The sequence below is a fragment of the Streptomyces sp. NPDC059874 genome (assembly GCF_042731135.1).
In the GTDB taxonomy this organism is placed as follows: domain Bacteria; phylum Actinomycetota; class Actinomycetes; order Streptomycetales; family Streptomycetaceae; genus Streptomyces.
Window position 1 is genome coordinate 1 of record NZ_JBHWJY010000030.1, and the last position, 55443, is coordinate 55443.

The following is a 55443-nucleotide window of genomic DNA, read 5'->3' on the forward strand; positions in this document are numbered from 1 at the left end:
ACCGCAGCCAACTCCTTAGCCAGCACACCCGATCAACGACACAGCCCATCAGCCCGACACTCCACCGACGACCGAACCTGACCAAGCACTACTAGTGCTGTGACCGGAAAGGCTCACCGGGTCACGGCGCTCCGCACGGCACCTCGCCGCGTTGTCGGACCGCGCGAGTACGTCCGGTACGAGCCGCGGCCCTCCGCCTTGCGATGCACCGCGCCGAACACCGCGCCCCGGGAAACCTTCCCGGCCACAGCACTAGCGGGACCGAAGTTCGGCCAGGACCGCGTCCGTGAAGGGGGTCCAGGCGGCGACGGCCCACGGGCCGAAGGCGCGGTCCGTCAGCGCCACGCACGCGGCGCGGGCGTCCGGGTCCACCCACAGGAAGGTGCCCGACTGGCCGAAGTGGCCGAAGGTGCGCGGCGAGGAGGAAGCGCCCGTCCAGTGCGGGGACTTGCCGTCGCGGATCTCCACGCCGAGCCCCCAGTCGTTGGGGGATTGGTGCCCGTAGCCCGGCAGGACGCCCTTGAGGCCGGGGTGGACGACGGAAGTGGCCTCCGCGACCGTGCGGGCGTCGAGCAGCCGGGGCGCCTGCAGTTCCGCGGCGAACCGCAGCAGGTCGGCGACGGTGGACACGCCGTCCTTGGCGGGGGAGCCCTCCAGGCTGCTGGAGACCATGCCGAGCGGCTCGAAGACCGCCTGGTGCAGGTACTCGGCGAAGGGGATGCCGGTGGCCTTGGCGATGTGGTCGCCGAGGACCTCGAAACCGGCGTTCGAGTACAGCCGACGGTCCCCGGGCGGGGCGGTCACCCGGTGCTCGTCGAAGGCCAGGCCGCTGGTGTGCGCGAGGAGGTGACGGACCGTCGACCCCTCGGGCCCGGCCGGCTCGTCGAGCTCGATCGCCCCCTCCTCGTACGCGACGAGGGCGGCGTAAGCGGCGAGCGGCTTGGTCACCGAGGCGAGGGGGAAGCGGTGGTCGACGGGCCCGTGGGAACCGGCCAGGCTCCCGTCGGCGCGTACGACGGCCGCCGCGGCCGTGTCGACCGGCCAGGTCTCGATGATCCGCAGGCTTTCCATGCTGTTGACGCCCTCCACGCTCTCCATGCCGCCGAGCCTACTTGCTTGGAGTGCACTCAAGGGTTTTAGCGTGGGGCCATGAGCCAGAGCCTGACGCAGACGCGGTACACGATCAGCGAGGTCGAGGCCCGGACCGGTCTGACCCAGCACACCCTGCGCTGGTACGAGCGGATCGGACTCATGCCGCACGTGGACCGCTCCCACTCGGGACAGCGCCGCTTCAGCGACCAGGACCTCCACTGGCTGGCCTTCGTGGGCAAGCTGCGCGCCACCGGGATGTCGGTGGCGGACATGGTCCGCTACGCGGAGCTGGTGCGCGAGGGGGAGCACACGGTGGACGAGCGCCGCGCGCTGCTGGAACGGACGCGGAGCGAGGTGCGGGCGCGGCTGAACGAGCTGACGGACGCGCTCGCCGTACTGGACTACAAGATCGGCATCTACTCGGGGAAGGCACGGCCATGACGGAGCGGAAGAGGACCGAACGGATCGAGCAGGTCGAACTCGGCGGGGGCGGCCCGCTGGTCGGCGTCCAGGGCCTCGGCTGCATGGGCATGAGCGAGTACTACGGGAAGACCGACGAGGCGGCGGCCCGCGAGACGCTGGACGCGGCCCTGGACGCCGGGGTGACCCTCTTCGACACCGCGGACGTCTACGGGCGCGGCGCGAACGAGGAGTTCCTCGCCCCGTTCGTGGCCGCGCACCGGGACGAGATCACCCTCGCCACCAAGTTCGGCATAGAGCGGAACGACGACCCGCACTACCGGGGCATCCGCAACGAGCGCGCGTACATCCGACGGGCCGTGGAGGACAGCCTGCGCCGGCTCGGCGTGGACGTCATCGACCTCTACTACATGCACCGTCGCGACCCGGCCGTGCCGCTGGCGGAGTCGGTGGGCACGATGGCGGAGCTGGTGGCGGAGGGCAAGGTCCGCCGGCTCGGGCTCAGCGAGGTCACCGGCGCGGAACTGCGGGAGGCGTACGCGGTCCACCCGATCGCGGCGCTGCAGTCCGAGTGGTCGCTGTTCAGCCGGGACGTGGAGCGCAGCGCGGTCGGCGCGGCGGCGGAGCTGGGCGTGGCCTTCGTGCCGTACTCCCCGCTGGGGCGGGGCTTCCTGACGGGGGCGTTCGCGGACGCGGTCGCCGAACTGTCGGAGGGCGACTTCCGGCGCCACCAGCCGCGGTTCAGCGGGGACAACGCGAAGGCCAACGCGGCGCTGCTGGCCCCGATCCGGGAGGTCGCCGAGGCGCACGGGGCGAGCCCGGCGCAGATCGCGCTGGCGTGGGTGCAGCAGCGGGCGGGGGTGCACGGCCTGACGGTGATCCCGATCCCGGGCACGCGCCGACCGGGTCGCGTCCGCGAGAACACCGCCGCGACGGGGATCACCCTGACGGGGGCGGAGCTGGCCCTCCTGGAGCCGATCGCCGCGGGCGTCGCGGGGGACCGCTACCCGGACATGACGTTCACCTCGGTGGTCAGGGAGGGCTGAATTCCGGCCGCGGCCCCACCGCTGGGGCTCCGCCCCAGACCCCGCGCCTCAAACGCCGGCGGGTCTGGATTGCCCTGCGGGCAATCCAGACCCGTCAGGCGTCGGCAATGGCGCTGCACGTGCAGGCTGACGCCGGCCAAAATCCAGCCCGTCCGGCGTTTGAGGACCGCGTCAGGGCGGAGCCCGGTACTTTCAGCCTCGCCGGCGATTGAGGCGCGGGGCCGGGCCGAGCCCGGGAGGCCGGGCGCAGCCCCGTTACAGCGACTCCGCGGTGAATCGTTCCCGCAGCGCCGCGTACTCCGCGTCCGTGAGCAGCCCCGCACTGTGCAGCTCGCTCAAGTGGTGGAGCCGCTCGCCGGAGCGGGCCCGCGGCACCGAGGACACCGAGGCGCGGCCTCGTACGGCGGCCAGGACGGCGGCGGCGAAAGGGAGCGACTCGTGCACCGAGCCGTAGCCGACGCCGAAGACGGCCGCCGCGAGGTCGTGGCTCGGGCGGGGGTCACCGGCGGCGTCCCGCAGCAGCAGACGCAGGTGGCCGCCGGGCCCTTCGGGGGAACGCCACTCCACGCCGGTGAGCGCGGAGACGGGATAACGCTGGTCGCACGCCTTCCACTTGGTGCTCGTGGCGCCCGTACGGGACCAGCGGAAGCTGACCGCCGTCCCGTCGAAGCCCACCCGCGCGTCGTACGCCTTCAGGTGCAGCGGCGGCCGCGGTACGTCGACCAGGAAGCGCTCGGCCGGCTCGGCCGGATCCGGTCCCAGCCGGGACAGCAGGGCGTCGGCGAAGGCGGCCGCGTGCGGGGCCCGTTCGCCCGGCAGCACCAGCCGGTACGGGTCGCAGGCCTCCCGCAACTGCCCGGCGGCGGCCTCCATCAGCGGATCCGCGCCCGGCCGCGGGACGGCGCGCAGCACCACCGAGTCCCGCTTCCCGGTGGTCACGGTCACCCCGGACACCGCTTCCAGGGGGATCCGGCGCGAGCCGAGGGCGTGAAAGAGCCTTGGCGTTCGCATCCCCCGTGCGAAGCGGATGAGCACCGAGTCCGAGTCGAACTCCCAGACGGCATGGTTTCCGGCCAGTACGTCACCCATGCGGCACATGGTAAAGGGAGGCGCCCCCGCGCGTCCCCCTCGCTGCGGGGACCGATTTCCGGCTCTCTACGCGCGTCAGTCCCGCTCTGCCCCGGAAACTCCGTGCCGGCACGCGTCGTCCCCGGTCGCGCAGTTGATGGAACCGAACGCGCCGCTTCCGACTTCGGCGAAGTTGCGCACCGAGTCCGTGCCTGGCGTGAAATAGCCGGTGTGGCTCTTGGCCCCGGCCGAGGAGAGCAGCCGTGCGCCGAAGTCCGGGGACACCGGGTCGGCGCCGTGGCCCAGTCCGCCGACCTCCAGGTGCGGAACGTCCGCGATCCAGTCGCCCTGGTCCCGGGTGGCCCAGACCCGCGCCGAGGTGTGCAGCCCCGCGACGTTCTGCGCGCGCATGCCGGGGCTGCCGGCCACCACGATGTCCGTGACCCGGGCGGGCAGTTCGCGCGCGGCGACCCCGCACACCACCGAGCCGTAGCTGTGGCAGAACAGGGCCACGCCGGAGTCCCCCGGCAGGGCCGTGGTCAGCGACTTCAGTCGGACGGCGCCGTCGACGGCCATGTGTCCGGTGGCCGCGTCCATGCCGACCCCGGTGGGGGCGGTGTAGCCGGCCCAGGCGATGACCGCGGTGCGGCTGTCGGGCGCGGCCGCGCGCTGGGCCTCGTAGAGGGACTCGGCCATGCCGACGGGGGCGGTGAAGTGGCGCTGGGTGCGCTCGAAGGTGATCACGTCGGTGTCGACGCCGGGGACGATGACCGAGACCCGGCGGGCCCGGTCGAGGTCGCCGAAGACCTCGGCGACCGTGCCGGTGCCGGTGGGGTCGAAGGCGAGGATCTGCCGGCCGGGGTCGGCGAGCGAGGCGAAGCGGTGGGAGCGGCGGGTGGCCGTCGCGCGGTCGGCGGGGGTGAGGGCGACGTCGCGGCTGCGGGCCTCCTCGACCCGGCCGGCCTGCTGCAGGCCGAGCAGGTTGGCCCGGTAGCGGGTGGCGGCGGGGGCCCCGTCGAGGTTGCCGACGACGAGCGGGTAGGCCTCGGCGAGGCGGGCCCGTTGGACGCCGTCGAGGCCGGCGAAGAAGTGGGCGACGGTCGACGGGGACGCGTCCGCGGCGGGCACCGGGCGGCCGTTGATCCGCGCGCTCGCCCAGGCGGCCAGCTCGGCCGCCCGCAGCGGGGTTCCGCCCTCGGGGCGGTGCACGGCCGTCCAGCCGGTGGTGGCGAGCAGGACGAAGACGACCGCGAGCGCGAGCAGGGCACGCAGGGCGGCGGGGCGCGGGTCGGCGCCGGGGGCGATGGGGTGGGCGAGGCCGGGCACGTTCACTACGACCAGCGTATGAGACGCCTTCTGCCTCCGGCGTGCCGGGTGACGGGCTTCACGTCCGACCGTGTTACCCGTGCGGTGTTGGGCGTGTGGATCGCCATCCCCTGCCCGGACCGGGTCGGAGGCCGGCGGCGGGCGCCGGGGGCAACCTCAAACCGACGGGCGCCAAGGGGCGGACAGGGCCGGGCCGATCTGGTCGAGGTAGGTCTCCGTCATCCGACGGATCGCGGCCACGCTGGTGTCCTCGCCCTGACCCCAGAGCCGACCCGTGACCCGCATCACGCCGGTGAACGCGGCGACGGCCACCCGCGGTCGCGGGTCGGCGTCCACGTCCACTCCCTCGCGCTCCGCGATCAGTCGGGCGACCCGCTCCTCCAGCTCCGTCGAGCGCCGCAGGTGCACCGCGAGCAGCGCGGGCGTCGACTCGATCAGCTGGTAGGTGCGCATGTAGAGGTCGACCGGGACCACCTCCGAGATGGCCTCGTCGAGGGTGTCCCACGCGTCCAGCACCGCCGCCCGCATCGCGTCGAAGGGGCCCTCCCCGGCCGGCCGCGACCGCAGCGCCGCGACGAAGTGCGACTCCACCTGCTCCTGGACGGCGAAGGCCACCTCCTCCTTGTTGGCGAAGTAGCGGAAGAAGGTGCGCTGGGACACTTCCACGGCGTCGGTGATCTCGTCGACCGTCGTCCGCTCGTACCCCTGGGCGACGAAGAGCAGCAGGGCGGCGCGCAGCAACGCGTCCCGGGTGCGCCGCTTCTTGCGCTCGCGCAGCCCGCCCCCGGTGGCGGCAGCGGCGTCGGTCATCACCGCAGGGGTCCTCTCTGACGCTGAGTGAGCGGACAGGGTACCTGTGACAGAGCTGACAGTTACTGTCTCGTTAACCCGTCTGTGAAGTGTCAGTCGCTGTCACTAGCCTGTCCGCATGACTAGTCAGATCACCCTGGCCAAGGAATCAGGCCCCGCTCCGGCCCGCGCGGGGTTGCGCGGCCACCCCTGGCTGACCCTCTTCGCCGTGGCGATCGGCGTCATGATGGTCACTCTCGACGGCACGATCGTCGCCGTCGCCAACCCCGCGATCCAGCAGGACCTCAACGCCTCGCTCGCCGAGGTCCAGTGGATCACCAACGGCTACCTGCTGGCCCTCGCCGTCTCCCTCATCACCGCCGGCAAGCTCGGCGATCGCTTCGGCCACCGCCAGACCTTCCTCATAGGCATCGCGGGCTTCGCGTTGTCCTCCGCCGCGATCGGCCTGTCCACCGGCGTCGAGCTCGTCATCGGATTCCGTGTCGCCCAGGGCCTGTTCGGCGCGCTGCTGATGCCCGCCGCGCTCGGTCTGCTGCGCGCCACCTTCCCCGCCGAGAAGCTCAACATGGCCATCGGCATCTGGGGCATGGTCATCGGCGCCTCGACCGCGGCCGGCCCGATCGTCGGCGGTCTGCTCGTCGAGCACGTCAGCTGGCAGTCCGTCTTCTTCATCAACGTGCCCGTCGGCATCGTCGCGCTGCTCTTCGGCCTGTTCATCCTGGTCGACCACCGGGCGGCGAACGCCCCGCGGTCCTTCGACCTGCTCGGGATCCTGCTGCTGTCGGCCGCGATGTTCTCCCTCATCTGGGCCCTGATCAAGGCCGCGGAATGGGGCTGGGGCGACTCCCGGACGCTGCTGTTCCTCGCCGCCTCCGTGCTCGGCTTCTTCCTCTTCACGTTCTGGGAGACCAAGGTCTCCGAACCGCTGATCCCGCTGGGCATGTTCCGCTCGCTGCCGCTGTCCGCGGGCACCGTGCTGATGGTGCTGATGGCCTTCGCCTTCATGGGCGGCCTCTTCTTCGTCACCTTCTACCTGCAGAACGTGCACGGCATGAGCCCCGTCGACAGCGGCCTGCACCTGCTCCCGCTGACCGGCATGATGATCGTCGGCTCCCCGCTGGCCGGCGCCGCCATCACCAAGGTCGGCCCGCGCGTCCCGCTCGTCGCCGGCATGGTCGCCACCGCCGCCGCGTGCTTCGGGATGGCGCGGCTCACCCCGGACACCGGCACCCTCACCATGTCGCTCTGGTTCGCACTGCTCGGCCTCGGCCTCGCGCCCGTCATGGTCGGAGCCACCGAGGTGATCGTCGGCAACGCCCCGCTGGAGCTGTCCGGCGTGGCCGGCGGTCTCCAGCAGGCCGCCATGCAGGTCGGCGGCAGCCTCGGCACCGCCGTCCTCGGCGCGGTCATGGCCAGTACGGTCGGCAACTCGTTCGGGGACAACTGGCGGGCCGCCGAGCTGCCCCCGCTCACCCCGGAGCAGACCGAACTCGCCGAGAAGGGCGTCCAGGTCGGCATCCCCCCGGTGCCCCCGGGGGTCCCGGCCGAGGTCGCGCAGAAGATCAGCGAGGTCGCCCACGGCACGTTCGTGGACGGCATGGGCACCGCCTTCACCGTCGCGGGCGTCGTCGCGGTGCTCGCCGCCGTCGTCGCGTGCTTCACCAAGCGCGGCGAGAACGCCGCCGCCGGCGCGGGCGCGGCCCACGTCTGAGGCGTCAACTCCGCACCCACGACAGCCCCGCCGGGCGGTTCCGGCGGGGCTGTCGCCTATCAGGGTGGACCCGCCCGAGGCCTCTTCCGCTCGCCCGTCACCGCAGGTCAGCGTGGTGTCAGCGGAGCCCCGGAACAGGTCCGGGGGCCTCCCGTCCACAAGGAGTTGACCCGTCATGCGTACGTGGAGCACCACTCTCGCCGTAGTCGGCCTGGCCCTGACCGCCCTCATCCCGAGCACCTCCGGCACGGCGCACGCCGCAGGCCCGGCCACGCTCGGGGCCTGCGCCACCGGGCAGCTGTGCCTGTGGGCGAAGCCGGAGTTCAAGGGCAAACGGCAGACCCATGAGCTGAGTGGCCTGGACATCAACAGCTGCACCGCCCTGCCCGCCGGGACCAGCGCCCAGTCCCTCACCAACCGGACCGGCCGCCCGGTGACCACGTACCAGTCGGCCGAGTGCGCGGAGACCGGCGAGTTCCAGACCTACCCGGGCGACGGGGTCTGGCTGCCGCAGTCGCCCTACCAGGTGCGGGCGTTCAAGGTGTGGGAGACGTAGCCTCGCGCTGCGCCGGGGCCCCCGGCGGGTCGGCCCGCTCGCCGCCCAGCCGGGCGACCTCGGCGCGCAGCGCCCGTACCTCCGCCTGGAGTTCCCGGAGGGCGGCCAGCTGGAGCCGCTCCACCTGGTCGTCGCGCTCGAAACGGGAGATGAACCAGGCCGCGATGTTCGCGGTGACCACACCGAGCAGGGCGATCCCCGACAGCATCAGCCCGACGGCCAACACCCGGCCGAGACCGGTGGTGGGGGAGTGGTCCCCGTACCCGACGGTCGTCATGGTGGTGAAGGACCACCACACCGCGTCGCCCAGGTTCTTGATGTTCCCGTCGGGTGCGTCCCGCTCCACGCTCAGCACCGCGAGGGAGCCGAACATCAGCAGCCCCACGACGGCCCCGGCCACGTACGTCGTCAGGCGGATCTGCGGAGCCATCCGGGCCCGCCGGCCCACCAGCAGCAGGGTGGCGACCAGCCGGAGCAGCCGCAGCGGCTGGACCAGCGGCAGCACCACCGCGGCCAGGTCCAGCCAATGCGACCGGACGAATCGCTTCCGGTCCGGCGCGAGGGCGAGGCGCACCAGGTAGTCGACGGCGAAGGCCCCCCACACCACCCACTCCGCGCGGGTACAGGCCCGGTGCACCTCGGGGCTCGCGTCGGGGGCGACGATCGGCACGGCGTAGGCGACGGCGAAGCCGATGGCGAGCACGAGCAGCGGCGTCTGGCTCCGCCGCTCCCACCGTGCCTGACGTGAGGGTTCCTTCATGCGCAGCATCGTAAGGAACGCGTAAAGCGGAGGTGCCCCCGGCACAGCCGGGGGCACCTCGCTCACTCCTTCACGGGCCGGCCGGCCGGGCTCACCGGCCCGCCGTCATCCGCCCCGCCGCGCAGCGATCACGCGTCGCCGCCGGCGGCGCCGGGGTCGGCAGCCGTCACGTCCAGCAGCTGGTAGCGGTCGACCGCCTGCTTCAGCACCGAGCGGTCGATCTTCCCCTCCCGGGCGAGCTCGGTGAGCGTCGCCAGGACCACCGACTGCGCGTCGATGTGGAAGAAGCGCCGCGCCGCACCGCGCGTGTCCGCGAAGCCGAAGCCGTCCGCGCCCAGCGAGGTGTACGTGCCGGGCACCCAGCGCGAGATCTGGTCCGGGACCGCCCGCATCCAGTCGGAGACCGCCACGAACGGCCCCTCCGCACCGGACAGCTTCCGCGTCACGTACGGAACGCGCTGCTCCTCCTCCGGGTGGAGCAGGTTGTACTCCTCCACCTCGACGGCCTCGCGGCGCAGCTCGTTCCAGGAGGTCGCCGACCAGACGTCCGCCCGGACGTTCCACTCCGCGGCGAGCAGCCGCTGGGCCTCCAGGGCCCACGGCACGGCGACGCCCGAGGCCATGATCTGCGCCCCGATCGTGCCCGCCGTCCCCGCGGACACCCGGTGGATGCCCTTGAGGATGCCGTCCACGTCGACGTCCGCCGGCTCGGCCGGGTGCTGGATCGGCTCGTTGTAGACCGTCAGGTAGTAGAAGACGTCCTCGGCCTCGGGCCCGTACATCCGCCGCAGACCGTCCTGGACGATGTGCGCGATCTCGTAGCCGTAGGCCGGGTCGTACGCGACACAGCCCGGGTTCGTCGAGGCGAGCAGCTGGGAGTGACCGTCGGCGTGCTGGAGGCCCTCACCCGTCAGGGTGGTCCGGCCGGCGGTCGCGCCCAGGACGAAACCGCGCGCCAGCTGGTCGGCCATCTGCCAGAACTGGTCACCCGTGCGCTGGAAACCGAACATCGAGTAGAAGACGTAGACCGGGATCAGCGGCTCGCCGTGCGTCGCGTACGCCGAACCCGCCGCGATCAGCGAGGCCGTGCAGCCCGCCTCGGAGATGCCGTCGTGCAGCATCTGGCCGGTCGGCGACTCCTTGTACGCGAGCAGCAGGTCGCGGTCGACCGCCTCGTACTGCTGGCCCAGCGGGTTGTAGATCTTGGCGCTCGGAAAGAAGGCGTCCATGCCGAACGTGCGGTACTCGTCCGGCGCGATCAGCACGAACCGCTTGCCGATCTCCTTGTCCCGCATCAGGTCCTTCAGGATGCGGACGAAGGCCATCGTGGTGGCGATCGACTGCTGGCCCGAGCCCTTCTTGGCGGCCGCGTACGTCTTGTCGTCCGGCAGCTGCAGCGGCTTGGCGCGCACCACACGGGTCGGCACGTAGCCGCCGTGGGCGTTGCGCTGGTCGTGCATGTACTGGATCTCGGGGGAGTTGCGGCCGGGGTGGTAGTACGGCGGCGCGCCGCTCTCCAGCTGCTGGTCCGTGATCGGGATGCGCAGGCGGTCACGGAAGCGCTTGAGGTCGTCGACCGTCAGCTTCTTCATCTGGTGCGTCGCGTTGCGGCCCTCGAAGTTCGGGCCGAGCGTCCAACCCTTGACCGTCTGCGCCAGGATCACCGTCGGCTGGCCCTTGTGGGCCTTGGCCGCCGCGTACGCCGCGTAGACCTTCTTGTGGTCGTGACCGCCGCGCCCCAGGTGCTGGATCTGGTAGTCGGTCATGTTCTCGACCATCGCGCGCAGCCGCTGGTCCCCGCCGAAGAAGTGTTCACGGATGTACGCACCCGATTCGGTGGCGTACGTCTGGAACTGTCCGTCCGGGGTGGAGTTCATCTTGTTGACCAGGATGCCGTCGCGGTCCTGGGCCAGCAGCGGGTCCCAGGAGCGGTCCCAGATCAGCTTGATGACGTTCCAGCCGGCGCCGCGGAACTGCGACTCCAGCTCCTGGATGATCTTCCCGTTGCCGCGCACCGGGCCGTCGAGGCGCTGCAGGTTGCAGTTGACCACGAAGGTCAGGTTGTCCAGGCCCTCGCGAGCGGCGATGGACAGCTGGCCGAGCGACTCCGGCTCGTCCATCTCGCCGTCACCGAGATACGCCCAAACGTGGGACTTGGAGGTGTCCGCGATCCCGCGCGCCTCCATGTACCGGTTCATCCGGGCCTGGTAGATCGCCCCGAGCGGGCCGAGGCCCATCGAGACGGTCGGGAACTCCCAGAAGTCCGGCATCAGCCGCGGGTGCGGGTAGCTGGAAAGGCCGTACGGGGCCTTCGACTTTTCCTGGCGGAACGCGTCGAGCTGCTGCTCGGAGAGCCGGTCCAGGAGGTAGGCGCGGGCGTAGATGCCCGGGGAGGCGTGGCCCTGGAAGAAGATCTGGTCGCCGCCGTCGCCCTCGTCCTTGCCCCGGAAGAAGTGGTTGAAGCCCACGTCGTAGAGGGAGGCGGAGGAGGCGAACGTGGCGATGTGACCGCCGACGCCGATGCCCGGGCGCTGGGCGCGCGAGACCATGACGGCCGCGTTCCACCGGGTGGCGTTCAGGACCTTGCGCTCGATCTCCTCGTTGCCGGGGAAGAAGGGCTCGTCCTTGGTGGCGATCGTGTTGACGTAGTCCGTGCTGCGCATCTCGGGCACGGCCACGCGCTTCTCGCGGGCCCGCTCGATCAGCCGCAGCATCAGGTAGCGGGCGCGCTCACGGCCCCGCTCGTCGACCGCTGCGTCCAGGGAGTCCAGCCACTCCTGGGTCTCCTCCGGATCGAAGTCCGGGACCTGACTCGGCAGGCCGCCAATGATGATCGGATTGCGATCGGATGCGGAAGCCACGCTGTTCCTTCGCTGTCGGGGGAGTCGTGCTGATGCCGTATCTGTGGGGCGCCGCCTCCCATGGTCTTACGCTCGGCCGAGATCGTCATCTTTACCACTGGGTAATCCCTGGAGTCGGCAGGGAACGTAGGGGGAGGACAACGGTGGGATCGGTGGCGGTTCCGGCCAAATCGCAACCTTACGCTCAAGTCGGTCAGCTCCTTCGTAAGGCCGTTCGTCCCTCAAACAGGTAGGAAAGTCCCCAAGCAATGCCGAATGAGCTGGAATGGTGTGGGATGAATCACCAGAGGTGCACACGGGAAGGCTGAAAGTTGCGGCGAGACGGCCGTAATCGTCACCGTTTCGACGGTCTCGGCGGCCGGGTACTTGCGCGATCCGCCGCGCCCGTGTGGACTACGCCCAATGCTGCGCGTACGCGCGCCGCCGAAGACATTCACCGAACATGAGCAGGAGGCACCCCGTGAGCGCGACCGCGGACCACGCGGAGAGCCTGGCCGCCCGGCTGGGTTTCCAGTCCGAACAGGTGGTCCAGGAGATCGGCTACGACGACGACGTCGATCAGGAATTCCGTGATGCCGTCGAGGAGCTCGTCGACGAACTCGTCGACGAGGAGTACGACGACGTCGCCGACGCGGTCCTGCTGTGGTTCCGGGAGGACGACGGCGATCTGACGGATGCGCTGGTCGACGCCACAGAGCTGGTCGAGGACGCCGCCCTGATCCTGCTGCTGACCCCCAAGACGGGCCGTGACGGCTACGTCGAGGCCAGTGACATCAGCGAGGCCGCCGAAACGGCCGGCCTGTCGCAGACCAGGAGCATCAGCGTCGGCAAGGAATGGGCCGCCACCAAGCTGGTGACGCCCAAGACCGCGGCCAAGACCAAGCGCTGAGCCGCACCCGCAGCCGAGCGGACACGCAACCACACCCCGCCGACCAGGTGACCCCGGTCGGCGGGGTGTGTGCGTTCCCGCCCCGCGGGGGCCGCAGGCCCTAGGCTTTGACTCACCCGAACAGCCCAACGCAGGGATGCGGGAACGAAGGGATGCGAGAGATGGCGATCGAGGTCGGCGACAAGGCCCCGGACTTCGAGCTCAAGGACAACCACGGCGCGACGGTGCGGCTCTCCGACTTCCGGGGGGAGAAGGCCGTCGTGCTGCTCTTCTACCCGTTCGCCTTCACCGGCGTCTGCACCGGCGAGCTGTGCGAGCTGCGCGACCAGCTGCCGCGCTTCCAGAACGACGACGTGCAGCTCCTCGCGGTCTCCAACGACTCCGTGCCGACCCTGCGGGTCTTCGGTGAGCAGGAGAACCTCGACTACCCGCTGCTGTCGGACTTCTGGCCGCACGGCGAGACCTCCCGCGCCTACGGCGTCTTCGACGAGGAGAAGGGCTGCGCGGTCCGCGGCACCTTCATCATCGACAAGGACGGCGTCGTGCGCTGGACCGTGGTCAACGGTCTGCCCGACGCCCGTGACCTGAACGAGTACATCAAGGCGCTCGACAGCCTCTGAAAACCCCCCTGTGGGACGGGAACCCGTCACTAGGATCGAAACGTTGATCCGATTGCAACCGCACGACGGGGCACTGCCCCACACAGAACCCAATGGAGGACCCGTGGGAGTCAGCCTCAGCAAGGGCGGCAACGTCTCGCTGACCAAGGCCGCGCCTAACCTGACGGCGGTCATCGTCGGTCTGGGCTGGGACGCTCGCACCACCACCGGCGTCGACTTCGACCTCGACGCCAGCGCGATCCTGACCAACGACCAGGGCAAGGTCGCCAGCGACGCGAACTTCGTCTTCTTCAACAACCTGAAGAGCCCCGACGGCTCGGTGGAGCACACCGGTGACAACACCACCGGTGAGGGCGAGGGCGACGACGAGGCGATCAAGGTGAACCTCGCCGGCGTCCCCGGTGACGTCGCGAAGATCGTCTTCCCCGTCTCGATCTACGAGGCCGAGGCCCGTCAGCAGAGCTTCGGCCAGGTCCGCAACGCGTACATCCGCGTCGTGAACCAGGCGGACAACACCGAGCTCGCCCGCTACGACCTCTCCGAGGACGCCTCGACCGAGACCGCCATGGTCTTCGGCGAGCTGTACCGCAACGGCGCGGAGTGGAAGTTCCGTGCCATCGGCCAGGGTTACGCCTCGGGCCTGCGCGGCATCGCGCAGGACTTCGGCGTCAACGTCTGACCCAGACAGCAGTCCAACGTCCGGCGCCGTGCACTGTGTGTACGGCGCCGGACCGGCTTCTGCCACCGCCACACCGCCACACCACTGCCACACCACCGCCACACCGTCGTCCGGGGAGGACCACAACATGGGCGTCACACTCGCCAAGGGGGGCAATGTCTCCCTGTCCAAGGCCGCACCGAACCTCACCCGGGTTCTGATCGGCCTCGGATGGGACGCGCGCTCCACCACGGGCGCCGACTTCGACCTCGATGCCAGCGCGCTGCTGTGCAACAGCGGCCGGGTGCTGGGGGACGAGTACTTCGTCTTCTACAACAACCTCAAGAGCCCCGAGGGCTCCGTCGAACACACCGGGGACAACCTCACCGGCGAGGGTGAAGGCGACGACGAGTCGATCATCATCGACCTGACCAAGGTGCCGGAGCGGGTGGACAAGATCGTATTTCCGGTCTCCATCCACGAGGCGGACACCCGCCGGCAGAGCTTCGGCCAGGTCAGTAACGCCTTCATCCGCGTGGTGAACCAGGCGGACGGCCAGGAGCTGGCCCGCTACGACCTTTCCGAGGACGCCTCCAGCGAGACCGCGATGATCTTCGGCGAGGTCTACCGCTACGGGGGCGAATGGAAGTTCCGTGCGGTGGGGCAGGGGTACGCGTCGGGTCTCCGAGGCATCGCTCTAGACTTCGGGGTCAACGTTTCGTAAAGCCGTACAAGACGCATGGGGTGCCAGGTGCCAGTGGTTCTGAAAACCTTCGGCTGGTCGTTCGCCATCACGGCGATCGGCCTCGCCTTTGCCGCGTGGCAGTGGGGGTGGGAGGCGTTCGGGGTCGTACTGATCCTGTCGATCCTCGAGATCTCGCTGTCCTTCGACAACGCGGTCGTCAATGCCGGAATCCTGAAGAAGATGAACGCCTTCTGGCAGAAGATCTTCCTCACGATCGGCATCCTGATCGCCGTCTTCGGTATGCGGCTGGTCTTCCCGGTGGCGATCGTCGCCATCAGCGCCAAGATCGGTCCCATCGAGGCGATCGAGCTGGCGCTGGACAACCCCACCCGGTACGAGGCCCTGGTCACGGATGCCCACCCGGCCATCGCCGCCTTCGGTGGCATGTTCCTGCTGATGATCTTCCTCGACTTCATCTTCGAGGAGCGCGACATCAAGTGGCTCGCCTGGCTCGAGCGTCCGCTGGCCAAGCTCGGCAAGGTCGACATGCTGTCGGTCTGCATCGCCCTGATCGCGCTGCTGGTCTCGGCCATGACCTTCGCGGTCAACGCGCACACCAGCGCCGGCCACGCGGACAAGTCCGCCACCGTGCTGCTCGCCGGCGTCGCCGGCCTGATCACGTACCTCATCGTCGGCGGCTTGTCCTCGTACTTCGAGGACAAGCTGGAGGAGGAAGAGGAGCGCGAGCAGGAGGAAGAGGAGAAGGCCCAGGCCGAGGGCAAGTCCGTCTCCGCCATCGGTCTGGCCGGCAAGGCGGCGTTCTTCCTCTTCCTCTACCTGGAAGTCCTCGACGCCTCGTTCTCCTTCGACGGGGTCATCGGCGCGTTCGCCATCACCAACCACATCTTCTGGATGGCGCTCGGCCTCGGCATCGGTGCCATGTACGTCCGTTCGCTGACGGTCTACCTGGTCCGCCAGGGCACCCTCGACGACTACGTCTACCTGGAGCACGGCGCGCACTACGCCATCGGCGCGCTCGCCGTCATCCTGCTCGTCACCATCCAGCACGAGATCAGCGAGATCATCACCGGCCTCATCGGCGTGGTGCTGATCGCGGCCTCCTTCTGGTCCTCGGTGCGACGCAACAAGAAGCTGGAACTGGAGGGTTCCGCCGCGGAGGCATGACCTCGGCGCTAATGCGGAACGCTCCATGGCGGGGCGGCCCGGTGGTCCACGGACCCGACGGGCCGCCCCGCTTCCGTACGTATCAGGGGGTAGGGGATGGGATTCTTCGACGGCATCCTGGGGAGCCGGGCCGGCCAGTTCCAGTCGGGCAGCGCCTCGTCGAACGCGATCGAGCTGACCAAGCGACATCCGACGGTGTCGCTCACCAAGCAGGGGGCGGTCCACGGCAATCTGCGCGTCAACCTGTCCTGGCGCATGCGCACCTCGGACATCGGCGGCCGCTCGGGCCAGAGCGGGCAGCTCTTCCGGCACCCGTTCAAGCTCTTCAAGCCCGACATGGTGCAGGCGCACACCCAGGGCATGGTCAACGTCGACCTCGACCTCGGCTGCCTCTACGAGCTCACCGACGGCACCCGGGGCGCCGTGCAGCCGCTGGGGAACCTCCTCGGCGACATCAACGACCCGCCGTACGTGAAGCTCAGCGGCGACGACCGGTTCGGATCGGCCTCCGGCGAGACCCTCTACGTCAACCTCGACCACGCCGACGAGATCAAGCGGCTGCTGTTCTTCGTCTACATCTACGACCAGACCCCGGCCTTCGACCGGACCCACGCCCTGGTCACCCTCTTCCCGAGCTCCGGACCGCGCATCGAGATCGCGCTGGAGGAGCGCCATCCGGAGGCCCGCTCCTGCGCGGTGGTGTCCTTCGAGAAGGTCAAGGGCGAGCTGATCGTGCGGCGCGAGGTGAAGTTCGTCTACGGGTTCCAGGCAGAGTTGGACCGGCTGTACGGCTGGGGGCTTCAGTGGGGCCGGGGCTACAAGAGCACCAAGGCCTGACGCCCTGGGCCCGCCTGCGGCCGCCCAGGCCCCGCCGGAGGCCCGTTCAGACCCCGCCGGAGGCCCGGCGGGGCGTACGCGTACGCGTCAGCGGCGGATGAACTGCGGGCCCTGTACCGGCAGCCGGAACGTCGGGTCGCCGCCCGGACCCGGCACCGGGGCCGGGGACACCGGCTGCGGGTACCCGTAGGCGGGCTGGACGGGCGGCGGGGCCTGCGTGGGCGGGGCCATCGCCGCGGTCTGCTCGGAGGTGGGTCCCGCGGCGGGCCGGCCCGCCGGATCGGGCGCGTTCTCGTCGACCGAGATGCCGTGGTCGGTCGCCAGCCCCACCAGTCCGTTGGAGTAGCCCTCCCCGAGCGCGCGGAACTTCCAGCCGTCGCCCCGGCGGTACAGCTCCCCGCAGATCAGCGCCGTCTCGGCGCCGGTCTCGGGCCGCACGTCGAAGTAGGCCAGCGGCTCCGAGCCGCCGGTCGGGGAGGCGTCGTAGAGGAGGATCCGCAGGTCGCGCACCCGTTCGAAGGGCACGTCCTCGGCGGAGGCGACCACCAGGATCCGGTCCACGCTCGGGGTCACCGCGCGCAGGTCCGCCTGCACGGCGTCGGTGATCGCGTCGCCGAGCTGTTTCTTGCCGAGCCGCCAGACGGCTCCGGAGGGGTGCCGGGGCTGGTTGTAGAAGACGAAGTCCTCGTCCGAACGCACCCGGCCGTCGGAGCCCACGAGCAGCGCGGAGGCGTCCACGTCAGGAACCTCGGGGCCGTCGGTCCAGCGCAGCACCGCCCGGACCGCCACGGCGGCCACCGGGATGTTCGAGCCCTTCTGCATCGAGTGCGTCATGCCCGTCATCCTGCCCTCCCAGGGTGGAGCGGGACAATGCGGCCCCCCGTAAGGCCTTGTCTCAAACGAAAGACCTGGGCATGGTGCAAGGGGGTTACCTGAACTTCATGTGCTTGAGGAATTTTTGACCCACGTTCGTACGTACTATTACCGGCCACGCCAGTTGGGCCGCCGAGGCAGTACGGGGGAAGCACATGCGTCACTTTGGGCACATATCGCCCAGCGTCCGTAAGGACCTCTTCCACCAGGAACCGGCGGAATTCACCGGAGCCTCCCCGGCCCGGATTCTCGCGGCGGCGCTCGGCGCCACCCTGTACAGCCCGGCGACCCGCCCAGCCCTCGCGGCGGACATCCGCAAGCAGGCCGGCCGCGGCGTCGTCTCCATGGTCCTCTGCCTGGAGGATTCCATCAGCGACACGGACGTCGTCGACGCCGAGGAGAACCTCGTCCGGCAGTTCGCGGCGCTCGACGACGACGGCACGGACGACGCCGAGCACCCGCTGCTCTTCATCCGCGTCCGCACGGCCGAGCAGATACCCGACCTGGTGCGCCGCCTGGGGGGCACCGTGCGGCACCTGGCCGGATTCGTGCTCCCGAAGTTCACCGAGAGCCGCGGCACCGCCTTCCTCGACGCCGTCGCCGCGGCGGAAGCGGCGAGCGGACGGTCCCGGCTGTACGCGATGCCGGTCCTGGAGACCCCGGACCTCCTCCACCTCGAAACTCGTATCGAAGCCCTCGCCGGCATCTCCCGCACCGTCAACGCGCACCGCGAGCGCGTACTGGCCCTGCGTCTCGGCGTGACCGACTTCTGCTCCGCCTACGGCCTGCGGCGCACCCCCGACATGACCGCGTACGACGTCCAGATCGTGGCGGGCGTCATCGCGGACGTGGTGAACGTACTGAGCCGCGCCGACGGCACCGGCTTCACCGTCACCGGCCCGGTCTGGGAGTACTTCCGCAGCCAGCAGCGCCTCTTCAAGCCCCAACTGCGCCGCAGCCCCTTCCTGGAGGAGGGCGTGGAGGAACTGCGCACGGCACTCATCGAGCACGACCTCGACGGGCTGCTGCGCGAGATCGAACTCGACCGGGCCAACGGGCTGCTCGGCAAGACCTGCATCCACCCCGCCCACGTCACGCCCGTCCACGCGCTGTCGGTGGTCTCCCACGAGGAGTTCAGCGACGCCCAGGACATCCTGCGCCCCGAGCGCGGCGGCGGCGGAGTGATGCGTTCCGCCTACACGAACAAGATGAACGAGGTGAAGCCCCACCGGGCCTGGGCCGAGCGCACCATGCTGCGCGCCGAGGTCTTCGGTGTGGCGAAGGAGGAGGTCGGCTTCGTCGACCTCCTCACGGCCGGGCTCCAGGTGTGAGCGGGCCGGTGACATCGCTCGGTACGAGGGAAGGCAAGAAGATCGACACGGTGTGGTCGGGAACGTGGGTCGCGGACCGCCTGGGAGTGCGGCTGGAGGACGCCGAGGAGGCGGCCGGCAGCCCGCGGCTCACCGAACTCCTCGGGCTGGCGCTGCGGCGCAACCCCAAGCGGGCGCACCTGCTCGTCTCGCAGGTGCTGGGCAAGCACGTGCCGCAGTCCCCGCGGACGGTGTACGCCGCCGGGTACGGGCTCGGGCAGCGGGTACGGGCCCTGCTCGGCGAGGACGCGGCCGCCTCGGCGGTGGTCCTCGGCTACGCGGAGACCGCCACCGGACTGGGCCACTGCGTGGCCGACGGCCTGGGCCCCGCCCCCTACCTCCACTCCACCCGCCGGCCCGTCCCGGGCGTGGAGCCGGCCGGCGGCTTCGAGGAGTCCCACTCGCACGCCACCTCGCACCTGCTGCTGCCGGAGGACCCGAAGCTGCTCGCGGGCTCCGGGGCGCTGGTTCTGGTGGACGACGAGTTCTCCACCGGCAACACGGTCCTGAACACCATCCGCGACCTCCACGCCCGCCACCCGCGCTCGCATTACGTGGTCGTGGCCCTGGTCGACATGCGCTCCCCGGCCGACCGCGACCGCCTCGCGGCCTTCGCCGCCGAAATCGGCGCCCGCGTGGACCTCATATCCCTGGCCTCGGGCACGGTCTCCCTCCCGGAGGGGGTCCTGTCCAAGGGCCAGGCGCTGGTGGAGGAGTACGAGGCTGAGCTCCGCTCCGAGCCCGCAGGCGGGCAGATCCAGCCCCTCCGGCGTTCGAGGAGCGGGGTCTGGGGCGGAGCCACGGCAGACGAGCCGCAGCCGATCACCCGCGTCGCACTCCACTGGCCCACCGGCCTCCCCGACGGCGGCCGCCACGGCTTCACCGCAGCCCACCGCGAGGAACTGGAGGCTGCACTCCCGGACCTTGCCGCCCAGCTCGCGGCAGCGCTCGGCCCGGTGCCCACCCCCGGCCGCGTCCTCGTACTCGGCAACGAGGAGCTGATGTACGCCCCCCTGCGCCTCGCCAAGGCCCTGGAAGAGGCCGGCGCGGCCCATGAGGTGCGCTTCTCGACCACCACCCGCTCGCCGGTGCTCGCCGTCGACGACCCCGGCTACGCCATCCGCACCCGGCTCGTCTTCCCGGCCCACGACACTCCGGCCGACGGCCCGGGCGAGCGTTACGCCTACAACGTCGCCGGAGCCGGCTTCGACGCCGTCGTCGCCGTCGTCGACTCGGCCGGCGACACCCCCGAACTCCGGACCGGACTGCTCGACGCCCTCGCCCCGCACACGGGCCACGTCGTGCTGGCCGTCGTCCCGTCCTACGTACCCGACCGGCAGGAGCCGATCATGCCCGAGCCCCTGCGCGGCCCCGCCTTCTCCTCGTACGCCCCGGAGGACGTCGGCTGGCTGCTCCAGGACTTCTCCGACGTCGAGTTGGAGGCCCCGACGGAGGAGCGCGAGGAGGCGATCCAGGCGGGCGGCGCGCACTACGCCGAGTCCCTGCCCGTCGAGTACCAGCCGTCCCCGCAGTACCAGGAGCTCTACCAGAGCGCGCTCAAGGCCTCCGCCGCCCGCATGGCCAAGGCCGTCGGCACGGTCACCGAGACCGTCCTCGCCGAGCGCACCCCGTCCCCGGTCCTGGTCTCCCTTGCCCGCGCCGGCACCCCCGTCGGCGTGCTGATGCGCCGCTGGGCCCAGGCGCGGCACGGCCTGGACCTGCCGCACTACGCCGTCTCCATCGTGCGCGGCCGCGGCATCGACGCCAACGCCCTGCGCTGGCTCGCCGCCCACCACGACCCCGCCGACGTCGTCTTCGTGGACGGCTGGACGGGCAAGGGCGCCATCACTCGCGAACTGCGCGTCGCCCTCGCCGAGTTCGAGGGCTTCAACCCGGAGATCGTGGTCCTGGCCGACCCCGGCTCCTGCGTGGAGACGTACGGCACCCGCGAAGACTTCCTGATCCCGTCCGCCTGTCTCAATTCCACCGTCTCCGGTCTCATCTCGCGTACGGTGCTGAGGTCCGACCTGGTCGGTCCAGCGGACTTCCACGGCGCCAAGTACTACCGCGAGCTCGCCGGGGCGGACGTCTCCGTCGACTTCGTCGACACCGTCGCCGCCCACTTCGACGAGGTCGCCGACGCCGTAGACGACGACGTCAAGGAACTCCTCGCCGCCGACCGCACGCCGACCTGGGAGGGCTGGGCGGCCGTCGAGCGGATCAGCGAGGAGTACGGCATCCACGACGTGAACCTCGTCAAGCCGGGCGTCGGCGAGACCACCCGCGTGCTCCTGCGCCGGGTCCCGTGGAAGATCCTGGCGCAGCGTGGCGCCGGGGCCGACCTGGACCACGTACGGCTGCTCGCCGAGCAGCGCGGGGTCCCGGTGGAAGAGGTCGACGGGCTGCCCTACACGTGCGTAGGACTCATCCACCCCCGATTCACGCGCGGCGCCACCGGCGCCGACGGAAAGGCTGTGGCCTCGAAGTGACTGTCCTCGTAGCCAGTGATCTCGACCGTACGCTCATCTACTCGACGGCCGCGCTCGGCCTGACCATGCCCGACCCGGTGGCCCCGCGGCTGCTGTGCGTCGAGGTCCACGAGAGCAAGCCGTTGTCCTACATGACGGAGACGGCGGCGGCGCTGCTGGCGGAACTCAAGGAGGACCCCTCGGTCGTCTTCGTCCCCACCACCACCCGCACCCGCAAGCAGTACCAGCGCATCCGCTTCCCCGGCCGCCCGGCCCCGTACGCGATCTGCGCGAACGGCGGTCAGCTGCTGGTCGACGGGGTGCCCGACCGGGACTGGCGGCGCACGGTGGCGAAGCGGCTCGCGCAGGAGTGCGCCCCGCTGGAGGACGTCCACCAGCACCTGCTGGCCACGACCGACCCGGCGTGGCTGCGCAAGACGCGGGTCGCGGAGGACCTGTTCGCCTACCTGGTCGTCGAGCGGGCCCTGGTCCCCGACGAGTGGCTCAAGGCGCTCACGCAGTGGGCCGAGGCCCGCGGCTGGACGATCTCGCTCCAGGGCCGGAAGATCTACGCCGTCCCGCGCCCGCTGACCAAGAGCGCGGCCATGCGCGAGGTGGCCCGCCGCACCGGCGCCACGAGCACCCTCGCCGCCGGCGACTCGCTGCTCGACGCGGACCTGCTGCTCGCGGCGGACTCGGCCTGGCGGCCGGGCCACGGCGAGCTGGCGGACGCGGCCTGGACGGCGCCGAACGTGACGGCCCTGACGGCGGCCGGTGTCGCGGCGGGCGAGGAAATCGTCCGCGAATTCGGCCGGGCGGTTGCGACACTGACCGCATGACCAAGGGCAACACGACCAAGATCACGGACGAGCTCTACCGGTACATGCTCGACCACAACCCCCCGCTGGACGAGATCCAGCGGGGGCTGGTGGCGACGACGTACGCCAAGTTCCCCGACGTCGCCGGGATGCAGTCGGCGGAGGAGCAGGGGCCGCTGCTGGCCTTCCTGGTCCGCCTGACGGGCGCCCGGCACATCGTGGAGATCGGCACCTTCACCGGCTTCTCGACCCTCTCCATGGCGCAGGCCCTCCCCGCGGACGGCCGGCTCGTCGCCTGCGACGTCTCCGAGGAGTGGACTGCGTACGGCCGCGAGGCCTGGGAGGCGGCGGGCGTCGCGGACCGCATCGACCTGCGGATCGCACCGGCGCTGGACACCCTGCGGGCGATGCCGGCCGAACCGCACGTCGACATGGCCTACATCGACGCGGACAAGGAGAACCAGATCGCGTACTGGGAGGAACTCGTGCCGCGGCTGCGTCCCGGCGGCCTGATCGTCACGGACAACACCCTGTTCCACGGCACGGTCGTCGACGAGTCGGCCACCGGCTCCTCGGCGGCGGGCGTCCGCGCTTTCAACGACCACGCCTCGGCGGACCCCCGCATGGAGTCGGTCCTGCTGGCGATCTCGGACGGCCTCACGCTCTCCCGCAAGCGGTAGGCCCGGCCGGGGAGTCGGCGGGACCAGGGCGTGTCTTTCGGATCAGGCCGGACGTCACGCCCTAGCCGCAGGCACCCCCACCACAGCAGCCGCCGCCCCCGCCGCCCATCGCGGGCGCGGGGGCACTGCTGGTGCCCCCGACGGCGACGGCGGACAGCAGCTTGACGGTGTCGGCGTGACCGGCGGGGCAGTCTGCGGGCGCGGACGACTCGGCCATGGGCCGGCTGACCTCAAAGGTGTCGTCACAGGTCCGGCAGCGGAATTCGTATCGAGGCATGGGCACAGGGTAGGCGGTGTCCGGCCGACCTGGCACGGTCCGTGAGCGCGAGGCGCCATGGACGTGGTCGCGGAACTCGGACGGGCTCGGGACGCCTCCGACCGCCAGGCGTGGCGGGACGACCACGAGGAGCCGCTCCCGCCCCACGACCTCGTACGGCACGCCGTCGCCGCCCACCTGGCCGGATGCGACCCCGAGAGCGAGACGGCGATGGAGCGGGCGCACCACGCGTACCTCCGCCTCGGCGGCGAGGCCCGGGCGGTGCGCTGTGCGTTCTGGCCGGCCCTGCCGCTGCTCCTGACGGGCCGGCCTGTGCGGCCACCCGCCGCAGCCCGGACTGGCACAGCTGCGGCCGGCCCAGGGCAGGGTCGAGGCGGCCGTGGCGGCCATCCGCGGAGCGGCGGACGAGACGCGGGACCGGCTGGGCGGGGCGAAGGTGCCGGCCGCCTACGTCGAGATCATGCCGGCCGCGGCGGAGGGGGCGGGAACGCACCCGGGACCGAACGCCGACGTGATCGTCAACGGCCGCCGTGCGCGCCCACCGCCGGCCGCTGCTCCCGGGCCGCCTGCTCGGGGTGGCGGGCGCGCCAGTACGGATTGTCGTGCGGCAGGGCGCTGCCCACCCGCCCGTACATCCCGAACCACATCAGCATCACGCCGACGACGAAACTGAACAGCACGTTCTGGATGTGGAAGGCGAGGAAGTTGAACCCGGTGTCCAGCAGGGCCAGGTTCACGAAGCCGCTCAGGATGAACGCCACCCCGAGCACGATGTTCAGGGTGGAGGCGAACGTTCCGCCGATCACCATGCCGACGAACAGCAGCCCTCCGATGCAGATCGACAGGACGCTCAGCGCGCCGTTGGTGTTCAGCGCGAGCACGGTGTCGCCGCCGGTGTCGAAGAACCCGATGCGATCGACGAGCCCCAGGATGCCGAAGGCGACCAGCAGCAGCCCGGTCAGCCCGGCGCCGACCCGGTAGATCTTGCTGAGCTTGTGGTCGGCGGGCAGGTGCTCGTCGAGCCGGGCGTTGACGGGGTGCAGAGCGCGTTGCAACCAGTGGTGGGAGACCTTCGGTGCGCTGGGCGCACCGCCCTCGTGCGGCATGTACGGCGCATAGTGCTCGTGGGGCTCGGTGCACCCGTAGAGCGCGTGGGGCACGTAGGACTCATGCGCCACAGGAGGCGCCTGGCGCGCACGGGCGGCACGATTCCTACGGGAACCGTGGGAATCGTGGGACGTGTGAAAAGCATGGGCAGCCATTCCGGCCTCCTCTGCTCCGCTCCCGGCAACCGGGTGACGCAGGCAACCGGGGCACCATCATCACCACCGGCACCTCCAGCATCCGCCGCCACCCACCCCCGGACAAATCCGGCCCCACTCACCCCGCGGCGCGCTGGTCCCGGATCTCCGACACCACCCGGCCCACCGCCACCCGGACCTCCTCCATCTCCTGCAGGAAGTGCCAGTAGTCGGGATGCCGCCCCTCCAGCCCGGCCAACGCCCGCCCCACCCGTGCCACCGCCTCGTCCAGCGGCCGCGCGTGCCGCGGGTCGGGCACGCTGCGGCCCGCCATCGCCAGGCGCTGCGCGTCCCGGATCGCGAACCTGGTCCGGTCCACCTCCGCCTGCGGATCCCGCGCCACCGCCTCCAGCCGGGTCAGCCGGTCCTGCGCCGCCGACACCGCCTCGTCGGTCGCCTCCAGCGAGGCCCGCACGGCATCGATCAGCACCCCCACCTCGGCCCAGCGCTGTTCGTCCCGCGCCCGGGCGGCCTCGTGGAGCCGGTCCTCCGCGTCCGCGACGTCCCGTACCGCCTGATCCGGCACGTGCTGCAGGTCCTGCCAGCATGCCGCCGAGAACCTCCTCCGCAGCTCGCTCAGCACCGGATCCACCCGCTCCGCCCGGTTGCGCAACGCCTGCGCCCGCGTACGCAGGCTCACCAGCCGCCGGTCGATCTCCGCCGCCCGCTCCGGGAGCCGCTCCGCCTCGACCCGTATCCCCTCCGCGTCCCGCAGGATCCGGTCCGCGCGCTGCACCGTCTCCTGCACGCCGTGCAGGGCCGCACCCTGGTTCAGCTTGGTCAGCTCCGGCCCCAGCGCGGCGAGCCGCGCCGCCAGGTCGTCGGCCCGCATCCCCTTGGCCCGTACGGCGTCCAGCGCGTCGCTCGCCCCGATCAGCGCCGCCTTGGCCCGCTCCCGGGCCGGCGCGACCCGCGCCAACTGCGTCTCCGCCTTGTCCAGCAGCGGCTGCAGCCCCTGCGCGAACCGGTCCAGCTCCCCCTTGACCCGCACCAGCTCATCCCGCGCCCGGGTCAGCTGCTCCCTCGCCCGCGCGGCGACCGAGGCCTCCAGCTCCGCCCGGTCCAGGTCGTGTGCGTCCACCGCCTCGATGTACACATGGCTGACCTGATCGATCCGCCGCCCGAGCTCCGCGAACCCCTCGCTCGCCTGCCGCGCGGCGGGCGACCCGTCGGCCGCCGCGATGGTCTCGATGGAGATCCGCAGATCCCGCTGCGCGGTGTCCAGCTCGTAGAACGCCGCGGCGGCGGCATCCTTGGCCGCCTGCGCGTCGGCCCGCCGACTCTCGTCCCGCCCGCCGAACCACCGCCGGGATGCCGTCGTCACAATCCCACTCCCGTACCCCGTCCGCGCCAGCCGTGCCCCGGTCCATTCTCCCCCACGGGAACGGGTTTGCGTGGGGGGTGCGCCCGCCATGTAGGCTGTCCACTCATCCACGGGTGCGTAGCTCAGGGGTAGAGCGCTGCTCTTACAAAGCAGATGTCGGCGGTTCGAAACCGTCCGCGCCCACCAGTGCGAAGGCCCCCCGCCGATCATGGCGGGGGGCCTTTCGCATCCGGATCCGGGCCTGGCCGCTCAGTCGCACGAGTCGCAGGTGCCCGTCGCCGGGAGTTGGACGAAGCGGTCGAGGGCTGCCTGGTGTCGAGGGGCGAGGGCCGGAACGCCGCCGCCCGCAGGGAGCTTCGCGCCGGATCGTCGGTAGCGGTCGAAGCGGGCTTCGGCGGCGTGCCGTTCGTGCTCCTGCGCATAGTGCGCGGGCGGCCGGCCCGCGCATCGTCGTGCCCCACTGTGCGCCCCCTCCATGGCTGAGGCCGCCCAATCCTGCCCGTTCCGGGGGCCCGTGGCAGGGGATTCGGCGAGGTCGCGGTCGCGGGCGCCGAGTGCTCTCCGCGGCAACGCGAAGGCCCCCCGTCCGTTTTGGCGGGAGGCCTTTTGCGTCAGGCGTTGGGGCGCTTGCCGTGGTTGGCCTTCTTCTTCTTGCGGGCGCGCTTCTTGTTACCTCGCTTGGCCATACTGCACATCTCCCTGCATTCGGGGATCTTTCATGGCTCCGTCAGTCTAGGTTCCGGGGCGCTTGAACTCCACCGGGCCGCCGTTCATCTGGATGGTGCCGTCCGCGTGAAGGACCGGTCGGCGCTCCGTCATGCGGGCGCTGTACGCCTCGATGTGGCGGATGGCGACGCCGTCCGGGGCCGTGAAGTCGACGAGGGCGATGGCCACCCAGTAGCGGGTCTTCGTGTTCTCGTAGAGCGGCACGGTCACCGTGGAGCCGCGCCCGTCCGTGACGACCACGTGGGCGCCGAAGCTGCGGAAGGAACCGAAGCCGTTGCTGACGGCCGAGTACGCGCAGAGCAGGACGTAGCCCTGTTGCTCGGGACGGGTGATGCGGACGGTTTCGCAGCCGGGCTCGCGCGCGTCGCCGTCCAGTTTGATGAACGGGGGTTCGTGCAGTGAGCCGAGGGTCTTGTAGTAGACGGCTTCGGTGTTCTTGGGGGAGCTCGGGCCCGTTCGGACGAGGGTGCCGGGCTCCGCGGCGCCGGGCCGGACCTGTGAGGCCGGTACGAACAACGCGTAGAGGTCGAGGTCGGCGCCGCGCTTGCGGCGCTGCTCGCTGCCGCCGTCCCACTCCAGGGTGGCGGTGACCACCAGCTCGCGGTCCTGCTTGTCCAGGCTGATGGAGGCCTGGCCGCCCTTGTCCAGGCTGATTTTGCCCAGGGGAGGCTTGAGCAGGTTCAGGGTCGGTGCGGGTGTGGGTACCGGTGGGGGCGTGGGTGCGGGGGGCGGCTCGGGCCGTGGTTGCGCCACGGATACGCCGAAGTCCGTGGCCAGGCCCGCCAGGCCCTCCGCGTAGCCCTGGCCGATGGCGCGCAGCTTCCAGCCGGTGCCGCGGCGGTAGATCTCCAGCAGCAGTACGGCCCGTTCGCCGTCGGTGAGCGGCGGGGGGAGGAACTCCACCGGCTCCGCGCCGGCCTGGGCGGCCCGCACCCGTACGTCCCTCACTTCGCGGAAGGTGCGGGTGGCGTCGTCGGGGTCGCAGCTCGCGATCAGGACCACCCGGTCCACGTCGGCGGGCAGGGCGGCCGGATCCACCTCGATGCGTTCGGGCCCGGAGGCGTCGGCGGCGACGTGGCGGACCGCGTCGGACTCGGCCGACGGCTGGTTGTAGAAGACCATGTCGTCGTCCGACCGGACCCTGCCGTCCGCCGCGACGAGGAGGGCGCTGAGGTCCACGGGGGCGCCCGCGCAGTGCAGCGAGGCGGTGATCCGCTCCGCCGCGATGGTCGTGTTGCCACCCTTGCCGAGCACCGTCATACCCGCATACCCCCACGCGTTGGAGACCGCCCCGGCCACTGTGCCACAGGGCTCCGCCCCCTTGGCCGCGTTGCGGGCACATGCGATCGTCGGGGGATGGGCGAGTGGCTGGTGTGGGGTGGGGCGGCCGGGGTCGTGGTGGTGGCGCTCGTGGTGCTGGAGCGGGCCCGGGGGAAGGCGTTCGAACGGCGGCGGGAGGAGGAGCGCGCGCGGTTGTTCGCCCGGCTGGTGGAGGCGGGGGGCACGGGCGCGCCCGTGGCCGTGCCTGTGCCCAGGCCTGGGACGGGGGTTTGGCCGGGGGCGTCGAAGTTCGAGGACGTGGGCGCCGTACGGCCGCCCGTGGCGGAAGTGGGGGATCGGCGGGACGAGTTCACGCCGCTCCTCGTCGAGTACTACGCCTACGGGCTGACCCAGGCCCGGAGCAGCTTCGCGACCAGCCAGCTGTTCGCCGCCGTGGGGGCGCTGATCCTGCTCTTCGGGGTGGGCCTGGCCGTGTGGAAGGCCGAGAGCAGCGGGGACCTGTACCTCGGGATCGTGACCGGCTCGGTGGGGCTGGTCGTGACCTTGATCGGGCAGCTGTTCCACCGGCGGGCCGACATCGCGCTCCGGCACATGGCCGCACAGACCGCCTCGCTGCGCGACGACCGGCGGGCCGCGGAGACGATGCAGCAGGTCATCGGGCTGCTCGACGCGGTCGAGGACCGGGAACTGCGGGGACGGATCCAGGCCGGGCTCATCATGAAGCTGTCCGGGGCGGAACTGCCCCCGGCATAGTGGAGGTATGTGCCGTTCCATTAAGACCCTGCGCCCGCCCGCCATCCCCGAGAAGGCCACCGAGGAGGAGATCCGCGCCGCCGCCCTGCAATACGTACGCAAGGTGTCCGGATTCCGGGCGCCCGCCGCACACAACCACGACGTGTTCGAGGCGGCCGTGGACGCCGTCGCCGAGGCCACGGCGGCGCTGCTCGACGGCCTCCAGGTACGGGGGCAGACCGCCGCCGTCTCGGCCTGACGCCGGCCGAGCGAGCCTGCTACGCGCCGCCTGCCGCGGGCACCGGCGCCCTCCACCGGACAGGCCGTGCCGTGCGGGCCCCGCGCAGGGCCGCCTCGCGGAAGGCGGGGACGCGCCGTAGCGGAGGATGCAGGGGACAGAGCGGGGCGGGAGTGGGGAAGGGCCCGAGCGGGACGGGACCAACGGCCACCCCCGCGATGGGGGAGGGGAAGGGCGGGGATGTCAGGAGGCCGAACGGCGGCGCAGCAGCCACACCCCGGCGCCGAGCGCTCCGACCGTGAGGGCTCCGCCCGCGGCGATCTGACCCAGGCTCATGGATCCGATGCTGCCGCCCGTCCCGCCGCGCGCGGCGCCCGAGATGACCTGCAGAGAGACGGTGACGCGCTCGCCGCCGGGGCCGCCGCACTCGAAGAGGACCCGGTGGGTGCCGGTGGAGGCGTTGCGGAAGACGGTGGCGCTGCCGAAGAGGTTGGTGGCGTCCAGGTTGCCTGCGGTCAGCCGTACGTCGCCGAAGGCGGTGGAGGAGGCCCTTGCGGTCCTGGTGCCGCAGCCCTCGACGTTGAGGGCGACGCGGCCGCCGGGGGCGACGGTGCTGGGGGAGACGGTGGCGGAGGGGAAGGCGTAGGCGAGCGTGGCGGGGGTGACGGCCGCGACGGCGAGGGCCGCGGCGGCGACGGCCACGACGCGACGGCGGGCGCCGTGACGGGCGCGGTGGGGCTGGGCGGGGGGTGCGGCGTGCGGCGGCTTGGCGTGCATGGAGAGAACTCCTCGGGCTCCTCGAAACGGCGCGGCCAGGGCACGGATGTGACGCGGATTCGGTTGCGCACCGTGTCTTGGACGCTAGGAGCCCGACCGGGGCGTGGCGCGCGGGGCCGGGTGAACGGGTGAGCCACTGCTCCGCCCGGGGGAGCCGAGCGCCTGCGGCGTGCCGTTCCGTGTCCTGCCGGTCTGTGCCGTCCAGGCCCGTGTCGTCCCGGCTTCTTGTGTCGCGTCGAGTCGCGGAATGCCGGTAGCCCCGCCCGACGGCTCGGCCGTCCCGGCGGCGGGGCCGTGTGCCGACCCGGCTTGGCTGCCTGGGGGGCCTTGGCTCGGCTCGGCTCGGCGCCTGCGGTGGGGTGCGTGTGCTGGTTGGGTCGGTTTCCCCGGGGGTGGCTACGAAGCCGTCGCGGGGTGGGGGCGGCGGACCAGGAAGGCGGCCAGGGCGCCCGCTGCGAAGAGGGCCACCACCGAGACGGCGGTGCCGAGCCATTGGGTGCCGAGCCACTGGGTGCCGAAGTAGCCGAGGGCCACGCTGTAGCCCGCCCAGGCCATGCCGGCCAGGACCGACCACGGCAGGAAGTCCTTCACCTTGCGGTGGGTCTTGCCCGCGCCCAGCGACACCACCGAGCGGCCGGCCGGCGCGAAGCGGGCGATCACGACGAGGGCGCCGCCGCCACGGGCCAGGGCCGTGCCCAGGCGCTCATGGGCCCGGGTCAGCCGCCGGGAGCGGGCGATGGCGCGGTCCAACCGGGCCCCACCGCGCCGAGCCAGTCGGAACGCCGCCATGTCACCCAGCACCGACGCGGTCGTGGCGATCACCAGCAGGGCGAGGATGTCCGGCACCTGGGTGGTCACCGGTACGGGCCCCGCCGCGCTCGCGGCCGCCGCCGCGGCCGCCGCGGTGATCACGAGGACCCCGCTCGGCAGTACCGGAAGGAAGACGTCGAGCACGACGGACACCGCCACCACGGCGTAGATCCATGGGCTCGCGGTCAGCGACCCCAGCGTCTCAAACAAGGCGGGACTCCCCAGTCCGGTTGACGTGCTGCGGCACGAAGCGCCGCGACGTCGCGGGGGAGCGGCAGGAGCGGCTGACAGCCATACAGCGTACGCCCGGCGGCCGCCTCCTGAACCCCCGGGGCCGCCCCTCACCTCAGGTGTGTCAACTGCACCACCGGCTATGCCGCCTCGGTGAGCTCCCGGTCCAGCAGGGTCACCAGCCGGGCACTGCTCCTGCTCTTCTTGCGCGCCTGCTGCAATTGAAGTCGCGCCGTCCGGGCCGAGAGGGTCAGTGTCATCAGCTGGTTCCCGAACCAGGGTCCGCCCGTGCGCCGCCAACTGACCGGTGGCCGGCCCGTGCGCCCGTGGCGGGTGAAGCCGCGGCCCAGCCACCGCCCCGCCCGTGACCAGCCCAGCCGGAAGCCCCACTTCACGACGGTATGGATGGAGTTGTGCACGGGCGAGCACGTCAGCTGGAACACCCGTGCCGTCGTGGGTATTCGAGGCTCGGCGACGTAGGCGTGGTGCACGTCCCCGGACAGGACCGCCACCGTCGCGGGCGCCCGCGGGCCCGTCGCCACCTCCTCGATCAGGTCCGTCAGCATCGCGAACGAGGCCGGGAAAGCCGCCCAGTGCTCCAGATCGCTGCGCCGCCGCAGGTCCTCGCCGATCCGCGCCCACCGAGGCCCGCGCTCCCCACGACACAATGCGGCGTTCCATGTCTCGGCGTCGTGGATGAGCGGCGGCATCAGCCACGGCAGCGAGGACCCGATCAGCAGGTGGTCGTAACCGCCGTGCCCGGCGAGGGCGTTGTCACGCAGCCACTGCCCCTCCGCCGGGTCGAGCATGGCCCGCCCGTCCTCGGCCAGCACCCGCGCCGCCCGGGTGTCCACCATCAGCAGCCGGGTCCGGCCGAAGTCGCGGCGGTAGCTCCAGCGCACCGTGCCCGGATCGGCGTCCGCCGCCGAGGCGAAGGCCCGTAGCGCATCCGTACCGTCCGGGGACCGCCGTATCTCCCCGTACAGCGCGTCGGCCTCCAGCTCGGCGGGCGAGAGGTTGCCCAGGTGCTGGTAGACCCAGTACGACATCAGCCCGCTGAGCACCCGCTCCTGCCACCACGGAGTCGCCCGCATCTCCGCCAGCCAGGCCGCGCTCGTGTTCCAGTCGTCGATGACGTCGTGGTCGTCGAATATGTGCAGGCTCGGCACGGTCGACAGCAACCAGCGGATCTCCGGATCGAGCCAGGACTCGTAGTAGAGCCGCGTGTACTCCTCGTAGTCCGCGACCTGCGCGCCCGGTGCCTCCCGCAGATCCCGCCGGGCGGCCAGCCACTTCCGGGTCTCCTCCGACAGCGCGTCCGCGTACACCTGGTCGCCGAGCAGCAGCAGGACGTCCGGACGCACCGCCTCAGGGTCCTCCGCGAGCCGCGCCGCCAGGGTGTCGAGGGCGTCCGGGCCGTGCCGCCCGTGCCGTCCGGCGGGCGGCGCGGCCTGCCGGCAGGAGCCGAAGGTGACGCGCACCCCGGGCGCGGGCCGGCCGGAGACCGCCGAGCCCGTCACGGCCGGAGTGCTGATCGTGCTCGCCGGGAAGCGACTGTCGGGCAGCGGCCACACGCGCACCCCGTCGAGCAGCACCTCGTACTCCGTCACCGCCCCCGGGCTCAGGCCCGTCACCGGCACCACCGCGTAGTGATGGCCGGCTATCTGGAAGGTGCGCACGCTGCCGCCCGCCCCGTCCGCGCACCGCACCTCGGCCGTGCACGGGCGGTCCGCCTCGACCCAGATGGTGGCCGACCGGCCCGTGTCCCAGTCGACATGGCGCAGCAGTGGCCCCAGACGCAGTCCGGCCATGCAACTCCCCCTCCTCCGTATCCCCTTGGATCACGGTACGACGAGGAGGGGGAGCCGCGCCTCCCCCTGGCGGGGGAGAGACGATGGAAAGATCAGCAGCCGCTCAGGACGTTCACCAGCGCCGTCTTCTCGGCGGAGTCCATGCTCAGGCCCCAGTACTGCTTCACGTGGACCCACATGCGCGCGTACGTGCAGCGGTAGGCGGTCCGCGAGGGCAGCCATTCGGCGGGGTCGAGGTCGCCCTTGGCCTGGTTGACGTTGTCGGTGACCGCGATGAGCTGCGGGCGCGTGAGGTCGTTGGCGAACTGCTGGCGCTTGGAGGTGGTCCAGGAGCTGGCCCCGGAGCGCCATGCCTCGGAGAGCGCGACGACGTGGTCGATGTCGAGGTCGGAGGCGGCGGTCCAGGTGGCGCCGTCGTACTCGGAGTACCAGCTGCCGCTCACGGCGGCGCAGGAGGAGTCCTGGACGACGTTGACGCCGTCCCGCTTCAGGACGGTCTCGCGGGTGTTACAGGCGCCGGAGACGGTGCTCCAGTGCGGGAAGAGGTCGCGGCTGTAGCCGGTGCTGGAGCCTTCCGCCCGCGGGGTGACCGTCGCCAGGTAGGCGCGGGCGGCCGAGGCGCTGATGGGGGTGGGCGGGGCGGCCTGGGCGGTGGGCGCGTTGACGAGGGAGGTGAGCGCGGCTATCGCCGCAGCTGACGCGAGCACGCCAATTCGACGCGCGTAGAACTTGGGCATGAGTGCCATGAGGGGCTCCCTGGGTGGGGGGATGTGACCGTGCGGCCCCGGCGGGCCGCGGCCATGCTGTCGGCGCCGGGTTTCGCTGGGGTGGGCACCAGGTGACAGCCTGGCGACATGTGCACGTCACATCAAGTCATACAAGTCCCCTTGTTTCAAACGGAAGTTGAGATTCCGCAATGAGGGGAGGAGTGCGGCTGGGGCGTTCGGGACCAAAGGCCCATTACGAGCCCGCGCGGGTGTCCCGTAACCTGTACGGAGCAGAAGGGGAGTAGCTCTTCGCCGGACCGTCGACATACTGCTGGGTCACCCCAGCCGGCGCCCGGAGGCAGGCCGCGGACAGCGGTCGGCCGGCGAGACCTTCGGCCGCAGTGTCCTGTTCATGCGGAAGCGCGTTCGTGCGCGCGTACGCAACCCAGGGCGCCGCCGAGCCGAAGCGACCCCTGACACACCCCAGGTCTCTCGGTACCGATGGCGTCCTGCCCGACCGATTGAGGTTCCACCCCCGTGTTCAGCTTCAGCGTCACGGCGATCGCCTTCGGCGTCGTCTTCCTCGCCGAACTCCCCGACAAGACGGCCCTCGCCGGCCTGATGCTCGGCACCCGCTATCGCGCCTCGTACGTCTTCGCGGGGGTCGCCGCCGCCTTCGCCGTGCATGTCGCGCTCGCCATCGCCGCGGGCAGCGTGCTCACCCTGCTCCCGCACCGGCTCGTCCAGGCCGTCGTGGGCGTCCTCTTCCTCGCGGGCGCGGCGATGCTGCTCCTGAAGAAGAACGACGAGGACGAGGAGGTCAAGCCGCCCGCCGACCAGTCCTTCTGGAAGGTCTCCGGGGCCGGGTTCATGCTGATCCTGGTCGCCGAGTTCGGCGATCTGACCCAGATCATGACCGCCAACCTCGCCGCGCGCTACGACAACCCCGTCTCCGTCGGCCTCGGCGCCGTACTGGCCCTGTGGGCGGTCGCGGGCATCGGCATCCTCGGAGGGCGCACCCTGATGAAGTACGTGCCGCTGCGGCTGATCACCAAGGTGGCGGCGGCGGTGATGGCGGCGCTGGCGGTGTTCTCGCTGTACGAGGCGATCGCGGGCTGACAGCCCTTGATGTCGAGCGGGCTCAGCACATCGATCCGGTGGCCGGATCGATGTGTGGGCGGCTCGGAACCCGCCCCCGAGGCTTCCGCAGCCGGTCTCAGGCGGCGGGAACCGCCGTGACCGTCACCGTCACTTCGATCGACCCGTCCGCGGTCGCCGTCACCCGCAGGGAGCGGAGGTCCTCGGCGTGGGCCGTTGGGGTGTGGGCGGCCGCGCGGGGGCCGATGCCCATGACGCGCATGCCCGCCGCCCGGCCCGCGGCGATGCCGGCGGCCGAGTCCTCGAACACGATGCAGTCGGCCGGGGCCACGCCCAGGGCGGCGGCGCCCTTGAGGAAGCCCTCCGGGTCCGGCTTGCTCGCCCCGACGGACTCGGCCGTGATCCGGACCTCCGGCATCGGCAAGGCGGCCGCGGCCATCCGGGCCGCGGCCAGGGCCGCGTCGGCGGAGGTGACCAGGGCGTGCGGGAGGTCGGCGAGCGCCGCCATGAACTCCGGGGCGCCCGGCACGGGGACCACGCCGTCGACGTCGGCGGTCTCGCGGGCGAGCATCACCGCGTTCTCCGCGTGGTTGACCTCCATCGGGCGGTCCGGCAGGAGCACGGCCATCGTGGCGTAGCCCTGGCGGCCGTGGACCACCTTCAGGGCCTCCCGTGGATCCAGCCCGTGGGACACCGCCCAGTCGTGCCAGCAGCGCTCGACCACCGCGTCGGAGTTGACGATCGTCCCGTCCATGTCCAGGAGCAGGGCCTTGGCGGTGAGGACGACGGATGTGGTGTTGGCGGTGCCGGCGGACATCGGCGGGGCTCCAGACGGGCGGGAAAAGAGAACAAGTGGTTCCGTCCACCGGTCAGGGAGTGAGGACGGAACCACTTTGTTCCTCCACGATACAAAACGAGGGCGGTCTACGCCAATCGCCGGCCGAAGCCGTCGACGGCGCGGCCCTCACCCCTCCAGGGCGCGGCGGGTGATCGGACCGTAGACGCCCCACTCCTCGTCGATGTCGTTGTTGTACTGGAAGGTCGACACGGCGTTCTCCACGCGCCAGTCGAACTTCCCGTTGATCTTGTACGGGAACAGCCCCTTACCCGCCAGCAACCGCTGGAGCTTCTCCACCTCGGCACCCGAGTCCCCGTAGCGCAGGGTCGGACCGGACGCGGCCGGCGGCTTCGACGGGCTGGGGGAACGGCTCGCACTCGCCGACGGGCTCGGCGGAGCGGACGACGCCGCCGAACGCGACGCACTCGGCGACGGCGACTTGGAGGGGCTCGGCGACGCGGAACGCGAGGCCGAGGGCGAGGCGGACGCACTTGCGGAGACCGGCGCCGACGAAGACGTGGCCGGGGCGACCGCCGCGGGCGCCGACGCCTTCGCGTCCAGCAGGGCGGTATCACTGCCGGCGGGCTCCGGCAGCACCCACACCGCGAGGGCCGTCCCGCCGAGGGCCACCACCGCCGCCGCACCCAGCAGCAGCGGCAACAGCCGCCGGGGAGCAGAACTGCCGCTCCGCTCCTCCCGGCCCCCGCCCCCGCCCCTCCCGGCACCCGCTCCGGCTGCCGCGTCCGGGAACGCCGGGAACGCGGCCGTCTCCGCTGCCGGGAACGCCGCCGCAGGGAACGGCGTCGTCGCGGCGGCTGCTCCTGTCCCCGGGAACGCCGCCGTCGGGGCGTCCGCTCCCGCCGCCGGGAACTCCGCGGTCGCCGGAGCGGGGCCCGCCGCCGGGACCGTGGGGAGCTGGACCGTCTCCGACGCGTCCCCCGAAGGCTCCGGGGCGGCCGGCCACGGCTGCGCCAACGGCGCCACGGGTATGCCGTAGGGCGGGGTGTCGTTGTGAGGCTCCGCGGCCACCACGCCCGTCACCGGCTGCGGGGGCAGCGGGGGCTCCGGCTCGCCGGGGTCGGGCAACGTCACGTACGGACGGATGCGCAAGGGGTTGAACCCCACATCCGGCGCACACCCGCAGCCGGCACCGACGACGGCGCCGCAATTCGGACAGTGTTCACCGCTCACTGGAATCCCTCCCTGGCCACTGCCAGCGATTATCCAGACGCGTCAAGGCCCTCCCAAGCCGCCCGACAGGCCATAACCGGACACACCGCTCAGGATGGAGATGTTGATCCGGCCTGAGGAGGAGTCGATGGCTCAGGATGTGACCACGGAGGCCGCGGACCCCGGTCCCGGCCCGAAGAACCCCGGCCCCACCGCGGAGCGCGCATCCCGCGAGGTACTCGTCTCCATCGGCGCCCTGCTGCTGGGCCTGCTCATCGCCGCGCTCGACCAGACCATCGTCTCCACCGCCCTGCCGACCATCGTCAGCGACCTCGGCGGCATGGCCCACCTGTCCTGGGTCGTCACCGCCTACATGCTCGCCTCCACCGCGGCCACCCCCCTGTGGGGCAAGCTCGGCGACCAGTACGGGCGCAAGAAGCTCTTCCAGTCCGCCATCGTCCTCTTCCTCATCGGCTCCGCCCTCTGCGGCCTCGCCCAGGACATGCCGCAGCTCATCGGCTACCGCGCCCTGCAGGGCCTCGGCGGCGGCGGACTGATGGTGCTGTCGATGGCGATCGTCGGCGACATCGTCCCGCCCCGCGAACGCGGCAAGTACCAGGGCCTCTTCGGCGCGGTCTTCGGCGCGACCAGCGTGCTCGGCCCGCTCCTCGGCGGCCTGTTCGTGGACCACCTCTCCTGGCGCTGGGTCTTCTACATCAACCTCCCGATCGGTCTCGTCGCCCTCGTCGTCATCGCGGCCGCCCTGCGCATCCCGGTGCGCTCGTCGAAGCACACCATCGACTACCTCGGCACCTTCCTCATCGCCTCCGTCGCCACCTGCCTCGTGCTCGTCGCCTCCCTCGGCGGCACCTGGGGCTGGGGCTCGGCCCGGATCATCGGCCTCGCCGTCCTCGGCGCCGTCCTGCTCGTCGCCTTCCTCTTCGTGGAGCGGAAGGCCGCCGAGCCCGTCCTGCCGCTCAAGCTCTTCGGCATCCACACCTTCACCCTCTGCTCGGTGATCAGCTTCGTCGTCGGCTTCGCCATGTTCGGCGCGATGGTCTACCTGCCGACCTTCCTCCAGGTCGTCCAGGGCGTCTCACCGACCATGTCCGGCGTCCACATGCTGCCGATGGTGCTCGGCATGCTGATCTCCTCCACCGCCTCCGGCCAGCTCGTCAGCCGCACCGGACGCTGGAAGGTCTTCCCGATCGCCGGCACCGCCGTCACCGCCGTCGGCCTGCTCCTGCTGCACCAGCTCAACCGCACCAGCTCCACCTGGGAGATGAGCGTCTACTTCTTCGTCTTCGGTGCCGGACTCGGCCTCGTCATGCAGGTACTCGTCCTGGTCGTGCAGAACGCCGTCAGCTACGCCGACCTGGGAGTCGCCACCTCCGGCGCCACCTTCTTCCGCTCCATCGGCGCCTCCTTCGGCGTCGCGATCTTCGGCACGGTCTTCACCAACCGGCTCGACGACAAGCTGGCCACCGCCCTCGCCGGCGTCCCGCTGCCGCCCGGCGCCGGCGCCAAGCAACTCGAAGCCGACCCCCGGGCCATCGCCGCACTCCCCGCCGAGCTGCGCCCCCGGGTCCTCGACGCCTACGCCTCCGCCATCACGGACGTGTTCCTCTACGCCGTGCCCGTCGTCCTCCTCGCCTTCCTGGTCGCCTGGTTCCTCAAGGAGGACAAGCTCCGCGGCTCGGTCACCGCACCCGACGTGTCCGAGACCCTCGCCTCCAACCCCGTCCAACGCTCCTCCCACGACGAGGTCGCCCGCGCGCTGTCGGTCCTCGGCACCCGCGAGGGCCGCCGCCACGTCTACGAGAAGATCACCGAGAAGGCCGGCTACGACCTGCTGCCCGCCGCCAGCTGGCTGCTGCTGCGGATCAACAAGTACGGGTCCGCCGAACCCGCGCTGCTCGCCGAACGCACCATCGTGCCGCTGAAGGCCATCACGGACGCCGCCCGCCAGGTCGAGGAACGCCATCTCGCGGTCCGCGACGGGCTGCCGCTCGTCCTCACCGACCAGGGCCGCGAGGCCGCCGGCAAGCTCGCCGCCGCCCGTCAGGAGTCCCTCGCCGAGCTGCTCGGCGACTGGTGGGGCCCCGACCGCCCGACCGATCTGGACAAGCTGGTGCGCGAGATCAACTCGGAGCTCTGCGGATCCGACGCCGAGGAGCCCTACGACGCCGCTCCCCGGCGGGACCACGCCGCGCGCTAGGGACTGTCGTCAGATTCCCGTCGTCGCCCGAAGGGCGGCCCCGCGGCGTCTGGTGCGTGCTCTCGGCGTGCCGGGCGGAAGCCCTCGTACTGGACGTACTTGGGCTTTCGCCCGGTGCGGCGAGAGTGCGTGCCAGACGTCGCGGGGCAGACGGGAATTTGACGACAGGCCCTAGGCCCGAGCCACCGGGGCGCGGTCAGACGAGCCGCTTCTCGAACCAGTGCTCGGCATACGGGCCGTCGTTGTACGCGGGTATTTCCCGGTACCCGTGCCGCGCGTACAACGCCCGGGCCTCCACGAGGTCCGACCGGGTGTCCAGCCGGACCCGCTCCGCACCCAGCGCTCGGGCCTCCCGCTCCAGGACCTCCAACAGCGCCGCCCCGCCGCCGGTACCCCGGGTGCGCTGGTCGACGTAGACCCTGGTGAGCTCGGCGGTGATCGGGTCGAGCAGTCGGATCCCGCCGCAGGCCAGGGGCTCGCCACCCAGTCGGCCGACGACGAACTGGCCCGTCGGCGGGGCGAGCCCGTCGGCCGGGAAGTCGAGGATGCCCTGGTCGATCTCGGCCTCGGTCACGGACCGTTTCCAGTACCGGCCGGCGACCTCGGCGTAATACGCGCGGAGCAGGGCGACGGCGTCAGGGGTGTCGTAGGGCTCGGGAGTCACGCTCCACGTGCTGATCATCTTGCTGTCCATGGCGCCATTGTGGAGTCGACGGCGGATCCCCCGCGTGGAATATCCACAGGCACGGGCCGATGATGAGGAAAAGGGAAAATCGCTCAAATGGAGGGTGTGAAGCCATGTCCAAGCATCCCGACGCCGTCCTGGTCCGCCGCGGCTACGAGGCCTTCTCCAAGGGTGACCTGGAGACGCTGAGCACGCTGTTCACGGCCGACGCCATCCACCACGTGCCGGGCAACAACCCGCTCTCCGGGCACCACAAGGGGCGGGAGGCGGTCATGGACCTCTACCGCCGACTCGGAGAAGAGACGAACGGCACCCTCCAGGTCGACCTGCACACGGTGCTGGCGGACGGGCGGGGGCACGTCATGTCGTTCCACACCGCGCGCGCCGACCGCGGCGACCGGGGGATCGAGGTCCAGGAGGGCCTCTTCTTCACGATCGTCGGCGGCAAGATCACCGACATCGACCAGTGCACCCAGGACATCGACGAGGAAGACGCCTTCTGGAGCTGACCAGGAACTGGCCTGGAGCTGACCAGGATCTGACCAACTGCCGGCCAGGAGCCGACAGCAGCCGACAGGAGCCGATTGGAGCCGACTGGAGCCGACTGGAGCCGACCGGCCGACGAGCGACCGACCGACAGCGCGGGAGGCCCGGGGCGCACGCCCCGGGCCTCCCGTCGTCTCAGGCCTTCTTCGGCGCCGCCTGCTGCACGACCTCGAACGACCACACCGACGAACCCGAAGCGGCGGGCTTCGGACGCTCGCCACCCTCGCCGCCGCCCTGGTGGGCCGCCTTCATCGGCCCCTCCATCCACGCCTGGAAGTCCTCCTCGGACCGCCACCGCGTGTACACCAGGTACTGGTCGGTGCCCTCCACCGGACGCAGCAGCTCGAACCACTCGAACCCGTCCGAGGACTCCACGGCCCCCGCCCGAGAGGCGAACCGCTGCTCCAGCACCTCCCGCTGCTCGGCCGGCACGGTCAGCGCGTTGATCTTCACGATGCTCATGCGGGCCATCCTAGGTATCCGACCCGGGATATCGTCGTCCGGGTAATGAACAACGCGGTATGAAACGCGGTATCGAGCGCGGCAGCCAGGCGAAGTCGGGGTTGCGGTCAATTGGGCGGGAGGCCGGCGAGGCGTGGCTAACGCGGCGGAGCACAGGGGTGGGCACGGGCATGCCGGAGTCATAGGCGATAGCGGCAGGCTCGGCGCCGCCCGCCTGCTCCTGTGGGCGCTGGCGGGCGTGCTCGCGGTCAGACAGGCCACCGCCGTGCTGCGCGTGCCACCGGGAGAATGGCTGAGCGGGTTCCACCTCCCCGGCAGCCTGCCCGGCACGCTGTACGATGCCGGCCAGTTCACCGGCACGCCCTTCGCCGGGCTGGTGCTGAAGCCGTTCACCGCGCTCGCCGCCCCCTCGCTGGAGGTGGCCTGGACCTGCGTGACGCTGCTGTTCGTCGCCGCCATCGGGCTCGTCGCCGCGCGCGGCCTGCCCGACCCCGTGCCGCGGCGCACCGCGCTGCTGGCCGCGCCCGTGCTGACCGCGCTGCTGATGGTGTCGCTGCCCGTGCGCGAGGCCGCCTCACCGGGGCAGACCGCCGTGCTCCCCGTACTGCTGGTGCTCCTGGCCGTCTTCCGCGTGCCCGCCGAGCGGGCCGCCGGATTCCTCCTCGGCCTCGCCGCCGCCCTCCAGCCCGCGCTGCTGCTGTTCGCCCCGCTGCTGTGGCTCGCCGGGCGCCGCCCCACCGCGCGGACCGCCGCCGTGACCTTCGCCGGAGCCACCGCGCTGGCCTGGGCGTCGCTGCCGCGCGACTCGTGGGCGTACTGGGTGCAGCACCTGGCCGGCACCGGCCTCGGCGGCGCCCCCGACGCCCTCGCCAACCAGTCCCTGCACGGCGCCCTGTTGCGCTTCGGCCTGACCGGGCCGGTCGAGGTCCTGCTCTACCTCGCGCTCGCGGGCGCCGTCGTGTTCGTCGGGCTGCGCCGCGCGGCCCGCTACGCCCGCGACGGCCAACTGCTGCTCGCCGTCGCCATCACCGGCTGCGTGGCCGTCATCGTGTCCCCGACCGGGTGGCGCCACCAACTGCTGTGGGTGCTGCTCGCGGTGGCCGGCAAGGTCGGCAAGCGGGCCGCCGACCGGCCCGTCTGGCCGGTGGCCGTGGTCCTGGCCATGACCCTGCCGAGCGCGGTGCTGCTGCCGAACCTGGCCGCGCTGGCGCCCGTACGGGACAACGTGCTGCTGCTGACCGCGCTGGCCGCGGCCTGCGCCGTACCGTTCCTGCCGCGTTCCTCGCCGTACTGGCGCGAGCCCGTCCCCACCGCCTACGGCCGCCCGGCCGCCGCCCGGTGGGCGCGCGTGCCGCTGCTGCCGTTCTGGCGGCGCGTGCTGTCCCGCCCCAACCTGCTGCTGGAACTGCTGCTGATACGGGTGGGCTACTCCCTGTACTCGCACATCCGGGCCGCGGCGCCGACGAGCCGCTCGCTCGCCGAGGGCAACGGCAGCCAGATCCACGGCATCGAGAAGGCCCTCGGCATCGACATCGAGCACGCCGTGAACCACGCCGTGGTGAACACGCCCTGGCTGGAGGCGTTCTTCAACTTCTACTACACCTCCTTCCACTTCGTGGTCCCGCTGTCGATCCTGGCCGTCCTGTACTGGCGCCGGCCGGGCGACTACCGCTGGGCGCGGGCCTCCCTGGGCCTGGCCACGGTGCTGGCGCTCATAGGGTTCTGGCTCTACCCGCTCGCGCCGCCGCGCCTGATGCCCGGACTCGGCTTCATCGACACCGTGCACGGACCGCAGGACCTCGCCAACCCCTCGTACGGGGCCATGACCGCGATCTCCAACCAGTACGCGGCGATGCCCTCGTTGCACTTCGGCTGGTCGCTGTGGTGCGGGGTCGTGATCGTGGTGCTGGCGCCGAAGGGCTGGCAGAAGCTGCTCGGGGCGCTGCACCCGCTGATCACGGTGTGTGCCATCGTGGCCACCGCCAACCACTGGGTGCTGGACGCGGTGGGCGGTGCCGCCGTCGTCGCCGCCGGATTCGGGCTCGTGTACGCGCTGTCGGGGCCGCGCCGGCTCCAGCTGACGGTGCCGGCGCAACGGACCGGATCCGCGGAAGGCGCGGACACACAGGTCAAGGCCGCCGCCCGGACTTAGGAGGATCCCGGGGACCGTCCGGTGCCGGTGCCGGTGCCGGCATCGGACGGCCCCGGCCCGGCCCCGGGCACCAGTGCCGCTGGCCTGTCCGGGTGGCTTACCGACACCGTCGGAAGAGCCACCGGCGGTTCCCGATTGCGACCACGCCATAACCATGTGTCACTCATTGCATGATCAGACACATGACGCGCGCGCTCTGCGCCGCCACTCTCGCGATCGCACCGCTCGCCCTGTCCGCGACGCCCGCCCACGCCGTCGTCTCGTGCACGGTCAACGGCCGGTTCGTCTCCGGTACGACCGTCAACGGGACGGCCGGCCCCGACCTCATCCGCTGCGGCGCCCTAGCGGCGGGTGACCGGGTCGACGGCCTGGGCGGGAGCGACTACATCGTCATCATCGGTACCGTCGCGGGTACCGTCGCCGGTAGTACGGGCAGCGACTACATCACGGCCGACGCCGGTGTCGCCCCGACCGGCCAGGTCCTCGGCGGCCCTGACAACGACTTCATCCGTGTCGGCCCGAACGCCGGGCTCGTCGACGGCGGAACCGGGGTCGACTTCTGCCGGGTGGCTTCCGGAAACCCGCCCGTCAACTGCCCCTGACAGCAGCCCGTTGCGCGCCACCCCGCGTGGCGCGCAGCGGCCGACGACGGCGCGCGCCCGGACGGGCTAGTCCGGCCGGATGTTCTGGTTGAGGCGGAAGAGGTTGCCCGGGTCGTAGTGCCGTTTGAGTTCCCGCAGCCGGTCGTACTTCTCGGCCCCGTACGCTTCGCGGACCCGGTCCTCGCCCTCCTCCATCAGGAAGTTCGCGTAGACGCCCGTCCGGTGGGGCGCGAGCGCCGACCACAGGCCGCGCGCCCACTCACGCTCCTGCTCGAAGCCCTCGGGGCCCTCGCAGGTGCCGTTGATGTTGAAGGTGTGGCCGGCGCCGCGCCCGCCGAAGGCCGTCTCGTCCTCGCCGACGCCGCCGATGGCGCCGCCCAACTGGAAGATCGGGAACGCGGTGAGCGGGGAGACGATCCGCGCCGCGTGCTCGGCAGTGGCGTCGATCACCTCGTCGGTGAGCCGGTCCACGTCGCAGGATTTGAAGTAGTACCAGCGGCCGGGCGGGAACGACGGATCGAACATGGCCTGGTGCTCGGTGAAGGGCTTGGGCGCGCACAGGTCCAGCTCCGGTGGCGGCCCCCACGCGCGCAGCGGCCGCAGCACCCGCTCGCCCTCCTCGATCGGGCCGGCGTAGCAGCACACCACCATGACCACCGGTTTCCCGTGCAGCTCCGCCGGTACGAACGGCAGCGGCGGCGCCTTGCGGTGCACCACGGCCGTGGTCAGGTCGTCCGGTACGTCGGTGATCCATTCGCGGTAGAAGCGCATCAGCCGGGCCGAATCCGCCATGTGCCAGACGATGGGACCGGCCAGGACGACGGGCCCGACCGGGTTGAGTCGGAACTCGAACTCGGTGACGACCCCGAAGTTGCCGCCGCCGCCACGCACGCCCCAGAAGAGGTCCGGGTTCTCGTCCGTGCTCGCCTTGAGGAGGGTGCCGTCGGCGGTGACCAGGTCCACCGAGAGCAGCTGGTCGATGGTGAGCCCGTACTTGCGCATCAGCCAGCCGATGCCGCCGCCGAGGGTGAGCCCCGCCAGCCCGGTGTGGGTGACGATCCCTGCGGGCACGGCCAGCCCGAAGGCCTGTGTCTCGTGGTCCAGCTCGCCGAGGAGCACACCGGCCTGGGCCCGGACGGTGAGGGCCTCGGGGTCCACCCGGATGCCCTTCATCAGGGAGAGGTCGATGACGATGCCGTCGTCGCACACCGACTGACCGGGGAAGCTGTGCCCGCCGCCGCGCACCGCGAGGGGCAGCCCGGCCGCCGGTCCGGCGGGGCCGGCGCAGCGCACGGCGGCGATCACGTCGGCGGCGCCCGTGCAGCGGGCGATGAGGGAGGGGCGGCGGTCGATGGAGCCGTTCCAGATGCGTCGGGCCTCGTCGTAGCCGCTGTCGCCGGGCCGTACGAGTGGCCCGCGGAAGGCCTTGGCGAGCTCGTCGAACACGGTGGCGGACATGGCGGCTCCTCACCCCGGGATGACGGCGGGTGACGACGGAACGCCGACGGGGTGCCGGGGCGGAGTGTCTCCCGCCCCGGCACCCCGTCGGTGGATCGCCGCGTCCTGTCAGGATCCGCCGGTGGCGGCCCCGGCGCCACTCGGGCGACGCAGGGCCGCAGTAGGACCGCCGCCGCAGGGCCGCAGTAGGGCCGCAGTAGGGCCGCCGCAGTGGGGCCGCCGTCGTAGGGTCGCGGCCGCGCCGCTGTCCGGCGGCGCGTCACGCCGCCGCGATCACCTCGATCTCGACCAGCCAGTCCTGGGACAGCGTCTGCGCCACGAGCGCCGTGGTGGGCACCTTGCGCCCGCCGAGCGCCGCCAGCCGCGCCCGCGCGTTCTCCTGCGCGTACGAGACGTCCCGCAGGCAGCTGGTGACCCGGACGATGTTGTCCACGGTCATGTCCGCCGACGCCAGGATCGTCCGTATGTTCGCCCAGATCAGTTCCAGCTGCTCGGCCAGGCCGGCCCCCGGCTTGCCGGCCTCGTCGAGGCCCATCGTCCCGGCCACGTAGAGGGTGCGCCGGGCGCCGCGCACCTCCATGGCGTGGACGTAGTCATCTGCCGCGTACACGCCCTCGGTTGGGGAATGACTCACAGTTTCCATGGCGGTCACCGTAGCCGGCGGGCGGCAGGGGCCGGGCGTGGGAGGAGGCGGCCCCTGCCGCCCTGGTTCACGGGTCAGCCGTGGCTGACCCGGAGTTCCTTGATGCCGTTGAGCCAGGCCGCGCGCAGGCGGCGCGGGGCCTCGCCGGTCAGGCGCAGGTCGGGCAGGGCGTCCGCCAGCGCGTTGAAGATCAGGTCGATCTCCATCACGGCCAGGGACTTGCCGAGGCAGAAGTGCGGACCGCCGCCGCCGAAGCCCAGGTGCGGGTTCGGGTCGCGGGTGATGTCGAAGACGTCCGGGTTCTCGAAGACCTCGGGGTCGTGGTTGGCGGAGGAGTAGAACATCCCCACCCGGTCACCCGCCTTGATCTTCTGGCCGCCCAGCTCGGTGTCCTGGGTGGCGGTGCGCTGGAAGGACACCACCGGGGTGGCCCAGCGCACGATCTCCTCCGCGGCGGTGGACGGCCGCGTCGCCTTGTACAGCTCCCACTGTTCGGGGTGGGTCAGGAAGGCGTGCATGCCGTGGCTGATGGCGTTGCGCGTGGTCTCGTTGCCCGCGACCGCCAGCAGCAGCACGAAGAAGCCGAACTCGTCGGAGCCGAGGTTGCCCTGGCCCTCGGCGGCAACCAGCTGCGTGACGATGTCCTGGGCCGGGCACTCCTTGCGCTCGGCGGAGAGGTTCATGGCGTAACCGATGAGCTCCACCGCCGCGTTGGAGCCGACCTCCTCGGTGATCGCGTACTCCGGGTCGTCGTACGCGATCATCTTGTTCGACCAGTCGAAGATCTTGGCGCGGTCCTTCTGCGGTACGCCGATCAGCTCGGCGATGGCCTGGAGCGGGAGTTCGCAGGCCACCTGCGTGACGAAGTCGAAGCTGCCGTCCGCCGAGGCGGCGACGGCCTCCTCGACGATCTTCCGGGCCCGGTCGCGCAGGGCGGCCTCCAGGCCGCGGATGGAGCGCGGGGTGAAGCCGCGCTGCACGATCTGGCGTACGCGGGTGTGTTCCGGCGGATCCATGTTCAACATGATCAGACGCTGGGCATCTATGGCATCACGCTGGATGTGCTCGTTGAAGCGGATGATCGCCGTGTTGGTGGTGGAGGAGAACAACTCGGGGTGCGTGGAGACGTACTTGACGTCCGCGTGTCGGGTCACGACCCAGTAGCCCTCGTCGTCGAAGCCGGTGACGCCCCGCGGCTGCGGGCACCACCACACCGGTGCGGTCTGCCGCAGCTCCGCGAACTCCGGCAGCGGGACGCGGCTTTGGAGGAGGTCGGGGTCGGTGGCGTCGAAGCCTTCGGGCAGCGCGGGGCAGGACATCGGGCGACTCCAAAGTCTGACGGCCCATCAGAAGTTGGCTTGAAGGTAGTAACGAGTTCTAGAAGTGACAAGGGTCGGCGCAGCACCTGTTGCGTGTGGAATCCGTGCAGGCCGCGTGCAAGACCCTTGCGTGGCGGGCCCCCAGGTCATAAAACTGCGGGGAGAACTAGAACGCGTACTAGTTCGGGCGGGGCGCCGGGACGGCCCGCCGCGCCGGCACAGTGCAGGAGAGGACGAGCTCATGGCCGCGGAACCCGTCATCGTCGAAGCCGTACGCACCCCCATCGGCAAGCGCGGGGGCGCGCTCGCCAACCTCCATCCCGCCTACCTGCTCGGCGAGACCTACCGCGAACTGCTCGCCCGAACCGGAATCCAGCCCGACTGCGTCGAGCAGATCGTCGGCGGCACCGTCACCCACGCGGGCGAGCAGTCCATGAACCCCGCCCGCAACGCCTGGCTCGCCATGGGCCTCCCGTACGAGACCGCCGCGACGACGGTGGACTGTCAGTGCGGCAGCTCGCAGCAGGCCAACCACATGGTCGCCAACATGATCTCCGGCGGGGTCATGGACATCGGCATCGCCTGCGGGGTCGAGGCCATGAGCCGCGTCCCGCTGGGCTCGGGATCCAAGCACGGACCCGGCAAGCCCTTCCCGGACGAGTGGAACGTCGACCTGCCCAACCAGTTCGAGGCCGCCGAGCGCATCGCCCGCAACCGGGGCCTCACCCGCGAGGACGTCGACAGGCTGGGAGTGCTCTCGCAGGAGCGGGCCGCCACCGCCTGGGCCGAGGAGCGCTTCAAGCGCGAGACCTTCGCCGTGCAGGTGCCGACCACCGAGGAGGAGCAGGCCGCCGGACAGGGCATGTGGCGCCTGGTCGACCGGGACGAGGGCCTGCGCGACACCAGCATGGAGGGCCTGGCCCGGCTCAAGCCGGTCATGCCGACCGCCGTGCACACCGCCGGGAACTCCTCGCAGATATCCGACGGGGCCGCCGCCGTGATGTGGGCCTCCCGCAAGATGGCGCGGGCGCTCAAACTCAAGCCGCGCGCCCGCATCGTCGCCCAGACCCTGGTCGGCGCCGACCCGCACTACCACCTGGACGGGCCGATCGACGCGACGCGGGCCGTGCTCGGCAAGGCCGGGATGTCCCTCAAGGACATCGACCTCGTCGAGATCAACGAGGCCTTCGCCTCCGTCGTCCTCAGCTGGGCCCAGGTCTTCGACCAGGACCTGGAGAAGGTCAACGTCAACGGCGGGGGCATCGCACTCGGCCACCCCGTCGGCGCCACCGGTGCCCGGCTGATCACCACCGCGCTGCACGAGCTGGAGCGCCGCGACAAGGAATTCGCGCTGATCACCATGTGCGCGGGCGGTGCGCTGGCGACCGGGACGATCATCCAGCGCCTTTGAGCGCGTGAGCGCGTGAGCGCGTGCGCCCCACGAGCGGGCGCCTTTGAACCCTGTGGGATGGGATGCAGAAGGCCCCGGTGGCCGGACCTGGGGAGGTCGGCCGCCGGGGCCTTCGTATGTCTGCTGCCGAGCCGGCTGCGTCTGCTGTCGCCGGTGGCTCAGTACCAGTGGTTGGCGGACCAGAAGTTCCAGGCCTCGACCGGGGAGCCGTAGCGCTCGTTCATGTAGTCCAGGCCCCACTTGATCTGGGTGGCCGGGTTGGTCTTCCAGTCCGCGCCCGCGGAGGCCATCTTCGATGCCGGCAGGGCCTGGACCAGGCCGTACGCGCCGGAGGAAGCGTTGGTCGCGGTGTGGTCCCAGCCGCTCTCGTGCGAGATGATCTTGTCGAAGGCGGCGAACTGGGCCGGGTCCTTGATCATCTGCTGCGCGATCGCCTTGGCGCTCATCGGGGCGGCCTGCGCGGGAACCGCGGCAAGCATGGAACCGGCGACGCCCAGGGCGAGGACGGTACCCGCGAGGGTCTTCTTCGAGGCGGCGATGCGGCGGATGACGGCGTTGGACACGGATTGACCTTCCGAAGGCGACAAGGGCGGTCGCGGGCATGCCGAAGACATGCGTGAGCCACTCACGCGAAGGAGAGGGGTTCGTCGGCGGCGGGTGAAACACCCTGCCGCCCTGCGACCCATCCAGTTCTACAGACGCCCCGACCCCCTGGCAACGAGCCCGCTTACTAGCGGCCCTCGCAGCCGGGGCGGAACGACCCCCTCGGGCCCGGGTCGTGGTTTCCGCAGCTGACGGGCGGCGCAAAGGGGGTGCACAGGGGGCGGTAAAGGACTACTAGCCCGGTTCGTATGTGACCTGGGTCCTGTGGGGCGGCTCACCGCCGCAGGCCCCGAATCTCACCCTCTGTCGCCGTCCGTACCCCTTTCGGGGGCGTGGTCGAGCCCGCCTCGGACCCCGGAATCGAAGGAGACCGGCGCATCGAAGGCAGCTTTCCGAGTCGCCCGCCGCAGCGCCTTCAACAGCGTGGCCCCGAGCGTGAGCGTCAGTACGACCGTCAGCGCGGCCCGCCCCAGATCCCAGCCCAGCGAAGTCGCCAGGCAGTACGCGACGAAGCGCGCGAGGTTCGCCGAGACCGGGTCCCCAGGGTGGAAGGAGACGCCCTGGCCCATGCCCTGAAGGATCACCCAGCCCTGCAGGTTCATGATCGTGCCGTACGCGAACGAGCCCACGAAGCCGTACGCCGCCAGCATCAGCAACTCCGCGCGGCCCCGGATCCTCTCCGGACCGGGCAGCAGCCCGGCGCCCAGCGCGAACCAGCCGAGCGCGAGCATCTGGAACGGCATCCACGGGCCGACACCGCCGGTGAGCAGCGCGGACGCGAACATCGTGACGGAGCCGAGGACGAACCCGAAGCCCGGCCCCAGGACCCGCCCGCTGAGCACCATCAGGAAGAACATGGGCTCCAGGCCGGCCGTACCCGCGCCCAGCGGCCTCAGCGCCGCCCCGACGGCGGCGAGCACGCCGAGCATCGCCACAGCCTTGGAGTCCATGCCGTTGTCCGCGATGGTCGCCACCACGACGGCCACGAGGAGGGGGAGCAGCGCGGCGAACAGCCAGGGGGCGTCCTGTGAGTGCGCGAGCCCGGACTGCGCGTCGGCGAGGAGCGGCCACCCGAAGGCGGCGATGCCGATGAGGGTGACGAGGACCAGTGCGGCGGCGGCGCGGGGGCCGATGCGGACGGGGCGGTTCGCCGCGCGGCTCATGTCGCCTCCGCGGCTGCGTCGGGGTCCGCTTCGGGGCCCGCTTCGCGGCCCGCTTCGGCGGCTGCGTCGAGGGCCTCGGCGACCTCGCTCACCGTGAGCCAGTGGCCCGGGGCCAGGATCTTGGCCACCTGCGGCGCGAAGGCGGGGGAGGAGACCACCACCTCGGCGGTCGGGCCGTCCGCGACGACCTCCCCGCCCGCCAGGATCACCACGCGGTGGGCCAGCTCGGCGGCGAGCTCCACGTCATGGGTGGCCAGGACGATGGCGTGGCCGTCGGCGGCGAGGCCGCGGAGGATCTCGATCAGACGGGCCTTGGCGGCGTAGTCCAGACCGCGGGTGGGCTCGTCGAGCAGGAGCAGCGCCGGGCGGCCGGTCAGCACCAGGGCGAGGGCCAGGGCGAGGCGCTGCCCCTCGGAGAGGTCCCGGGGGTGGACGTCGTCGTGGACGTCCGGGAGCAGGGACGTCACCAGCGCACGGCAAGTACCGGGCGCCGCACCCGCGTCGGAGTCGGCGGCGGCGCACTCGGCGGCGACCGTGTCGGCGTAGAGGAGGTCGCGGGGCTCCTGCGGTACGAGACCCACGCGGCGCACCATCTCCGGCGGCGGGGTGCGGTGGGGGGCGCGGCCCCCGACGGTCACTTCGCCGGTGGCGGGCGGGACGGTGCCGACGAGGGCGGCGAGGAGGGTCGACTTGCCGGCGCCGTTGCGTCCCATGAGGGCGACGGTTTCGCCGGGTGCCACGGTGAGGGTGATCCCGCGGAGGGTTTCGGCGCGGCCGCGGCGCACCGTGAGGTTGTGCGCCGTCGCGACGTTTTCGGGCTGCGGGTCGGTCGCCGGGGCGGGTGCGGTGGTGCGGAGCAGCCGGGCGAGCAGGCCGGGGCGGGGGCCCTGCGGGCGGCTTCGCCCACCCCGCCCCTTCCCGAAACCGGGGCTCCGCCCCGGACCCCGCGCCTCAAACGCCGGCGGGGCTGGATGGTGCGCCTCAAACGCCGGCGGGGCTGGGTGGGGCTCCGCCGGCGCGGGGTCCGGGGCGGAGCCCCGGGACGTGGAGCCGCGCGCGGCATCGGACAGCAGGGGCGCGGGGTTCCCCGCCGCCGCAAGACGCGCGCGCAGCGGCGCAGCCAGCCGGCGGGCGTCGCGGACCGACAGCGGCAGGGGGGACCAGCCCGCCAGGCGGCCCAGGGAGACCACCGGGGGGTGGACGGGAGAGACGGCCATGACCTCGGAAGGGGCGCCGAGGACGGGGGCCGCGCCCGGGGAGGGCAGGAGCAGCACCTGGTCGGCGTACTGAACCACCCGCTCAAGGCGGTGCTCCGCCATCAGGACGGTGGTGCCGAGGTCGTGGACCAGGCGTTGGAGGACAGCCAGGACCTCCTCCGCCGCCGCCGGGTCCAGCGCGGACGTCGGCTCGTCCAGGACCAGGACCTTGGGGTGCGGGGTCAGGACCGAGCCGATCGCGACCCGTTGCCGCTGCCCGCCCGAGAGGGTGGCGATGGGGCGGTCGCGCAGTTCGTTCAGGCCGAGCAGGTCCAGGGTCTCCTCCACCCGACGGCGCATCACGGCGGGGGCCAGGCCGAGGGACTCCATCCCGTACGCCAGCTCGTCCTCCACCACGTCCGTCACGAAGTGCGCGAGGGGGTCCTGGCCGACCGTGCCCACCACGTCCGCGAGCTCGCGCGGCTTGTGGGTCCGGGTGTCGCGGCCCGCGACCGTCACCCGGCCGCGCAGGGTGCCGCCCGTGAATTGCGGGACCAGCCCGGACACGGCGCCGAGCAGCGTGGACTTGCCGACCCCCGACGGGCCGACGAGGAGGGTCAGCTCCCCTTCCGGGATCACCAGGTCGACGCCCCGGAGAGAGGGGCCGGCCGCGCCGTCGTAGGTGACGGACACCTGCTCGAAGCGGATCAACGGGATGCCTCCTCGGACGGTACGGGCGGTACGGGTGCCACGAAGGCGGGCAGCAGGCCGATCAGGATCGCCGCCGCCGGCCACAGCGGCAGCGTGGGTGCGGCGAGCGGCACCACGCCCGGGTGCAGGGCGGCGGGGTCGCGCGTGCCCGCGTATATGAGGAGCGCGGCGACCGTCGCGCCCGATCCGGCGACGAGCCAGGCGCGCGGCCCCCAGCGGTCGGGCCGGTAGCGGGTCCGCACCGACCGGCGGCCGCCGAGGCGCAGGCCCGCGAGGGCCAGCAGCAGGCCGATGCCGAGCACGGGGAGCCCGTACGCGGCGCCTTCCGCGGCGAGCAGCCCGTACGTGCCCGCGCACATGCCGAGGAGACCGCCGAGGGTGAGGGCGTTGGTGGTGTGCCGCACGGCGGGCGGGACCTCGGCCGTGCGGCCGTACCCGCGGGCGTCCATCGACGCGGCGATGGCGACGGAGCGCTCCAGGGCGCCCTCCAGCACCGGCAGGCCGATCTGGAGGATCGCCTTCACTCCGCCGGTGGGGCGTCCACGCAGCCGGCGCGCGGTGCGCAGACGGACGACGTCGGCGACCATGTTCGGCGCGAAGGTCATGGCGACGACCACGGCGACGCCCGCCTCGTACAGGGCGGCCGGGAGCGACTTCAGCAGCCGCGCCGGGTTCGCGAGGGCGTTCGCGGCGCCCACGCAGACAAGGAGGGTGGCCAGCTTGGCGCCGTCGTAGAAGGCGAAGACGAGCTGCTCGGCGGTCACCTTGCCGCCGAACCGGATGCCCTGCGCCCAGGCGGGCAGCGGGACCTCCGGGAGGGTGAAGAGGGTGTGCGAGCCGGGGATGGGGGAGCCCAGCAGCATGGAGAAGAGGAGGCGCAGGCCGATCACGAAGAGGCCGAGCTTGAGGAACGCCCCGTAGGAACGGGCCCACGGCGCGTCCGTGCGGCGGGCCGCGACCACGTACCCGGCGACGCCGATGATCATTCCGAGGAGGAGCGGGTTGGTGGTCCGCGAGGCGGCGGTGGCGAGCCCGAGGGCCCAAAGCCACCAGGCCCCCGCGTGCAGGGCCGTCGCCCGGCCGGCGAGGGGGGCCTGCCATTTCTTGTACGTCGGCCCGTGTGGGGGGCCTGCCGCTGCGGCGTGGCTCCGCCCGGCCGGGGTCACGTCGTCGGGTGCGGCGCCGCTGCCGGGGCTCCGCCCCAGGTTCCGCGCCTCAAACGCCGGCGGGGCTGAACAGCCCCACGGCTGGTCGTTCGTCATCGGTTGCGGCGGCGTGACTGCCAGATGCCGGCCGCGGCCAGGGCGGCCAACGCCGCGAGGCCGGCCAGGAGGCCCGCCGACGGGCCGCCGTCGGAGTCCGAGGCCGGCGCCGCCTCCGGGTCCGAACCGGCCGCCGGCGAGGCGACCGGCTCGCCGCAGCCCTGCTTCGGGTAGCCCGAGATCGCGCACAGCATCGCCGCGCCGTTGTAGCGCAGCGGCTTCGCCACCGACGCCAGTGCCTCCGCCGTCGTGGCCTCCGGGGCCACCTGCGCACAGGCCGTGCGCGGCGCTTCCTGCGGCGGGGTCTCGCCCGCCGGGGCGTCCGTCGGGAGGCCGAAGTCGACGACCAGCGCCACCCGCTTCTTCCCCTCGGCCGCCGGGGTCGCCCCGCAGATCGCCGAGAAGTCGGCCGCCGCCCGCGGCTGCGCCGCCTCCGCGGCCGCGTCCTTGCTCACCGCGAACCGGAAACCCTGCACGGAACCGTCCGCCGGGCGGGCCATGGAGGGGCCCACCGTGGCGTACGACCAGGACCCGCCGTCGGCCGCGGCGTCCCAGAACGACCAGTAGCGGTAGCTCGAAGCCGGCGCCGGGGACGCGGCCAGTACGGCCAGGACGGCGCCGAGCACCACGGCGAGCACCGGTACGCGTGCGGGCAGGCGGCGGCGACGCATCAGAGCTGGTTCTTCTTGCGGCGTCCGCTCAGCAGGATGCCGATGCCCACGCCTGCCGCGGCGCCCGCGCCGATGATCCACCAGACGCTCTGGCCGCCGGACGGCTTGTCCTTCTTGTCGTCGACATCGGTCGCGGCCGAGTCCGCGCCCTGCGGGGCCGGGCCGGTCGCGTTCAGCGCCGAGACGAGGTCGGTGCCGCCGAAGGCCTTGGGGTCCGTGCCCGTCGCGTGGGCGGCCAGGATCAGCGTGCCGAGGCCCGCCGGGTTGCCCTTCGCCCACTGCTCCGAGTTGCCCTTGAGCCACTCCAGGGCGCCCGCCGCCGACTGCTTGTGCCCGGCCGCGGCCAGGGCGATCACCGCGTCGACGGTGTTGCCGGTGTCCGGGGTGGGCTGGTCCGCGCCCGGGGTGACCGCGGTGAGGTGGCCGTCCTTCTTGAGGGCCTCGGCCAGGTAGCCGGCCGCGCCCTGGGCCAGGGCCGCCGGGTCGGCGGCCGCGTCCGCGGAGGCCGCGGGGCAGGTCAGCGGCGCGGCGGGGGTGTCCGTGGCGGAGAGGGCCACGGCCGTGCCCTTGCCGAGGCCGGCCAGTGCCGCCGCGGCGGTGGCGTCGGCGTTGGCGATCAGCTTGCCGTCGACCGGCTGGTAGGCGAAGGCGCCCCGGTCGGCGGCCGGGTCGGTGGCGCAGCCGAGCTGGAAGGCGGCCAGGCCCTGGTAGGCGGACTTGCCCGCCTTCGACTTCACCTCGGCGGGCTTGTCGCCCGCCACCGCGAGGGCGCTGATCACCACGGCGGTGGAGTTGGCGTCGCTGGGGGAGCCGGGGACGTAGGACCAGCCGCCGTCCTCGTTCTGGACGGACTTCAGCCAGTCCGTGCCCTTCTTGACCGCCGCGTCCTGGCCGCCGAGCGCCTTCAGAGCCTGGACGGCCGCCGCCGTCGCGTTCGTGTCGAACATCGTCGTCGCCTCGCACGCCGCGGAGGCGTCCGCGCGGAACGCGGCGAAACCGCCGTTCGCGCACTGCTGGCCCACCAGCCAGGCCACGGCCTCCTTCGCGGGCTTGACGCCGACGGTGTGCTGGGCGAGCAACGCGAACGACTGGCGCCACACGCCGTCGTAGGTCGGGTCGTTCTTGCCGTACAGACCGGAGGGGATCACCGGAGGCGCGGAAGGGGAGGGCGAAGCGGTGTCGGCGAGGGCCGCGGGGGCGGCGCCCACGCAGAGCACGGCGGAGGCGGCGAGCGTGGCGGCGCTGCGGCGGACGTTCATGGGGGCGGGGGGTGCCTCTCCTGCTGGGGAGCTGGAGGCAGGCACGCGAAGGCACCGGGCTCCGGCTCCGTTTACCTCGACGGTGCCGGCCGCCGGAGGACCCGACGGCACGAGCCGCGCACCTCCGCACGGGGCATTCCGGCTCCCCGCCCGACGGAGGCCGGGGCGGGTCACGGTTGCGGGTCAGCGCCGGATTCGCACCGGCTTCCCCCCGTACGGAAGTGAGGACGACCCGCTCACTGTACCGGCCCGTAGCCCACGGGCATGGTGGTGCCGGCCGGCAGGGCCCCTTACCGGCCACCCACCGGTGGGCGCCTACAGCGCCCGGTACGTCACCGGGTCCGTGCCCGGGACGGCCTCGGCGCGGCCCTGCTTCACCAGCCGCCGCAGGTGGGCCTCCGCTTCCGAGACGGCGATGTTGCGGGAGCCGTACGGGATCTGCTCCCAGGGCCGGTTCCACTCCATCCGCTCCGCCAGCCCCCAGGGGGTCAGCGGCTCGGCGAGCAGCGCCCACAGCCCGGTCAGCCGCTCCTCGTGGTGGTCCAGCAGCTCCCGTACGCGGGCCGGCGCGTCGGTGAAGGCGTGCTGGTGGGCGGGGAGCACCTCGGCCGGGTCGAGGCGGCCGATGCGTTCGAGGGAGTCGAGGTAGTCGCCGAGGGGGTCGGTGACCCGGTCGCTCTGCGGGTCCTCGTACAGGCCGATGTGCGGGGAGATCCCGGGGAGCAGGTGGTCCCCGGAGAAGAGGCGGCCGTTGCCGGGGAGGTTCGCCGGGTGGGCCTCCTCCAGGTGGAGGCAGACGTGGCCGGGCGTGTGGCCCGGGGTCCAGATCGCGCGCAGTCGGCGCCCGGCCAGCGGCAGCAGCTCGCCGGGGACGATCTCCCGGTCGGGGACGGCGGCCCGCAGCCCGGGCAGCGTACGCATCCGGCCGCCGGCGCGGGCGGCGCGGAGCGGGGCGATGTGCGCCTCGGGGGCTCCGGCCGCGGCGAGCTTCTCGCTCATGTAGTCGAACCAGACGCCCGGCTCGGAGG

General features: G+C 72.0%; 52 protein-coding genes, 1 tRNA gene and 1 riboswitch (1 of these 54 only partly in view). Of the genes, 23 read left to right on the top strand and 30 right to left on the bottom strand.

The window, feature by feature from the left end; all coding sequences use genetic code 11:
- Window positions 1-252: 252 nt before the first annotated feature.
- Window positions 253-1071, bottom strand: a complete 819-nt coding sequence (locus ACFV9H_RS18905) for a serine hydrolase domain-containing protein (protein ID WP_385399492.1) — start codon at window positions 1069-1071, stop codon at window positions 253-255.
- A gap of 78 nt (window positions 1072-1149) precedes the next feature.
- On the opposite strand from ACFV9H_RS18905, the gene ACFV9H_RS18910 reads away from it, so the two are divergent.
- Both ACFV9H_RS18910 and ACFV9H_RS18915 read left to right on the top strand, forming a co-directional pair.
- Complete coding sequence (locus tag ACFV9H_RS18910; protein WP_385399323.1) at window positions 1150-1533, top strand: MerR family transcriptional regulator; 384 nt, start codon at window positions 1150-1152, stop codon at window positions 1531-1533.
- Entirely contained in the window at window positions 1530-2558 is a 1029-nt protein-coding gene (locus ACFV9H_RS18915) for an aldo/keto reductase (RefSeq protein WP_385399325.1), read from the top strand. Before ACFV9H_RS18910 ends, ACFV9H_RS18915 begins: the two co-directional genes overlap by 4 nt.
- Window positions 2559-2813: 255 nt before the next feature.
- On the opposite strand, the gene ACFV9H_RS18920 is transcribed toward ACFV9H_RS18915, so the two are convergent.
- From ACFV9H_RS18920 to ACFV9H_RS18930, 3 genes are all read right to left on the bottom strand, one after another.
- Window positions 2814-3647 carry a DUF4429 domain-containing protein gene (locus ACFV9H_RS18920; RefSeq protein ID WP_385399327.1) on the bottom strand — a complete coding sequence of 278 codons (834 nt, stop codon included), beginning with the start codon at window positions 3645-3647 and terminating at the stop codon, window positions 2814-2816.
- A 75-nt stretch (window positions 3648-3722) separates the two neighbouring features.
- Window positions 3723-4952, bottom strand: a complete 1230-nt coding sequence (locus tag ACFV9H_RS18925; protein ID WP_385399495.1) for an alpha/beta hydrolase — start codon at window positions 4950-4952, stop codon at window positions 3723-3725.
- Between the two features lie 156 nt (window positions 4953-5108).
- Complete coding sequence (locus tag ACFV9H_RS18930) at window positions 5109-5762, bottom strand: TetR/AcrR family transcriptional regulator (protein ID WP_385399329.1); 654 nt, start codon at window positions 5760-5762, stop codon at window positions 5109-5111.
- Between the two features lie 118 nt (window positions 5763-5880).
- Between ACFV9H_RS18930 and ACFV9H_RS18935 the strand changes: the two genes are divergently transcribed.
- Both ACFV9H_RS18935 and ACFV9H_RS18940 read left to right on the top strand, forming a co-directional pair.
- Window positions 5881-7473: an MFS transporter gene (locus ACFV9H_RS18935; protein ID WP_385399332.1), complete on the top strand. Its 1593-nt coding sequence runs from the start codon at window positions 5881-5883 to the stop codon at window positions 7471-7473.
- Between the two features lie 175 nt (window positions 7474-7648).
- Window positions 7649-8029 (top strand): peptidase inhibitor family I36 protein, encoded by a 381-nt coding sequence (locus tag ACFV9H_RS18940; protein WP_385399334.1) that lies wholly within the window; start codon window positions 7649-7651, stop codon window positions 8027-8029.
- Here ACFV9H_RS18940 and ACFV9H_RS18945 read toward each other — a convergent pair.
- Together ACFV9H_RS18945 and aceE are read right to left on the bottom strand one after the other, a co-directional pair.
- Window positions 8010-8789 carry an ion channel gene (locus tag ACFV9H_RS18945; protein ID WP_385399338.1) on the bottom strand — a complete coding sequence of 260 codons (780 nt, stop codon included), beginning with the start codon at window positions 8787-8789 and terminating at the stop codon, window positions 8010-8012. The two genes, ACFV9H_RS18940 and ACFV9H_RS18945, sit on opposite strands and share 20 nt — an antisense overlap.
- A gap of 128 nt (window positions 8790-8917) precedes the next feature.
- Complete coding sequence (aceE, locus tag ACFV9H_RS18950) at window positions 8918-11650, bottom strand: pyruvate dehydrogenase (acetyl-transferring), homodimeric type (RefSeq protein WP_385399340.1); 2733 nt, start codon at window positions 11648-11650, stop codon at window positions 8918-8920.
- 460 nt (window positions 11651-12110) lie between these two features.
- On the opposite strand from aceE, the gene ACFV9H_RS18955 reads away from it, so the two are divergent.
- The 6 genes from ACFV9H_RS18955 to ACFV9H_RS18980 all read left to right on the top strand — a co-directional run bounded on the left by ACFV9H_RS18955 (window position 12111) and on the right by ACFV9H_RS18980 (window position 16524).
- Window positions 12111-12539, top strand: coding sequence for a DUF3052 domain-containing protein (locus ACFV9H_RS18955; protein ID WP_385399342.1), 429 nt, complete (start codon window positions 12111-12113; stop codon window positions 12537-12539).
- Window positions 12540-12700: 161 nt separating this feature from the next.
- A complete protein-coding gene (locus ACFV9H_RS18960) occupies window positions 12701-13159 on the top strand; it encodes a peroxiredoxin (protein ID WP_329386032.1) in 459 nt (152 codons plus the stop codon).
- A 103-nt stretch (window positions 13160-13262) separates the two neighbouring features.
- Entirely contained in the window at window positions 13263-13838 is a 576-nt protein-coding gene (locus ACFV9H_RS18965; RefSeq protein WP_365173020.1) for a TerD family protein, read from the top strand.
- Window positions 13839-13965: 127 nt separating this feature from the next.
- Window positions 13966-14541 carry a TerD family protein gene (locus ACFV9H_RS18970; RefSeq protein WP_385399344.1) on the top strand — a complete coding sequence of 192 codons (576 nt, stop codon included), beginning with the start codon at window positions 13966-13968 and terminating at the stop codon, window positions 14539-14541.
- 33 nt (window positions 14542-14574) lie between these two features.
- Window positions 14575-15687, top strand: a complete 1113-nt coding sequence (locus ACFV9H_RS18975; RefSeq protein ID WP_385399497.1) for a DUF475 domain-containing protein — start codon at window positions 14575-14577, stop codon at window positions 15685-15687.
- 96 nt (window positions 15688-15783) lie between these two features.
- Entirely contained in the window at window positions 15784-16524 is a 741-nt protein-coding gene (locus ACFV9H_RS18980) for a Tellurium resistance (protein ID WP_385399347.1), read from the top strand.
- 87 nt (window positions 16525-16611) lie between these two features.
- Here ACFV9H_RS18980 and ACFV9H_RS18985 read toward each other — a convergent pair whose 3' ends face one another.
- Complete coding sequence (locus ACFV9H_RS18985; protein WP_385399350.1) at window positions 16612-17358, bottom strand: TerD family protein; 747 nt, start codon at window positions 17356-17358, stop codon at window positions 16612-16614.
- Window positions 17359-17552: 194 nt separating this feature from the next.
- Between ACFV9H_RS18985 and ACFV9H_RS18990 the strand changes: the two genes are divergently transcribed.
- The 4 genes from ACFV9H_RS18990 to ACFV9H_RS19005 are packed head-to-tail and all read left to right on the top strand — an operon-like array spanning window position 17553 to window position 22733.
- Window positions 17553-18728, top strand: a complete 1176-nt coding sequence (locus ACFV9H_RS18990) for an HpcH/HpaI aldolase/citrate lyase family protein (RefSeq protein ID WP_385399353.1) — start codon at window positions 17553-17555, stop codon at window positions 18726-18728.
- A gap of 41 nt (window positions 18729-18769) precedes the next feature.
- On the top strand, window positions 18770-21256 hold the full coding sequence (locus ACFV9H_RS18995) for a phosphoribosyltransferase (protein WP_385399500.1): 2487 nt from the start codon (window positions 18770-18772) through the stop codon (window positions 21254-21256).
- Complete coding sequence (locus ACFV9H_RS19000; RefSeq protein WP_385399355.1) at window positions 21253-22074, top strand: HAD family hydrolase; 822 nt, start codon at window positions 21253-21255, stop codon at window positions 22072-22074. Before ACFV9H_RS18995 ends, ACFV9H_RS19000 begins: the two co-directional genes overlap by 4 nt.
- Window positions 22071-22733: an O-methyltransferase gene (locus ACFV9H_RS19005; RefSeq protein ID WP_385399357.1), complete on the top strand. Its 663-nt coding sequence runs from the start codon at window positions 22071-22073 to the stop codon at window positions 22731-22733. Before ACFV9H_RS19000 ends, ACFV9H_RS19005 begins: the two co-directional genes overlap by 4 nt.
- Before the next feature lie 61 nt (window positions 22734-22794).
- On the opposite strand, the gene ACFV9H_RS19010 is transcribed toward ACFV9H_RS19005, so the two are convergent.
- The 3 genes from ACFV9H_RS19010 to ACFV9H_RS19020 all read right to left on the bottom strand — a co-directional run bounded on the left by ACFV9H_RS19010 (window position 22795) and on the right by ACFV9H_RS19020 (window position 25635).
- Window positions 22795-23010: a zinc ribbon domain-containing protein gene (locus tag ACFV9H_RS19010; RefSeq protein ID WP_385399359.1), complete on the bottom strand. Its 216-nt coding sequence runs from the start codon at window positions 23008-23010 to the stop codon at window positions 22795-22797.
- A 518-nt stretch (window positions 23011-23528) separates the two neighbouring features.
- Window positions 23529-24188, bottom strand: coding sequence for a DUF4383 domain-containing protein (locus tag ACFV9H_RS19015; protein WP_385399361.1), 660 nt, complete (start codon window positions 24186-24188; stop codon window positions 23529-23531).
- Between the two features lie 202 nt (window positions 24189-24390).
- Window positions 24391-25635 carry a hypothetical protein gene (locus tag ACFV9H_RS19020; protein WP_385399364.1) on the bottom strand — a complete coding sequence of 415 codons (1245 nt, stop codon included), beginning with the start codon at window positions 25633-25635 and terminating at the stop codon, window positions 24391-24393.
- Between the two features lie 111 nt (window positions 25636-25746).
- Here ACFV9H_RS19020 and ACFV9H_RS19025 point away from each other — a divergent pair.
- Window positions 25747-25821: transfer RNA gene (locus ACFV9H_RS19025), tRNA-Val, on the top strand.
- 425 nt (window positions 25822-26246) lie between these two features.
- Here ACFV9H_RS19025 and ACFV9H_RS19030 read toward each other — a convergent pair.
- Entirely contained in the window at window positions 26247-26321 is a 75-nt protein-coding gene (locus ACFV9H_RS19030; protein WP_099895366.1) for a 50S ribosomal protein bL37, read from the bottom strand.
- 46 nt (window positions 26322-26367) lie between these two features.
- A complete protein-coding gene (locus tag ACFV9H_RS19035) occupies window positions 26368-27621 on the bottom strand; it encodes a TerD family protein (protein WP_385399367.1) in 1254 nt (417 codons plus the stop codon).
- A 96-nt stretch (window positions 27622-27717) separates the two neighbouring features.
- Here ACFV9H_RS19035 and ACFV9H_RS19040 point away from each other — a divergent pair, with 96 nt between their 5' ends.
- Both ACFV9H_RS19040 and ACFV9H_RS19045 read left to right on the top strand, forming a co-directional pair.
- A complete protein-coding gene (locus tag ACFV9H_RS19040; RefSeq protein WP_385399370.1) occupies window positions 27718-28395 on the top strand; it encodes a hypothetical protein in 678 nt (225 codons plus the stop codon).
- 7 nt (window positions 28396-28402) lie between these two features.
- On the top strand, window positions 28403-28633 hold the full coding sequence (locus ACFV9H_RS19045; protein WP_385399372.1) for a DUF2277 domain-containing protein: 231 nt from the start codon (window positions 28403-28405) through the stop codon (window positions 28631-28633).
- Window positions 28634-28855: 222 nt separating this feature from the next.
- On the opposite strand, the gene ACFV9H_RS19050 is transcribed toward ACFV9H_RS19045, so the two are convergent.
- The 4 genes from ACFV9H_RS19050 to ACFV9H_RS19065 form a co-directional block, all read right to left on the bottom strand.
- Window positions 28856-29389, bottom strand: coding sequence for a hypothetical protein (locus ACFV9H_RS19050; protein WP_385399375.1), 534 nt, complete (start codon window positions 29387-29389; stop codon window positions 28856-28858).
- A 396-nt stretch (window positions 29390-29785) separates the two neighbouring features.
- Window positions 29786-30409: a DedA family protein gene (locus ACFV9H_RS19055; RefSeq protein ID WP_385399377.1), complete on the bottom strand. Its 624-nt coding sequence runs from the start codon at window positions 30407-30409 to the stop codon at window positions 29786-29788.
- 161 nt (window positions 30410-30570) lie between these two features.
- A complete protein-coding gene (locus ACFV9H_RS19060) occupies window positions 30571-32241 on the bottom strand; it encodes an alkaline phosphatase D family protein (RefSeq protein WP_385399379.1) in 1671 nt (556 codons plus the stop codon).
- 92 nt (window positions 32242-32333) lie between these two features.
- Window positions 32334-32978 carry an HNH endonuclease family protein gene (locus ACFV9H_RS19065; RefSeq protein ID WP_385399503.1) on the bottom strand — a complete coding sequence of 215 codons (645 nt, stop codon included), beginning with the start codon at window positions 32976-32978 and terminating at the stop codon, window positions 32334-32336.
- 507 nt (window positions 32979-33485) lie between these two features.
- On the opposite strand from ACFV9H_RS19065, the gene ACFV9H_RS19070 reads away from it, so the two are divergent.
- On the top strand, window positions 33486-34067 hold the full coding sequence (locus tag ACFV9H_RS19070; RefSeq protein WP_385399381.1) for a TMEM165/GDT1 family protein: 582 nt from the start codon (window positions 33486-33488) through the stop codon (window positions 34065-34067).
- 97 nt (window positions 34068-34164) lie between these two features.
- On the opposite strand, the gene ACFV9H_RS19075 is transcribed toward ACFV9H_RS19070, so the two are convergent.
- Together ACFV9H_RS19075 and ACFV9H_RS19080 are read right to left on the bottom strand one after the other, a co-directional pair.
- Window positions 34165-34863 (bottom strand): HAD-IA family hydrolase, encoded by a 699-nt coding sequence (locus ACFV9H_RS19075; protein WP_385399383.1) that lies wholly within the window; start codon window positions 34861-34863, stop codon window positions 34165-34167.
- 147 nt (window positions 34864-35010) lie between these two features.
- Window positions 35011-35976, bottom strand: a complete 966-nt coding sequence (locus ACFV9H_RS19080) for a peptidoglycan-binding protein (RefSeq protein WP_385399386.1) — start codon at window positions 35974-35976, stop codon at window positions 35011-35013.
- A 226-nt stretch (window positions 35977-36202) separates the two neighbouring features.
- Between ACFV9H_RS19080 and ACFV9H_RS19085 the strand changes: the two genes are divergently transcribed.
- On the top strand, window positions 36203-38272 hold the full coding sequence (locus ACFV9H_RS19085) for a DHA2 family efflux MFS transporter permease subunit (protein ID WP_385399389.1): 2070 nt from the start codon (window positions 36203-36205) through the stop codon (window positions 38270-38272).
- Window positions 38273-38468: 196 nt separating this feature from the next.
- Here the strand turns inward: ACFV9H_RS19085 and ACFV9H_RS19090 are convergent, their stop codons facing one another.
- Window positions 38469-38966, bottom strand: a complete 498-nt coding sequence (locus ACFV9H_RS19090; RefSeq protein ID WP_385399391.1) for a GNAT family N-acetyltransferase — start codon at window positions 38964-38966, stop codon at window positions 38469-38471.
- Window positions 38967-39070: 104 nt separating this feature from the next.
- Between ACFV9H_RS19090 and ACFV9H_RS19095 the strand changes: the two genes are divergently transcribed.
- On the top strand, window positions 39071-39466 hold the full coding sequence (locus ACFV9H_RS19095) for a nuclear transport factor 2 family protein (RefSeq protein ID WP_385399393.1): 396 nt from the start codon (window positions 39071-39073) through the stop codon (window positions 39464-39466).
- Between the two features lie 172 nt (window positions 39467-39638).
- On the opposite strand, the gene ACFV9H_RS19100 is transcribed toward ACFV9H_RS19095, so the two are convergent.
- On the bottom strand, window positions 39639-39965 hold the full coding sequence (locus ACFV9H_RS19100) for an antibiotic biosynthesis monooxygenase family protein (RefSeq protein WP_385399395.1): 327 nt from the start codon (window positions 39963-39965) through the stop codon (window positions 39639-39641).
- A 133-nt stretch (window positions 39966-40098) separates the two neighbouring features.
- On the opposite strand from ACFV9H_RS19100, the gene ACFV9H_RS19105 reads away from it, so the two are divergent.
- Both ACFV9H_RS19105 and ACFV9H_RS19110 read left to right on the top strand, forming a co-directional pair.
- Window positions 40099-42117, top strand: coding sequence for a bifunctional glycosyltransferase 87/phosphatase PAP2 family protein (locus ACFV9H_RS19105; RefSeq protein ID WP_385399398.1), 2019 nt, complete (start codon window positions 40099-40101; stop codon window positions 42115-42117).
- 182 nt (window positions 42118-42299) lie between these two features.
- A complete protein-coding gene (locus ACFV9H_RS19110) occupies window positions 42300-42719 on the top strand; it encodes a hypothetical protein (RefSeq protein ID WP_385399400.1) in 420 nt (139 codons plus the stop codon).
- Window positions 42720-42785: 66 nt separating this feature from the next.
- Here ACFV9H_RS19110 and ACFV9H_RS19115 read toward each other — a convergent pair whose 3' ends face one another.
- The 3 genes from ACFV9H_RS19115 to ACFV9H_RS19125 all read right to left on the bottom strand — a co-directional run bounded on the left by ACFV9H_RS19115 (window position 42786) and on the right by ACFV9H_RS19125 (window position 46139).
- A complete protein-coding gene (locus tag ACFV9H_RS19115; protein WP_385399402.1) occupies window positions 42786-44177 on the bottom strand; it encodes an FAD-binding oxidoreductase in 1392 nt (463 codons plus the stop codon).
- Window positions 44178-44436: 259 nt separating this feature from the next.
- Window positions 44437-44820, bottom strand: coding sequence for a RidA family protein (locus ACFV9H_RS19120; RefSeq protein WP_385399404.1), 384 nt, complete (start codon window positions 44818-44820; stop codon window positions 44437-44439).
- A gap of 74 nt (window positions 44821-44894) precedes the next feature.
- On the bottom strand, window positions 44895-46139 hold the full coding sequence (locus ACFV9H_RS19125; RefSeq protein WP_385399406.1) for a cytochrome P450: 1245 nt from the start codon (window positions 46137-46139) through the stop codon (window positions 44895-44897).
- 241 nt (window positions 46140-46380) lie between these two features.
- Here ACFV9H_RS19125 and ACFV9H_RS19130 point away from each other — a divergent pair, with 241 nt between their 5' ends.
- On the top strand, window positions 46381-47550 hold the full coding sequence (locus ACFV9H_RS19130) for a steroid 3-ketoacyl-CoA thiolase (protein ID WP_365179912.1): 1170 nt from the start codon (window positions 46381-46383) through the stop codon (window positions 47548-47550).
- A gap of 158 nt (window positions 47551-47708) precedes the next feature.
- Here the strand turns inward: ACFV9H_RS19130 and ACFV9H_RS19135 are convergent, their stop codons facing one another.
- The 7 genes from ACFV9H_RS19135 to ACFV9H_RS19165 all read right to left on the bottom strand — a co-directional run.
- Window positions 47709-48164: a transglycosylase SLT domain-containing protein gene (locus tag ACFV9H_RS19135; protein ID WP_385399409.1), complete on the bottom strand. Its 456-nt coding sequence runs from the start codon at window positions 48162-48164 to the stop codon at window positions 47709-47711.
- Window positions 48165-48449: 285 nt separating this feature from the next.
- Entirely contained in the window at window positions 48450-49316 is an 867-nt protein-coding gene (locus ACFV9H_RS19140; RefSeq protein WP_385399412.1) for an ECF transporter S component, read from the bottom strand.
- Window positions 49313-51223 (bottom strand): ABC transporter ATP-binding protein, encoded by a 1911-nt coding sequence (locus tag ACFV9H_RS19145; RefSeq protein WP_385399415.1) that lies wholly within the window; start codon window positions 51221-51223, stop codon window positions 49313-49315. Before ACFV9H_RS19145 ends, ACFV9H_RS19140 begins: the two co-directional genes overlap by 4 nt.
- On the bottom strand, window positions 51220-52485 hold the full coding sequence (locus ACFV9H_RS19150; protein ID WP_385399418.1) for an energy-coupling factor transporter transmembrane component T: 1266 nt from the start codon (window positions 52483-52485) through the stop codon (window positions 51220-51222). Before ACFV9H_RS19150 ends, ACFV9H_RS19145 begins: the two co-directional genes overlap by 4 nt.
- Window positions 52482-53156, bottom strand: coding sequence for an SCO2322 family protein (locus ACFV9H_RS19155; RefSeq protein ID WP_385399421.1), 675 nt, complete (start codon window positions 53154-53156; stop codon window positions 52482-52484). Before ACFV9H_RS19155 ends, ACFV9H_RS19150 begins: the two co-directional genes overlap by 4 nt.
- Window positions 53156-54415: a prenyltransferase/squalene oxidase repeat-containing protein gene (locus ACFV9H_RS19160; RefSeq protein WP_385399424.1), complete on the bottom strand. Its 1260-nt coding sequence runs from the start codon at window positions 54413-54415 to the stop codon at window positions 53156-53158. Before ACFV9H_RS19160 ends, ACFV9H_RS19155 begins: the two co-directional genes overlap by 1 nt.
- A gap of 131 nt (window positions 54416-54546) precedes the next feature.
- Window positions 54547-54626: riboswitch (cobalamin riboswitch) on the bottom strand.
- 104 nt (window positions 54627-54730) lie between these two features.
- Window positions 54731-55443, bottom strand: the 3' portion of a protein-coding gene (locus ACFV9H_RS19165) for an MBL fold metallo-hydrolase (RefSeq protein ID WP_385399426.1). Its footprint extends 349 nt past the window's final position; the window shows 713 of its 1062 coding nt (coding positions 350-1062); its start codon lies off the right edge, out of view — the gene reads right to left on this strand; its stop codon occupies window positions 54731-54733.

Bases quoted from the DNA above. Each gene is read 5' to 3' on its own strand.
- ACFV9H_RS18905 (WP_385399492.1), bottom strand. From the start codon at position 1,071: ATGGAAAGCCTGCGGATCATCGAGACCTGGCCGGTCGACACGGCCGCG.
- ACFV9H_RS18910 (WP_385399323.1), top strand. From the start codon at position 1,150: ATGAGCCAGAGCCTGACGCAGACGCGGTACACGATCAGCGAGGTCGAG.
- ACFV9H_RS18915 (WP_385399325.1), top strand. From the start codon at position 1,530: ATGACGGAGCGGAAGAGGACCGAACGGATCGAGCAGGTCGAACTCGGC.
- ACFV9H_RS18920 (WP_385399327.1), bottom strand. From the start codon at position 3,647: ATGGGTGACGTACTGGCCGGAAACCATGCCGTCTGGGAGTTCGACTCG.
- ACFV9H_RS18930 (WP_385399329.1), bottom strand. From the start codon at position 5,762: ATGACCGACGCCGCTGCCGCCACCGGGGGCGGGCTGCGCGAGCGCAAG.
- ACFV9H_RS18935 (WP_385399332.1), top strand. From the start codon at position 5,881: ATGACTAGTCAGATCACCCTGGCCAAGGAATCAGGCCCCGCTCCGGCC.
- ACFV9H_RS18940 (WP_385399334.1), top strand. From the start codon at position 7,649: ATGCGTACGTGGAGCACCACTCTCGCCGTAGTCGGCCTGGCCCTGACC.
- ACFV9H_RS18945 (WP_385399338.1), bottom strand. From the start codon at position 8,789: ATGAAGGAACCCTCACGTCAGGCACGGTGGGAGCGGCGGAGCCAGACG.
- ACFV9H_RS18960 (WP_329386032.1), top strand. From the start codon at position 12,701: ATGGCGATCGAGGTCGGCGACAAGGCCCCGGACTTCGAGCTCAAGGAC.
- ACFV9H_RS18970 (WP_385399344.1), top strand. From the start codon at position 13,966: ATGGGCGTCACACTCGCCAAGGGGGGCAATGTCTCCCTGTCCAAGGCC.
- ACFV9H_RS18980 (WP_385399347.1), top strand. From the start codon at position 15,784: ATGGGATTCTTCGACGGCATCCTGGGGAGCCGGGCCGGCCAGTTCCAG.
- ACFV9H_RS18985 (WP_385399350.1), bottom strand. From the start codon at position 17,358: ATGACGCACTCGATGCAGAAGGGCTCGAACATCCCGGTGGCCGCCGTG.
- ACFV9H_RS18990 (WP_385399353.1), top strand. From the start codon at position 17,553: ATGCGTCACTTTGGGCACATATCGCCCAGCGTCCGTAAGGACCTCTTC.
- ACFV9H_RS19005 (WP_385399357.1), top strand. From the start codon at position 22,071: ATGACCAAGGGCAACACGACCAAGATCACGGACGAGCTCTACCGGTAC.
- ACFV9H_RS19010 (WP_385399359.1), bottom strand. From the start codon at position 23,010: ATGCCTCGATACGAATTCCGCTGCCGGACCTGTGACGACACCTTTGAG.
- ACFV9H_RS19035 (WP_385399367.1), bottom strand. From the start codon at position 27,621: ATGACGGTGCTCGGCAAGGGTGGCAACACGACCATCGCGGCGGAGCGG.
- ACFV9H_RS19040 (WP_385399370.1), top strand. From the start codon at position 27,718: ATGGGCGAGTGGCTGGTGTGGGGTGGGGCGGCCGGGGTCGTGGTGGTG.
- ACFV9H_RS19045 (WP_385399372.1), top strand. From the start codon at position 28,403: ATGTGCCGTTCCATTAAGACCCTGCGCCCGCCCGCCATCCCCGAGAAG.
- ACFV9H_RS19050 (WP_385399375.1), bottom strand. From the start codon at position 29,389: ATGCACGCCAAGCCGCCGCACGCCGCACCCCCCGCCCAGCCCCACCGC.
- ACFV9H_RS19060 (WP_385399379.1), bottom strand. From the start codon at position 32,241: ATGGCCGGACTGCGTCTGGGGCCACTGCTGCGCCATGTCGACTGGGAC.
- ACFV9H_RS19065 (WP_385399503.1), bottom strand. From the start codon at position 32,978: ATGCCCAAGTTCTACGCGCGTCGAATTGGCGTGCTCGCGTCAGCTGCG.
- ACFV9H_RS19075 (WP_385399383.1), bottom strand. From the start codon at position 34,863: ATGTCCGCCGGCACCGCCAACACCACATCCGTCGTCCTCACCGCCAAG.
- ACFV9H_RS19085 (WP_385399389.1), top strand. From the start codon at position 36,203: ATGGCTCAGGATGTGACCACGGAGGCCGCGGACCCCGGTCCCGGCCCG.
- ACFV9H_RS19090 (WP_385399391.1), bottom strand. From the start codon at position 38,966: ATGGACAGCAAGATGATCAGCACGTGGAGCGTGACTCCCGAGCCCTAC.
- ACFV9H_RS19095 (WP_385399393.1), top strand. From the start codon at position 39,071: ATGTCCAAGCATCCCGACGCCGTCCTGGTCCGCCGCGGCTACGAGGCC.
- ACFV9H_RS19100 (WP_385399395.1), bottom strand. From the start codon at position 39,965: ATGAGCATCGTGAAGATCAACGCGCTGACCGTGCCGGCCGAGCAGCGG.
- ACFV9H_RS19110 (WP_385399400.1), top strand. From the start codon at position 42,300: ATGACGCGCGCGCTCTGCGCCGCCACTCTCGCGATCGCACCGCTCGCC.
- ACFV9H_RS19115 (WP_385399402.1), bottom strand. From the start codon at position 44,177: ATGTCCGCCACCGTGTTCGACGAGCTCGCCAAGGCCTTCCGCGGGCCA.
- ACFV9H_RS19120 (WP_385399404.1), bottom strand. From the start codon at position 44,820: ATGGAAACTGTGAGTCATTCCCCAACCGAGGGCGTGTACGCGGCAGAT.
- ACFV9H_RS19125 (WP_385399406.1), bottom strand. From the start codon at position 46,139: ATGTCCTGCCCCGCGCTGCCCGAAGGCTTCGACGCCACCGACCCCGAC.
- ACFV9H_RS19130 (WP_365179912.1), top strand. From the start codon at position 46,381: ATGGCCGCGGAACCCGTCATCGTCGAAGCCGTACGCACCCCCATCGGC.
- ACFV9H_RS19135 (WP_385399409.1), bottom strand. From the start codon at position 48,164: ATGTCTTCGGCATGCCCGCGACCGCCCTTGTCGCCTTCGGAAGGTCAA.
- ACFV9H_RS19140 (WP_385399412.1), bottom strand. From the start codon at position 49,316: ATGAGCCGCGCGGCGAACCGCCCCGTCCGCATCGGCCCCCGCGCCGCC.
- ACFV9H_RS19150 (WP_385399418.1), bottom strand. From the start codon at position 52,485: ATGACGAACGACCAGCCGTGGGGCTGTTCAGCCCCGCCGGCGTTTGAG.
- ACFV9H_RS19155 (WP_385399421.1), bottom strand. From the start codon at position 53,156: ATGCGTCGCCGCCGCCTGCCCGCACGCGTACCGGTGCTCGCCGTGGTG.
- ACFV9H_RS19160 (WP_385399424.1), bottom strand. From the start codon at position 54,415: ATGAACGTCCGCCGCAGCGCCGCCACGCTCGCCGCCTCCGCCGTGCTC.